The organism is Intestinimonas butyriciproducens, assembly GCF_016901775.1.
Classification (GTDB): domain Bacteria; phylum Bacillota; class Clostridia; order Oscillospirales; family Butyricicoccaceae; genus Pseudobutyricicoccus.
In genome coordinates, this window is the sequence record NZ_JACJKW010000008.1 from 55,628 (window position 1) to 110,676 (window position 55,049).

General features: G+C 56.6%; 58 protein-coding genes and 1 tRNA gene (1 of these 59 cut by a window edge). 13 read left to right on the forward strand and 46 right to left on the reverse strand.

Annotated elements, in window-relative coordinates; all coding sequences use genetic code 11:
- The 22 genes from H6A25_RS05725 to H6A25_RS05830 all read right to left on the reverse strand — a co-directional run.
- Positions 1 to 391: the start of a DUF3794 and LysM peptidoglycan-binding domain-containing protein gene (locus tag H6A25_RS05725; RefSeq protein WP_204751025.1), read on the reverse strand. The gene continues 1,133 nt to the left of window position 1, outside the view; only the first 391 of its 1,524 coding nucleotides appear in the window; the start codon lies at positions 389 to 391; its stop codon lies beyond the left edge, outside the window.
- A 216-nt stretch (positions 392 to 607) separates the two neighbouring features.
- Complete coding sequence (locus tag H6A25_RS05730; RefSeq protein ID WP_177613811.1) at positions 608 to 748, reverse strand: hypothetical protein; 141 nt, start codon at positions 746 to 748, stop codon at positions 608 to 610.
- A 180-nt stretch (positions 749 to 928) separates the two neighbouring features.
- The gene (locus H6A25_RS05735) at positions 929 to 1,570 is read right to left on the reverse strand and encodes a thiamine diphosphokinase (protein ID WP_204751026.1); all 642 of its coding nucleotides are present in this window, start codon (positions 1,568 to 1,570) and stop codon (positions 929 to 931) included.
- Positions 1,546 to 2,430 carry a ribosome small subunit-dependent GTPase A gene (gene rsgA / locus H6A25_RS05740; protein ID WP_204751027.1) on the reverse strand — a complete coding sequence of 295 codons (885 nt, stop codon included), beginning with the start codon at positions 2,428 to 2,430 and terminating at the stop codon, positions 1,546 to 1,548. The genes H6A25_RS05735 and rsgA overlap by 25 nt, the downstream gene beginning before the upstream one ends.
- On the reverse strand, positions 2,427 to 4,436 hold the full coding sequence (gene pknB, locus H6A25_RS05745; RefSeq protein ID WP_204751028.1) for a Stk1 family PASTA domain-containing Ser/Thr kinase: 2,010 nt from the start codon (positions 4,434 to 4,436) through the stop codon (positions 2,427 to 2,429). Before pknB ends, rsgA begins: the two co-directional genes overlap by 4 nt.
- 12 nt (positions 4,437 to 4,448) lie before the next feature.
- A complete protein-coding gene (locus H6A25_RS05750; RefSeq protein WP_204751029.1) occupies positions 4,449 to 5,183 on the reverse strand; it encodes a Stp1/IreP family PP2C-type Ser/Thr phosphatase in 735 nt (244 codons plus the stop codon).
- Positions 5,180 to 6,229 carry a 23S rRNA (adenine(2503)-C(2))-methyltransferase RlmN gene (gene rlmN / locus H6A25_RS05755; RefSeq protein WP_204751030.1) on the reverse strand — a complete coding sequence of 350 codons (1,050 nt, stop codon included), beginning with the start codon at positions 6,227 to 6,229 and terminating at the stop codon, positions 5,180 to 5,182. The genes H6A25_RS05750 and rlmN overlap by 4 nt, the downstream gene beginning before the upstream one ends.
- Position 6,230: 1 nt before the next feature.
- Complete coding sequence (gene rsmB, locus H6A25_RS05760) at positions 6,231 to 7,565, reverse strand: 16S rRNA (cytosine(967)-C(5))-methyltransferase RsmB (protein ID WP_204751031.1); 1,335 nt, start codon at positions 7,563 to 7,565, stop codon at positions 6,231 to 6,233.
- Entirely contained in the window at positions 7,565 to 8,251 is a 687-nt protein-coding gene (locus H6A25_RS05765) for a zinc metallopeptidase (protein ID WP_204751032.1), read from the reverse strand. The genes rsmB and H6A25_RS05765 overlap by 1 nt, the downstream gene beginning before the upstream one ends.
- A 17-nt stretch (positions 8,252 to 8,268) precedes the next feature.
- Positions 8,269 to 9,198 carry a methionyl-tRNA formyltransferase gene (fmt, locus tag H6A25_RS05770; protein ID WP_243423259.1) on the reverse strand — a complete coding sequence of 310 codons (930 nt, stop codon included), beginning with the start codon at positions 9,196 to 9,198 and terminating at the stop codon, positions 8,269 to 8,271.
- Positions 9,195 to 9,662, reverse strand: a complete 468-nt coding sequence (def, locus tag H6A25_RS05775; protein WP_204751033.1) for a peptide deformylase — start codon at positions 9,660 to 9,662, stop codon at positions 9,195 to 9,197. Before def ends, fmt begins: the two co-directional genes overlap by 4 nt.
- Positions 9,663 to 9,703: 41 nt before the next feature.
- Positions 9,704 to 12,169 carry a replication restart helicase PriA gene (priA, locus tag H6A25_RS05780; RefSeq protein WP_204751034.1) on the reverse strand — a complete coding sequence of 822 codons (2,466 nt, stop codon included), beginning with the start codon at positions 12,167 to 12,169 and terminating at the stop codon, positions 9,704 to 9,706.
- Positions 12,170 to 12,274: 105 nt separating this feature from the next.
- Positions 12,275 to 12,589: a DNA-directed RNA polymerase subunit omega gene (gene rpoZ / locus H6A25_RS05785; protein ID WP_204751035.1), complete on the reverse strand. Its 315-nt coding sequence runs from the start codon at positions 12,587 to 12,589 to the stop codon at positions 12,275 to 12,277.
- A 7-nt stretch (positions 12,590 to 12,596) separates the two neighbouring features.
- Positions 12,597 to 13,187 carry a guanylate kinase gene (gmk, locus tag H6A25_RS05790; RefSeq protein ID WP_204751036.1) on the reverse strand — a complete coding sequence of 197 codons (591 nt, stop codon included), beginning with the start codon at positions 13,185 to 13,187 and terminating at the stop codon, positions 12,597 to 12,599.
- Positions 13,180 to 13,452, reverse strand: coding sequence for an extracellular matrix/biofilm regulator RemA (remA, locus tag H6A25_RS05795; protein ID WP_204751037.1), 273 nt, complete (start codon positions 13,450 to 13,452; stop codon positions 13,180 to 13,182). Before remA ends, gmk begins: the two co-directional genes overlap by 8 nt.
- A 6-nt stretch (positions 13,453 to 13,458) precedes the next feature.
- Positions 13,459 to 14,337, reverse strand: coding sequence for a YicC/YloC family endoribonuclease (locus H6A25_RS05800; protein ID WP_204751038.1), 879 nt, complete (start codon positions 14,335 to 14,337; stop codon positions 13,459 to 13,461).
- Between the two features lie 63 nt (positions 14,338 to 14,400).
- Positions 14,401 to 14,811, reverse strand: a complete 411-nt coding sequence (locus H6A25_RS05805; RefSeq protein ID WP_204751039.1) for a SoxR reducing system RseC family protein — start codon at positions 14,809 to 14,811, stop codon at positions 14,401 to 14,403.
- 4 nt (positions 14,812 to 14,815) lie between these two features.
- Positions 14,816 to 16,408, reverse strand: a complete 1,593-nt coding sequence (locus tag H6A25_RS05810; RefSeq protein ID WP_204751040.1) for an NAD(P)/FAD-dependent oxidoreductase — start codon at positions 16,406 to 16,408, stop codon at positions 14,816 to 14,818.
- Positions 16,405 to 17,649 carry a CdaR family protein gene (locus tag H6A25_RS05815; RefSeq protein WP_204751041.1) on the reverse strand — a complete coding sequence of 415 codons (1,245 nt, stop codon included), beginning with the start codon at positions 17,647 to 17,649 and terminating at the stop codon, positions 16,405 to 16,407. The genes H6A25_RS05810 and H6A25_RS05815 overlap by 4 nt, the downstream gene beginning before the upstream one ends.
- Complete coding sequence (gene cdaA / locus H6A25_RS05820) at positions 17,646 to 18,494, reverse strand: diadenylate cyclase CdaA (RefSeq protein WP_204751042.1); 849 nt, start codon at positions 18,492 to 18,494, stop codon at positions 17,646 to 17,648. The genes H6A25_RS05815 and cdaA overlap by 4 nt, the downstream gene beginning before the upstream one ends.
- A 103-nt stretch (positions 18,495 to 18,597) precedes the next feature.
- Positions 18,598 to 19,719 (reverse strand): aminotransferase class V-fold PLP-dependent enzyme, encoded by a 1,122-nt coding sequence (locus H6A25_RS05825; protein WP_204751043.1) that lies wholly within the window; start codon positions 19,717 to 19,719, stop codon positions 18,598 to 18,600.
- Between the two features lie 17 nt (positions 19,720 to 19,736).
- Positions 19,737 to 19,991, reverse strand: a complete 255-nt coding sequence (locus H6A25_RS05830; protein WP_204751044.1) for a DUF3343 domain-containing protein — start codon at positions 19,989 to 19,991, stop codon at positions 19,737 to 19,739.
- Positions 19,992 to 20,114: 123 nt separating this feature from the next.
- On the opposite strand from H6A25_RS05830, the gene H6A25_RS13065 reads away from it, so the two are divergent.
- Positions 20,115 to 21,371, forward strand: a complete 1,257-nt coding sequence (locus tag H6A25_RS13065; RefSeq protein ID WP_204751045.1) for a polysaccharide deacetylase family protein — start codon at positions 20,115 to 20,117, stop codon at positions 21,369 to 21,371.
- Positions 21,372 to 21,652: 281 nt separating this feature from the next.
- On the opposite strand, the gene H6A25_RS05840 is transcribed toward H6A25_RS13065, so the two are convergent.
- Genes H6A25_RS05840 through H6A25_RS05855 form a run of 4 tightly spaced genes read right to left on the reverse strand, consistent with a single transcriptional unit; the run spans position 21,653 to position 25,107 of the window.
- Positions 21,653 to 22,573, reverse strand: coding sequence for a GerMN domain-containing protein (locus H6A25_RS05840; RefSeq protein WP_204751046.1), 921 nt, complete (start codon positions 22,571 to 22,573; stop codon positions 21,653 to 21,655).
- A complete protein-coding gene (locus tag H6A25_RS05845; protein ID WP_204751047.1) occupies positions 22,570 to 23,952 on the reverse strand; it encodes a sensor histidine kinase in 1,383 nt (460 codons plus the stop codon). Before H6A25_RS05845 ends, H6A25_RS05840 begins: the two co-directional genes overlap by 4 nt.
- Positions 23,953 to 23,980: 28 nt before the next feature.
- Entirely contained in the window at positions 23,981 to 24,685 is a 705-nt protein-coding gene (locus tag H6A25_RS05850) for a response regulator transcription factor (RefSeq protein ID WP_204751048.1), read from the reverse strand.
- A 35-nt stretch (positions 24,686 to 24,720) separates the two neighbouring features.
- On the reverse strand, positions 24,721 to 25,107 hold the full coding sequence (locus H6A25_RS05855) for a ComEA family DNA-binding protein (RefSeq protein ID WP_204751049.1): 387 nt from the start codon (positions 25,105 to 25,107) through the stop codon (positions 24,721 to 24,723).
- Positions 25,108 to 25,250: 143 nt separating this feature from the next.
- Here H6A25_RS05855 and H6A25_RS05860 point away from each other — a divergent pair, with 143 nt between their 5' ends.
- Positions 25,251 to 26,582, forward strand: a complete 1,332-nt coding sequence (locus H6A25_RS05860; RefSeq protein ID WP_204751050.1) for a D-alanyl-D-alanine carboxypeptidase family protein — start codon at positions 25,251 to 25,253, stop codon at positions 26,580 to 26,582.
- 54 nt (positions 26,583 to 26,636) lie between these two features.
- Here the strand turns inward: H6A25_RS05860 and upp are convergent, their stop codons facing one another.
- Genes upp through H6A25_RS05885 form a run of 5 tightly spaced genes read right to left on the reverse strand, consistent with a single transcriptional unit; the run spans position 26,637 to position 29,817 of the window.
- A complete protein-coding gene (gene upp / locus H6A25_RS05865) occupies positions 26,637 to 27,272 on the reverse strand; it encodes a uracil phosphoribosyltransferase (RefSeq protein WP_204751051.1) in 636 nt (211 codons plus the stop codon).
- Between the two features lie 45 nt (positions 27,273 to 27,317).
- Positions 27,318 to 27,761 carry a ribose 5-phosphate isomerase B gene (rpiB, locus tag H6A25_RS05870; protein WP_204751052.1) on the reverse strand — a complete coding sequence of 148 codons (444 nt, stop codon included), beginning with the start codon at positions 27,759 to 27,761 and terminating at the stop codon, positions 27,318 to 27,320.
- A gap of 30 nt (positions 27,762 to 27,791) precedes the next feature.
- Positions 27,792 to 28,478, reverse strand: a complete 687-nt coding sequence (gene tsaB / locus H6A25_RS05875; RefSeq protein ID WP_204751053.1) for a tRNA (adenosine(37)-N6)-threonylcarbamoyltransferase complex dimerization subunit type 1 TsaB — start codon at positions 28,476 to 28,478, stop codon at positions 27,792 to 27,794.
- Entirely contained in the window at positions 28,472 to 28,930 is a 459-nt protein-coding gene (gene tsaE, locus H6A25_RS05880; protein ID WP_204751054.1) for a tRNA (adenosine(37)-N6)-threonylcarbamoyltransferase complex ATPase subunit type 1 TsaE, read from the reverse strand. Before tsaE ends, tsaB begins: the two co-directional genes overlap by 7 nt.
- Complete coding sequence (locus H6A25_RS05885; protein WP_204751055.1) at positions 28,927 to 29,817, reverse strand: acetamidase/formamidase family protein; 891 nt, start codon at positions 29,815 to 29,817, stop codon at positions 28,927 to 28,929. Before H6A25_RS05885 ends, tsaE begins: the two co-directional genes overlap by 4 nt.
- Positions 29,818 to 30,087: 270 nt before the next feature.
- Here H6A25_RS05885 and H6A25_RS05890 point away from each other — a divergent pair, with 270 nt between their 5' ends.
- Positions 30,088 to 31,215 (forward strand): FtsW/RodA/SpoVE family cell cycle protein, encoded by a 1,128-nt coding sequence (locus tag H6A25_RS05890; protein WP_204751056.1) that lies wholly within the window; start codon positions 30,088 to 30,090, stop codon positions 31,213 to 31,215.
- A gap of 60 nt (positions 31,216 to 31,275) precedes the next feature.
- Here the strand turns inward: H6A25_RS05890 and H6A25_RS05895 are convergent, their stop codons facing one another.
- From H6A25_RS05895 to H6A25_RS05905, 3 genes are read right to left on the reverse strand one after another with little or no spacing between them, the layout of a single operon-like run.
- Positions 31,276 to 32,463 carry a M20 family metallo-hydrolase gene (locus tag H6A25_RS05895; protein ID WP_204751057.1) on the reverse strand — a complete coding sequence of 396 codons (1,188 nt, stop codon included), beginning with the start codon at positions 32,461 to 32,463 and terminating at the stop codon, positions 31,276 to 31,278.
- Entirely contained in the window at positions 32,456 to 33,262 is an 807-nt protein-coding gene (locus H6A25_RS05900; protein ID WP_204751058.1) for a SagB/ThcOx family dehydrogenase, read from the reverse strand. Before H6A25_RS05900 ends, H6A25_RS05895 begins: the two co-directional genes overlap by 8 nt.
- Positions 33,263 to 33,284: 22 nt before the next feature.
- Entirely contained in the window at positions 33,285 to 33,902 is a 618-nt protein-coding gene (locus H6A25_RS05905; protein WP_204751059.1) for a flavodoxin family protein, read from the reverse strand.
- A gap of 189 nt (positions 33,903 to 34,091) precedes the next feature.
- Between H6A25_RS05905 and H6A25_RS05910 the strand changes: the two genes are divergently transcribed.
- From H6A25_RS05910 to H6A25_RS05925, 4 genes are all read left to right on the forward strand, one after another.
- Entirely contained in the window at positions 34,092 to 34,556 is a 465-nt protein-coding gene (locus H6A25_RS05910) for a MarR family winged helix-turn-helix transcriptional regulator (RefSeq protein WP_204751060.1), read from the forward strand.
- A gap of 39 nt (positions 34,557 to 34,595) precedes the next feature.
- Entirely contained in the window at positions 34,596 to 35,456 is an 861-nt protein-coding gene (locus H6A25_RS05915; RefSeq protein WP_204751061.1) for an EamA family transporter, read from the forward strand.
- Positions 35,457 to 35,561: 105 nt separating this feature from the next.
- On the forward strand, positions 35,562 to 37,277 hold the full coding sequence (locus H6A25_RS05920; RefSeq protein ID WP_204751062.1) for an ABC transporter ATP-binding protein: 1,716 nt from the start codon (positions 35,562 to 35,564) through the stop codon (positions 37,275 to 37,277).
- Entirely contained in the window at positions 37,270 to 39,081 is a 1,812-nt protein-coding gene (locus H6A25_RS05925; RefSeq protein WP_243423260.1) for an ABC transporter ATP-binding protein, read from the forward strand. Before H6A25_RS05920 ends, H6A25_RS05925 begins: the two co-directional genes overlap by 8 nt.
- Before the next feature lie 85 nt (positions 39,082 to 39,166).
- On the opposite strand, the gene H6A25_RS05930 is transcribed toward H6A25_RS05925, so the two are convergent.
- The 4 genes from H6A25_RS05930 to H6A25_RS05945 all read right to left on the reverse strand — a co-directional run bounded on the left by H6A25_RS05930 (position 39,167) and on the right by H6A25_RS05945 (position 43,160).
- Positions 39,167 to 41,263, reverse strand: a complete 2,097-nt coding sequence (locus H6A25_RS05930) for a glutamine synthetase III (protein ID WP_204751063.1) — start codon at positions 41,261 to 41,263, stop codon at positions 39,167 to 39,169.
- A 243-nt stretch (positions 41,264 to 41,506) separates the two neighbouring features.
- A complete protein-coding gene (locus H6A25_RS05935; protein WP_118425845.1) occupies positions 41,507 to 42,064 on the reverse strand; it encodes a Fe-S-containing hydro-lyase in 558 nt (185 codons plus the stop codon).
- Positions 42,065 to 42,071: 7 nt separating this feature from the next.
- The gene (locus H6A25_RS05940; RefSeq protein ID WP_204751064.1) at positions 42,072 to 42,812 is read right to left on the reverse strand and encodes a hypothetical protein; all 741 of its coding nucleotides are present in this window, start codon (positions 42,810 to 42,812) and stop codon (positions 42,072 to 42,074) included.
- Between the two features lie 21 nt (positions 42,813 to 42,833).
- Positions 42,834 to 43,160 carry a thioredoxin family protein gene (locus tag H6A25_RS05945; RefSeq protein WP_204751065.1) on the reverse strand — a complete coding sequence of 109 codons (327 nt, stop codon included), beginning with the start codon at positions 43,158 to 43,160 and terminating at the stop codon, positions 42,834 to 42,836.
- 125 nt (positions 43,161 to 43,285) lie between these two features.
- On the opposite strand from H6A25_RS05945, the gene H6A25_RS05950 reads away from it, so the two are divergent.
- Positions 43,286 to 43,361: transfer RNA gene (locus H6A25_RS05950), tRNA-Arg, on the forward strand.
- A 120-nt stretch (positions 43,362 to 43,481) separates the two neighbouring features.
- The gene (locus H6A25_RS05955) at positions 43,482 to 43,964 is read left to right on the forward strand and encodes a hypothetical protein (RefSeq protein ID WP_204751066.1); all 483 of its coding nucleotides are present in this window, start codon (positions 43,482 to 43,484) and stop codon (positions 43,962 to 43,964) included.
- Positions 43,965 to 43,969: 5 nt separating this feature from the next.
- Here H6A25_RS05955 and H6A25_RS05960 read toward each other — a convergent pair whose 3' ends face one another.
- From H6A25_RS05960 to H6A25_RS05980, 5 genes are all read right to left on the reverse strand, one after another.
- A complete protein-coding gene (locus H6A25_RS05960) occupies positions 43,970 to 44,500 on the reverse strand; it encodes a GrpB family protein (protein ID WP_204751067.1) in 531 nt (176 codons plus the stop codon).
- A gap of 200 nt (positions 44,501 to 44,700) precedes the next feature.
- The gene (locus H6A25_RS05965; RefSeq protein ID WP_204751068.1) at positions 44,701 to 45,756 is read right to left on the reverse strand and encodes a M42 family metallopeptidase; all 1,056 of its coding nucleotides are present in this window, start codon (positions 45,754 to 45,756) and stop codon (positions 44,701 to 44,703) included.
- A 12-nt stretch (positions 45,757 to 45,768) separates the two neighbouring features.
- Complete coding sequence (locus H6A25_RS05970) at positions 45,769 to 46,287, reverse strand: YbaK/EbsC family protein (protein WP_204751069.1); 519 nt, start codon at positions 46,285 to 46,287, stop codon at positions 45,769 to 45,771.
- A 64-nt stretch (positions 46,288 to 46,351) separates the two neighbouring features.
- Positions 46,352 to 47,947 (reverse strand): serine hydrolase domain-containing protein, encoded by a 1,596-nt coding sequence (locus tag H6A25_RS05975; protein WP_204751070.1) that lies wholly within the window; start codon positions 47,945 to 47,947, stop codon positions 46,352 to 46,354.
- A complete protein-coding gene (locus H6A25_RS05980; protein ID WP_204751071.1) occupies positions 47,944 to 48,231 on the reverse strand; it encodes a hypothetical protein in 288 nt (95 codons plus the stop codon). Before H6A25_RS05980 ends, H6A25_RS05975 begins: the two co-directional genes overlap by 4 nt.
- Before the next feature lie 109 nt (positions 48,232 to 48,340).
- Between H6A25_RS05980 and H6A25_RS05985 the strand changes: the two genes are divergently transcribed.
- Entirely contained in the window at positions 48,341 to 48,736 is a 396-nt protein-coding gene (locus tag H6A25_RS05985; protein ID WP_204751072.1) for a C-GCAxxG-C-C family (seleno)protein, read from the forward strand.
- A 52-nt stretch (positions 48,737 to 48,788) separates the two neighbouring features.
- Here H6A25_RS05985 and H6A25_RS05990 read toward each other — a convergent pair whose 3' ends face one another.
- From H6A25_RS05990 to H6A25_RS06000, 3 genes are read right to left on the reverse strand one after another with little or no spacing between them, the layout of a single operon-like run.
- On the reverse strand, positions 48,789 to 49,961 hold the full coding sequence (locus tag H6A25_RS05990; RefSeq protein ID WP_243423261.1) for an electron transfer flavoprotein subunit alpha: 1,173 nt from the start codon (positions 49,959 to 49,961) through the stop codon (positions 48,789 to 48,791).
- On the reverse strand, positions 49,958 to 50,755 hold the full coding sequence (locus H6A25_RS05995; RefSeq protein WP_204751073.1) for an electron transfer flavoprotein subunit beta/FixA family protein: 798 nt from the start codon (positions 50,753 to 50,755) through the stop codon (positions 49,958 to 49,960). Before H6A25_RS05995 ends, H6A25_RS05990 begins: the two co-directional genes overlap by 4 nt.
- Complete coding sequence (locus H6A25_RS06000) at positions 50,752 to 52,362, reverse strand: FAD-binding oxidoreductase (protein ID WP_204751074.1); 1,611 nt, start codon at positions 52,360 to 52,362, stop codon at positions 50,752 to 50,754. The genes H6A25_RS05995 and H6A25_RS06000 overlap by 4 nt, the downstream gene beginning before the upstream one ends.
- Positions 52,363 to 52,535: 173 nt before the next feature.
- On the opposite strand from H6A25_RS06000, the gene H6A25_RS06005 reads away from it, so the two are divergent.
- The 3 genes from H6A25_RS06005 to H6A25_RS06015 all read left to right on the forward strand — a co-directional run bounded on the left by H6A25_RS06005 (position 52,536) and on the right by H6A25_RS06015 (position 54,638).
- Positions 52,536 to 53,381 carry an AraC family transcriptional regulator gene (locus tag H6A25_RS06005; RefSeq protein WP_204751075.1) on the forward strand — a complete coding sequence of 282 codons (846 nt, stop codon included), beginning with the start codon at positions 52,536 to 52,538 and terminating at the stop codon, positions 53,379 to 53,381.
- A gap of 106 nt (positions 53,382 to 53,487) precedes the next feature.
- Positions 53,488 to 53,784, forward strand: coding sequence for an imidazolonepropionase (locus H6A25_RS06010; protein WP_204751085.1), 297 nt, complete (start codon positions 53,488 to 53,490; stop codon positions 53,782 to 53,784).
- Between the two features lie 20 nt (positions 53,785 to 53,804).
- Positions 53,805 to 54,638 carry an IS3 family transposase gene (locus H6A25_RS06015; RefSeq protein WP_204751076.1) on the forward strand — a complete coding sequence of 278 codons (834 nt, stop codon included), beginning with the start codon at positions 53,805 to 53,807 and terminating at the stop codon, positions 54,636 to 54,638.
- The last annotated feature ends 411 nt before the right edge of the window (positions 54,639 to 55,049 follow it).

The following is a 55,049-nucleotide window of genomic DNA, read 5'->3' on the forward strand; positions in this document are numbered from 1 at the left end:
TTTCCAGTCCCAACTGGGCCCGCAAAGTAAATTTCCGGGGATTGAGCATCCGCCCCTCCAGCCGGTGGAGGGAGCCTTTGACAAACACCAGATCCTGCCCCTTACACCCTCTGGCCTCCACCAAGGCGGCAAAGGGAATGGCGCAGTCCAATGCGCACAGCGGCCCGCCCTGCTCCCCTTTATAGACCAAGGTCCCCCGGATGTTCCCCGACACCATCACCCGATCGGTCTGCACCAGCTTTTCCCGGATCTCCAGCGAACCCAGAGCACAGCAGATGGTCTCTATATCGGGGAATGTATCCGGCACGATGGCATCCAGGGACTCTTCGTGGCTGGTGGACGCGCGGGATACCGTTGCATATTGGAGGGCGCGGCTTTTGATCAGTTCCATTGTAACCCTTCTTTCCCGAATTTTGATCATTGCATCTATACGCCCTCGTCCCGAAAGATATGACAAAAGGGCCGCTTCGGAAAAATTTCCGAAACGGCCCCCTTTTTTTGCTTCATTCTTCGCCGCCGATGCCGAACACCTTCCGCAGCAGGCCGCGGAACATTTTCGGGGCCTTCACCACCATGATCTTCACCCATCACACCTCCCAATCCAGCGTCAAAGCAGGCACAGGCAGACAAGGACGGCCATGATGATGACAAAGCACAGCCAGGGCGGCAGAAGCATCGCCAGCAAAATGCCGGCCACCAGCGCAGCCAGGCAGGGCAGGCATCCCCGTCTGTTACAGCAAGGTCTCATGTGCAACACTCCAATACTCTGTACTACCAGTATATTGGCCCTGGCATCTTTTTGTGATGGGATCTTGCATTTTTCAGAACAAACGGGCACCCTACGCTCTGCACATTTCCCGATGACAAAAGGGCAGCGCCTTCTGGCGCTGCCCTTGCAGAAATCAGTATGGTGTCAGGCGGCAAACCGCTATCGGGAAAAGATCAGGAAGGCCCGACCCTCTTTCACCTGGATGGTCACTTCCCCCGAAGGGGCTTCGTTGCTCACAGTGAGAGAGTCGTCCCTCCGGACCACAGCATCCTGGAGGGGATACTTCGCCCCCCGGATGGTCACTCCCCGCAGCTGCTCATCGATGGGAAGAATGGAAAAGTACCGGTAACAAGACGGCACCTGCACCGAGCCGCTTTCCAAAAGCTGCACCAGATTATATCGGTCTGCAATCAGCCCATGGACCCCTTTCTTCTCCAAAGCCTCCAACAGATGAAGATTACACAGCAAATGATCCAGCCGCCCGCCGGTGGCGCCGGTGATGAGCACATGGCTGCATCCCCGCCCCGCCGCTTCCTCCAGACAGCTTTGAGTGTCAGTGAAATCCTTTTCCATGGGAAGGCGCACCACATCTTTTGCCCCGTCCCCCCCGCCGGAATCCATGTCGCCGATGAGGATATCACAGGGGATGCCCAGCTTTTCCGCCTTTTGCAGTCCCCCATCGGCACAAAGCACCAGGGGAGACGACAGAGCGTCATAGGCCGATCGGATATAGCCGATCTCATCTTCGGGAGATGCGGCAATGACAAAGGCCCAGCTCATTTGTTTTCCCACTCTTTCCATTGGGCCATCTCCTCATAGAGCTTCCGGTAGCTTTCCAGCCGGGAGGGAGCAATGGCCCCTTCCCGGGCCCCTTGATCCACGGCGCAGTCCGGTTCTTTGCAATGGGCGCAGCCGGAAAAACGGCACTGACCCAAAAAGGGCTCAAACTCGGGGAAATACTGTTCCAGCTCCTCCTTGGGGATGTGCTCCATCCGGGAAATATCAAAGGAGGAAAAACCGGGGGTATCGGCCAGATACCCATCGGCCACGAAAAACAGCTCCACCCGGCGGGTAGTATGCCGGCCCCGGCTGATGCGGCTGATGGAGCCGGTCTCCATCAGCACTCCTTCTTCCAGGCGGTTGAGCAGGCTGGATTTGCCGATGCCCGAGTTTCCGGTAAAGGCCGACACCTTCCCATGGAGCATCTGCCGCAGCTGCTCTACCCCTTCGCCGGTCTCAGCGCTGGTGGAGAGCACGGGAAAACCGGCTTTTTCATAAATCGCGCGAAAATCCTGGCTCGGGTCCACATCCTGCTTGTTCAGCACCAGAATGGGCTGAATCCCCTGGCGCAGAGCGATGACACTCACCTTATCGATGAGGTAAGGGTCTGTCACCGGGCTGGCCTGGCTGGCCACAATGAACAACTGATCGATGTTGGCAATGGGTGGACGCTGGAGAAAGTTTTTCCGGGGCAGGATCTGGGTAATCAGCCCTTCTTCCCCCCGCTCTTCCACCATCACCCGGTCGCCCACCGCCGGTTTTTCCCGGCGGTTGAGACGAAGCCGTCCTCCGGCTTTGCATTCGATCTGCCGGGTACCGGTGTGGACATAGTAAAAGCCGCCGATCCCCTTGAGGATCACCCCTTCCACTTGGCTGCTCATTGGAAGGTCACCGTTTCCCGGGAAATGGTCTGGCCATTTTCCATAATGTGCACCTCATGATCCCCTTCCAGCGCCTTGAGCCGCACGCTCACCGTGCCTTCGGAGGGATCGTGCTCCTTTTCATAGGCCACCTGGCCGTCCACTTCCACCACCACGCGGATGGGGGCTGTGGGATCCTCTTCACTGGGCGTCAGCGTGATCACCTGGGTGATGGTCACTTCTTTCAGCTGAGGCCCTTTGCTCACTTCAAAATTCAGCGGTGTGTTTTCGTCCACCATATCCCCCGGCTCGGGAGACTGGCCCACAATGGTCCCCGCCGGCTGGCTGCTCTCCACTTCGGTGGTAGAGCCCATAGTCAGACCATATTTCTCCACCTCGCTGCGGGTCACATCATTGATGTTCCACTGGAGGAAATTGGGCGTCTTTTTCTGAGGGATTTCCGGCCCCATGCTCACATACAGGGTCACCACATCCCCATCGCTCAGTTCTTCTCCCTTTTCCGGCACCGTGCGGATGACGGTATCTTCGGCATCATCGTCCGAGTACTCCTCCTGGGTCTGCACGGTGATGGTGATCCCCGCTTTGGTGGCGGCGTTTTTCACATCCAGTTCAGCCTGGCGGGAGGTCTGTCCCACCACATCCACCATCTCCATAGCCGGTGCGCCTTTGCACACCTCCACATAGATCACCTTGTCCTCGCCCAGATTTTCTCCGGCTTCCGGTTCCTGGCTGAGGATCTCGCCTTCTTCGGCGTCCTTGTCATAAATGCGGGTCTTTTCCTTGATGATGATCCCTTGCTCGGTGATCTCCGGATCGGCAATCACATCCTGATAGACCTTGCCCACCAGGCTGGGGGCTTTCAGAGCGGTTTCGGTTTCGGTCTTTTTATCGTTGCCAAAGGGATTGATGACGGCAAAAATAAAGAACCCTGCGCCAATGGCAAAAATGGCGATGGCCAGGATGGTGAAGATCAGCGAGCTGGAAAGACGCCGCTTACTCCCCTCCTCCTCTTCATCATCCTCTTCTTCCACCACAGGAGCCGTTTTCAGCCGCTGGGCATTTTTACGCTGGGCCGCCGCCTGAAGCTCCGAAGAATACTGGATCACCTGGGTCTCTTCCGGGGCCCGGGTGCGGACAGCACTCACCGGCGGAACCGCAGCCACATCGATCTTGTAATGAGGATCGTCCCGGAAATTTTCCATATCACGGATCATATCCGTGGCGCTGCGGTAGCGGTTGGCGGGCTGAGGCGCCATGGCTTTCATCACAATGTCTTCCAGGGTTTTGGGAATGCCGGGCACATGATCCCGGGGAGACAGGGGCACCGAGTTGATGTGCTGCAAAGCCACCGCCAGAGGGGTATCCCCCTCAAAGGGCAGACGCCCTGTGAGCATTTCATACATGACAACGCCCAGGGAATAGATGTCCGAGCGGTTGTCGATGTGGCCGCCCCGGGCCTGCTCGGGAGACACATAATAAACCGAGCCGATGGCCTCTCCCATATTGTAAGTATTGTTGCTGGCGGCCTGGCGGGCAATGCCGAAATCGGCCACCTTCACCGTGCCATCCCGCAGCACCATGATGTTCTGGGGCTTGATATCCCTATGGATGATGCCCCGGCCATGGGCGTGCTCCAGTGCCTTTGCGATCTGGAGGGCAAAGAAAACCGTTTCTTTCCACCCCAGAGGGCTTTTCCGCTCCATGTAATCCTTCAGGGTAATGCCGTCGATCAGCTCCATGACGATATACTCCACATCCCCTGTGCGGGACACATCGTACACCGATACGATGTTGGGATGGGAAAGCATGGCTACCGCCTGGGATTCATCCCGGAAACGCCGGCGGAACTCTTCGTCCTGGGCCAGTTCTTCCTTGAGGATCTTCACCGCCACAAACCGGTTGAGTCTGTGGCATTTTGCCTTGTATACAACGGCCATGCCGCCGCGCCCGATAACCTCCAGAATCTCATAGCGGTTATCGAGCATTTTGCCGATATATTTATCCACCGTACACTCCTCCTAGAATGATGCCAGCAAAACAGTGATATTGTCCCGTCCGCCACGATCCTTTGCGATGTCGATCAGGGTGTCACAGGCCTTTTCCGGCGCCTGGGACTGGAACACTTCATAATAGATCTCCGGTTCGCTGACCTCATTGGTCAAGCCGTCGGAACAAAGCAGCACAAACTGGCCTTCCTCCGGTGTCAGAGGAAACACATCACAGCTCACCGACTGCTCCACACCCAAAGCCCGGGTGATCACATTTTTGTTGGGATGGTGACGGGCCTCCATGGCAGACAGCTCTCCCCGCCGCACCATCTCGGCCACCAGGGAATGGTCGTTTGTCACCTGGTGCAGGCCTTCCCCATCGATAAGATAGGCCCGGCTGTCGCCGATATTGCCCACCGCTCCCTGTTTGCCGTCGGTGAGCAGACACACCAGCGTCGTACCCATCCCCATAAGGTGGGCATCCTGCCTGGCGCTTTCGTACACCGCCCGGTTGGCCGCCTGGGCCGAGGCAGTGATCACATCGGAAAAGGAAGGCGCTTCCCCCTCTTCCTTCTGAAGAAGGCGGCGTGCCTCTTCTTCAAAGGCGCGGCAGGCAATGGTGCTGGCCACTTTGCCTCCCTGGGCGCCGCCCATGCCGTCGCAAACCAGCAAAAGCTCCGCTCCCTGGGGCAAAGATGCCATCCGGTAGGTATCCTGATTTTCGCTGCGCACCATTCCCCTGTCGGAATTTCCCCAGAATTTCATTTGTTTTCCTTCCTCTTTTCCGCCATGGCCTTGCGCCGGAGCTGGCCGCAGGATGCATCGATATCCCCGCCCAGACTGCGCCGCACCGTCACATTAAAGCCCTTTTTCTGCAAAATCTCCTGGAAACGCCGGATGGTCTCCCGGCTGGAGGGAGCCAGGGGGCTTCCCTCCACATGATTGAGGGGGATCAGGTTGATGTGGCACATCAGCCCCCGCAGAAGGGCGGCCAGCTCTCTGGCACATGTGTCGCTGTCGTTGACCCCGGCGATCATGGCATATTCAAAGGAGATGCGCCGCCCGGTGGCGGCAAAATAATCCCGGCAGGCCCGGATCAGTTCCTCCACCGGGTATTTGTTGTTCACCGGCATGATGGTGCTGCGGATCCTGTTGTTGGGCGCGTGAAGGGAGATGGACAATGTCAGCTGGAAATCCAGCTGAGAGAGCTCCCGGATCCGTGGCACCAGCCCGCAGGTGGAAAGGGAAATGTGGCGCATGCCGATATGGAGCCCTTCCGGACAGCTGACCAGGCGGAGAAACTGCACCACATTATCGTAATTGTCCAGCGGCTCTCCGGTGCCCATCAGCACGATGTTGGAAATTTTCAGCCCGCTGTCCTTCTGGGCAAACAGCACCTGGTCCAGTATCTCCGCGGGAGTCAGATCCCGGGTCTCCCCTTTTTCAAAGGAGGCACAGAAGGCGCAGCCCATATGACACCCGGCCTGAGTGGAAAGACAGACGCTGTTGCCATGCTCATAACGCATGACCACCGTTTCCACACAGTTGCCGTCTGCAAGACCAAATAAGTATTTCACCGTGCCGTCCCGGGCCGAGACCTGTTTCCGCACGATCTCCGGTTTTGTGATAAAGGCCTTCTCTTTCAGCTTTTCCCGCAGGGACTTTGACAGGTCACTCATATCGTCAAAGGAAGTAACCCCCTGGGTCAGCCAGCGAAAGACCTGCTTTCCCCGGTAAGAAGGCTCTCCCAGGGAAACCATGTATTCCTGCACCTGCCCGGGCAGCATGGATTTGATGCAAACTTTCTCCATATCAGGACTCCTGATTCCGGCACAGACAGGCGATAAAGAACCCGTCGGTGCCATCTTTGTGGGGATAGAAGGTGCGGTATCCCTCTTCCGCCCCCATGTCCCCGGGCAGCACCAGAGGACAAAGGGAAAACGCCTTGTTCTGCTTCAAAAAGGCCTCTACCACCTGCTGGTTTTCCTCCGGCAGAATGGTGCAGGTGGAATAGACCAGCCTTCCGCCAGGCCGGCAATAGGAGGCGGCCGCCTGCAGAATTTCCCCTTGGATCTGGGGCAGGCCGGAAAGATCTTCCTCTTTTTTAAAGCGGATGTCCGCTTTTTTCCGCAAAATGCCCATGCCTGAGCAGGGCACATCACAAATCACCTTGTCCGCCTGGTCCAGAAGATCGGAAGCGGCCTTCCGGGAATCCCAGCATCGCACAGAAAGCTGCTCCAGCCCCATGCGCTTTCCGGTCTCCTCCAGCTGGCGGCATTTGAAAGGGTGGAGATCCATGGCAATGAGCCTCCCCTGCCCCTGCTGCATCTGCCCGGCGATGAGGGTTTTGCCGCCGGGGGCGGCGCACACATCCACCACATTCTCCCCCGGCCGGATATCCAGCGCCCAGGGCGGAAGCTGGCTGGCGGTGTCCTGGATGGTAAACAGCCCCTCTGCAAAACAGCGTGTGCCTGTCAGATCGCCCCCTGTGTCAAAAACGACACAGTCGGGCAGCCAGGGATGCAGATGGGCCGTAATCCCTTCCTGCTCCAGGCGGGCGATCAGCTCTTCCCCGGTCAGGTGCTGCCGGTTGACCCGGGCGGTCACAGGGGGCGGCGTGTTGTCGGCCTCCAGAAGCTTCCAGGTCTCCTCTTCTCCCAACAGGGAGACCATCCGCCGGACAAACCACAAGGGATGGGAATAAAAGACCGCCATGCGGGATGGAGCGTCCTCCCCGGTCACTTCCGGCAAGTTTTCCCGCTGAGAAGCCACCTTCCGCAAAATGGCGTTGACAAAACCGCCCGCCCGAGCTCCCCCGGCCTTCTTGGCCAGGTTCACCGACTCGTTCACCGCGGCGCTGACAGGAATCTTCTCAAGAAACACCAGCTGATAGACCCCCAGCCGCAGGCAGTCCAGCACCTGAGGCATAATCTTGCGCAGTTTCACCGAGGAATAACAGCCAATATAAAAATCAATGCGCTGCAAATTCTGGATGGTGCCATATAACAGCTGCACCGAAAGGCCTTTGTCCTTTGGAGAAAGGCCCAGGGCTGGCAGCTCTTTTTTTACAAACTGATCGGGCCAGGTTCCCCGCAGCCGCCAGGCTTTCAGCCCTTCCAAAGCGGCAGAGCGGGCCGAGGAGGCCATCAGTCGTCCCGGCGGCCGCCAAAGAGCAGCAGCAGCCGAAGCAGTTGGGCCAGGGAGACGGCCAGCGCCGCCACATAGGTGAGAGCGGCGGCCCGCAGCGTCTTTTTGGCCCCGGGCAGCTCTTCCTGGGACAAAAGCCCCTCGCTGCCCAGTGTGGCAATGGCCCGGCGGGAAGCGTCAAACTCCACCGGCAGAGTCACCGCCTGGAACACGGTGGACAGGCCGAAAAAGGCGATGCCCAGATAGACCAGATTCAGGCTGGAAAGCACCAGGCCGATGATGATCAGGGGCAAAGCCAAAGAGGATCCCACCTGAGTCACCGGGATGATGGCCGAACGCACTTTGATAGGGAAATAGTCCTGGGCGTGCTGCACAGCGTGGCCCGCTTCGTGAGCCGCAACACCTACTGCCGCCACACTGGGGCTGTCGTACACCGAATCGGACAGGCGGATCACCTTGGCCCGGGGATCGAAGTGGTCGGTGAGGTTGCCGTGTATGCGCTCGATGCGCACATCGTAAACGCCCCCGGCCCGCAAAACGGCTTCTGCCGCCTGGGCGCCGGTGAGGCCCCGCATGGTGCGCACTTTGGAAAACTTCTCAAATGTGCCGCTCACCTGGGCCTGGGCCCACAAAGCGAACAAAATGGCAGGCATGACCAGGACCAGATAGTAATAATCAAAAAACATAAAGATCGTCCTTTCTGCTATTCGAAACGGTCGTCCTTATTATACGGATGCCCTCTGAAATAGTCAACACAGGCCATTCTCTTTCCCCCGGGGGCCTGAAGCTGGGCGATGACCACCTGTCCATCGGGACAGGCCACCGTCAGCCCTTCCGGCGTGCAGGAGAGGATGGCTCCCGGCTCACCGCCAGACCCCTCTTTCACATGAATTCCGAATAATTTGATAGTCTTCCCCTGGAAAGTGGTGAAAATTCCCGGCCAGGGCGTCAGGCCCCGGGCCATCCGGTCGATTGTGACAGCACTTTCGGTAAAATGGATCTGCCCGTCCTGCTTTTTGATCAGCGGCGCATAAAACCGGCATTCTTTGGGCTGAGGCTCCGGGATAATCTCCCCTTTTTTCAGTTTTTCCATAAAGAGGCACAAAGTCTCTTTGCCCAGCAAAGCCAGTTTATCGTGGAGGCTGTCCGCCGTCTCCCGGGGCTCAATGGGGATCTCCCTCATCAGCAGAATATCCCCGGTATCCAGCCCCCGGTCCATCTGCATGATGGTCACGCCGGTTTTGGTTTCTCCCCGCAAAATCACCTGCTGGATGGGGCTTGCTCCCCTGTAATCGGGCAGCAAGGAAGCGTGGACATTGACACAGCCGTACCGGGGCAGCTCCAGCACCCGCTTGGGCAAAATCTGCCCATAGGCTGTCACCACCACCAGATCGGGTTCCAGGTCTTTCAGCTGCTGGAAGGCTTCCTCTGTTTTGAAGCTCTCCGGCTGAAAAACCGGAAGATCATGCTCCAGCGCCGCCTTTTTCACCGGCGGCGGCGCCATTTTCATGCCCCGGCCCTGGGGTTTGTCCTGCTGGGTAAAGACCCCTACCACAGTTTCCCCCATTTCCAGCAGCCCTTTCAAGGGGGCCACGGCAAATTCCGGCGTTCCCATATAAACAATACGCATCATTCAAAATCCTCAGGGTTCAGATATCTGGACACCAGACGGGTGTACAGCAAACCATCCAGATGATCGATCTCGTGGCAGGCGGCCCGGGCCAAGAAGTCTTCCAGATGGATTTCCTGATCCTTGCCGTTTCTGTCCTGGAAGCGAACGGTGACCTTTTGGGGCCGCTCCACCATGCCGTAACGGCCCGGAACGCTGAGACAGCCCTCGGGGCCATCCTGGCTCCCCTCTTCCCAAGTGATCACCGGGTTGATCAGCTCGATATAGCCTCCCTGACCGTCCATGATCAAAGCGGCCCGGCGAAGAACGCCCACCTGGGGGGCAGCCAGACCGGCCCCTTCGGCCTTTTCCAGGGTGTCCCGCATATCGTCCAGCAGCATGTGGAGACGGTCGTTGAAATCGGTGACAGGACGGCAGACCTTGGCAAGGCAGCTGTCCCCTTCCGTGACGATGGTACGAATTGCCATTTTCCAAAACTCCTTCGTGATATAAAGTAACGATCTTTCGTTTATAAGGAATAGGGATCGATGTCGGCCACCAGGGTAATTCCCCGGTTGGCTGAATCCCCATAAAAAGCCCGGAGAAGATCCATCACCAAACGGCGGGTTATGGCGTCATCTTTTCCCCGGAAAGACACCTGATACCGGTACTTTCGGTTGAGCACCTGAATGGCCGGCGGCGCAGGCCCCAGCACTGGGGCACGCAGGGCAGCATAAGGCCCCTCAAAACACCCTTCCAGTGTGGCGGCCAGACGCTGGGCCGAGCGAAGAGTCCGCTCCTGAGTTTCTCCGCTGAGAAGGAAGGAAATCACATGGGCAAAAGGCGGCGCCAGCAGCGCCTGCCGCACATTGATCTCATACTCATAAAAACCATCGTAATCCTGGGCAGCGGCCGCCAGAATCACCGGATTTTTCGGCGTATAGGTCTGGATCACCGCCCTCCCTTCCCGCTCCCGCCTTCCCGCCCGGCCAATGACCTGGGTGAGCAGGGAAAAGGTGCGCTCTCCCGCCCGGTAGTCTCCGCTGTACAAAGACAGATCGGCGTCCAGCACCCCTACCAGGGTCACATTGTCAAAATCCAGCCCTTTGGCGATCATCTGGGTTCCCAGCAGCACCTGGGCTTCCCCCCGGCCGAAGGCGTCCAGCAGTGTTTCGTGGGAGGTGCGCTGCACCGTGGTGTCAGCATCCATGCGAATGATCCGGATACCGGGAAATTTGCTTTCCAACTCCTGCTGTACCTTCTGGGTACCGAAGCCCACCAGCCGCAGATGCTCTTCCCCGCACTGGGGGCACTTTTCCGGCATGGGCTGGGAATAACCGCAGTGATGGCACATAAGCCGTCCGTTTTTGGAGTGATAGGTCAGAGCCACCGAACAGTTTTCGCACTGGGGGATATAGCCGCAGCTGACGCAGGTGACCAGGCGGCTGTTTCCCCGGCGGTTGAGAAACAGTACACTCTGTTCCCCTTTCTGAAGATTGTGCTCCAGCTCCTTCTGTAAGGCCCTTCCGATGATATCCGGTTCCCCTTCCCGCAGCTGCTGCCGCAGATCGTCCACGATCACCCGGGGCAAAGGGGTATTCCGGTACCGGTGATCCAGGCGGAAAAACCGGTATTTTCCCTCTTCCGCCAGAAACCGGCTCTCCATGGCCGGGGTGGCGCTGCCCAGCAAAAGCAAAGCCTTATGATGGACGCATCGGTATTTGGCCACTTCCCTGGCATGATACCGGGGCGTCACATCGGATTTATAGGTCCATTCCTGTTCTTCGTCCAGAATGATCAGGCCGATATTGTTCAGAGGGGCGAACACGGCGCTGCGGGTGCCCAGAACCACCCGGGCCTTGCCGGTTTTCACCCGTTTGTATTCGTCATAGCGCTGTCCCGGCGTGAGGCCGCTGTGGAACACCGCCACATCCTCTTTAAAATAAGCACAGAACCGGCGAAGCAGCTGGGGTGTCAGGGAGATTTCCGGCACCAGCACCATGGCGGTGCGCCCCTGCTCCAGCGCCCACTGGATCAGCTTGATATACACCTGGGTCTTACCGCTGCCGGTGACTCCTTGCAGCAAAGCAGCCCCGGGCTGCTGCAGTCCCATGGCCTGGATGCCCTCGCAGACCTTTTGCTGCTCCGGCTCCAAACACAAAGGAGTTGCTTCCTCCCCTTGGGAGACCGTCACCCGGCGGAAAGTTTCTTCCATCCGGCAGGACAAAAGTCCATTTTGCTCCATACGCCGCAAAGCGCTCTGGGGAATACCGGTGAGATAGCACACCTCTTTTTCCGGTATACCCTGGAAGCCTGCGATGCACTCCAGAGCTTCCACCCGTTTTTCATAGCCCTTACCCCGACGCAGTGCGGCCACGGCCTGAGAAAGGGGCATGGCCAGACGCAGAATCCGGATGGTCTGATCCCGAGGGCCGCCGTCAAAGCGCACCGTCTTTTCCATGGTATGATCCTGCAAAAGGGCTTTGCACACCCTTTTCAGCGCTGTGGCCGACAGGCTTTTTTTCAAAACCTCCTCCGCCACGGCCTCTCCCTTGTCTCCCAGGGTCTGGCAGACTGCCTGGGCATCCCAGTCATTTTCCCACCGGGCGCAGGCTTCTTCCACCGTCAGCCCGGGAGCCAGCCGGTAATAGGTCCGGCGGGACCAGACGCCCGGAGGCATCATCAGGTTGGCCGCTTCGAAAAAGGTGCAGAAATACCGGCGGCGCAAGGTACCCGCCAGGGAGAGCCCTTCTTCATCCAGTGCCGCTTCCGGGCCGAAGATATGAGCCAGGGCCTTGACCCCCCGGGGCTTTTCCTCCCTTTGTTCTGTTTCCAGAATAAAGCCATCGGTCAAATGATTGCCCCGGCCAAAGGGAGCGGTGACCCGCCTTCCCCTTTGGGCTTCTTCCTCCAGAGAGGGCGGCACCAGATAATCATAGGCTTTGTCGATGGAAATGACCGCTGCGGCCACTGCCACCTTTGCAATCAGATACATACCATCCCTCACCGGCAAAAGGGGCCGCCTTGGCGCAGGGAGACAGGCGGAAAATTTCCCCGCCTTTTCCCGGCCGCGCTAAGACAACCCCTCATCTGCAAATCCTTACTCTTCCTCGTTTTCCGTTTCCATGTCCAGCCCCGTCTCCTGCTCTTCCGGCGCTGTCTGCTCCAGAGCAGCCAACATGGCTTCCGGGCTGGTGCTCTCGGTCTCGGTCTCCTCCACAGGATGGAGCACCGGACGGATCCGATGATCGATGATATCATAAAGGGCCAGCTTCACCGGCTTGTCCTCCAGGGGCTCCTCCGCCATTTCAGCGGCATCGGCAATGTCCCGGGCACGCTTTGCAGCAATATTCACCAGCAAATACCGGTTGGGAATCGTCTTGAGCAGATCGCTCATGGTAGGTTCCAGCATCATAACTTATTCACCTCAGCAAATTGATTCGGCGATCCACGGTGCACCGGGCCGCTTTGATGATGGAGCGCAGCTCTTCCACTGCCTGCTCCACTTCCCCATTGCACACGATATAATCATAGTGGTTCGCCATGGAATATTCTTCCTTGGCCTTTTCCAGCCGTTTTGCGATCACTTCATCGCTTTCACTGCCCCGGGAGCGCAGCCGAAGCTCCAGGTCGGCAAAAGTGGGAGGGATGATAAAGACCAGTTTGGCCTCGGGCCGCTTGCTTTTCACCGTCAGCGCGCCCTGGACCTCGATCTCCAGTATCACATCCACGCCCTTTTCCAGGCACTCGTCCACCGGGCCTGCGGGGGTTCCATAGAAATTGCCCACATACTCGGCATATTCCAGAAACTCGCCCCGATCCACCATATTGAGAAAATCATTCCGGTTCAGGAAATAGTAATTGACCCCGTCCTCTTCCCCCTCCCGGGGAGCCCGGGTGGTGGCCGAAACGGAATATTGCAGCTGCTCCATGGAAGGCAGAAGCCGCCCCAGCACAGTGCCTTTTCCGGCGCCGGAAGGGCCGGTGACGATAAACAGATTGCCTTTACTCATCTTCCTCTTCCCCTTCATCCTCGTCATAATCCAGGTTGCCCAAACGGTTGGCCACGGTCTCCGGCTGCAGGGGCGACAAAATCACATGCTCCGAATCGGTGATCAGCACCGCCCGGGTGCGCCGGCCGTAGGTGGCGTCGATGAGCATATTCTTCTCTTTGGCATTTTGGATAATCCGCTTGATGGGCGCCGATTCCGGGCTGACGATGGCCACCAGACGGCTGGCGGAGACCATGTTTCCAAAGCCGATGTTGATCAGTTTCATAGCCGCTCACTCCAGGTTCTGGATCTGTTCCCGGATCTTTTCGATCTCTGCTTTGATCTCGATGACGATCTGGGCCAGCTCATAGTCGTTGGCTTTGGAACCGATGGTATTGGCTTCCCGGTTCAGCTCCTGCACCAGAAAATCCAGCTTCCGGCCCACCGGGGCATCTCCCTGCACCATTTTCTGAAGCTGGGAAAGGTGGCTGCGCAGACGCACCACTTCCTCGGTCACCGACACCTTGTCGGCAAAAAGGGCCGCTTCGGCCAGGATGCGCTGTTCGGCAATGTCGCTGTCACCCAGGATCTCGTTCATCCGCTGGGCGATCTTCTGACGGTATTCCTCCACCGACTGGGGAGAGCGGATTTCCACCTGGTCCACCATTTTGCCGATCTCCTGGCCCCGACGGGCAATGTCCTGGCAAAGACGCTCGCCCTCGGTGCGCCGCATGGCGTTGTACTCTTCCAGAGCCCGCCCCAGAACTTCCAGCACCTGGGCTTTCACTTCCTCGGCGTCCGGCTCTTCCCGGGCCACGGTGAGAAGATCGGGCATACGAGAAAGCTCCATCACCGAGATATCGTCTTTCAGAGAGTAGGTGTCCCGCACCTGCCATAAAGCCCGCAGATATTCCCCGGCCAGAGCCAGGTTGGGCGATACCTTCACATCCCCGCCTTCCTTGGCAGCGATGGACAGATAAATGTCCACTTTACCCCGGGCCACAGCGGCAGAAACCGCCGTTTTGATGGGTTCTTCCAGGAAAGAATAGATGCGGGGCACCTTCACATTCAGGTCCAGATACCGGTGATTCACCGATTTGATCTCCACCTGGACTTCCCGCCGCTCGTTCTCTCCTTTTTGCCGGCCATAGCCGGTCATGCTCTTGATCATTTTTATTCCCCCTTGTTTCCAAGGTAACTTGTTAATTATAGCACATTCCGCCTGTTTTGGCAATCAGCCCCGGCGAAGAGGACGGATGACAAACAGCACCCGGCGATTTTTCTTCATCCGCCGGGAATAGAACATGCAGAAAGCGACTCCCACAGCCAGTCCCGCCAGAGAGCACAGAATCCGCACTCCCTCCCCACCGGGTACCGGCACAAAATAGCAGGCGATCATCAGAATCACCGGCATGAGATATACCAGGGCCGCAATGGACAAAATGCTGGCCGTATGGGCTTCGATCACCACTTTTTCTCCCACCTTGGCGCCGCAGCCATTGGGAGCCTCCACCAGCATGGTCTGCTCCGGATGGGAACAGCCGCCGCATTTTTCACAGTCCGAGGCACAAGCGGCCCGGCGCTGGATCTCCACCTGAGCCCGGCCGCTGGGCAAAATTCCCACCACTCTTCCTGTCTGTTCCATATTCTCACTCCTCCAAAGGACGGTATTCTTCCATAATCCGCTCCGCCGCCCGGATGCCGTCCACGGCGGCGCTCATGATCCCGCCGGCATAGCCAGCCCCTTCCCCGCAGGGAATGAGCCCCCGGCAGCCGGGAGCGAACAGATCCTCTCCCCGCAGGATGCGCACCGGCGAAGAAGTCCTGGTCTCCACCCCGGTAAACAGGGTGTCCTCTCCGTCAAACCCGGGCACCTGACGGCCAAACCGGGGCATGGCCCCCAGCAGCATCTCCCACACAAAGGGGGGCAGCACCTGCCGTAAGTCGGCAAATTCCGTCCCCCGGTCATAGGTGGGCTGTACCCGTCCGAACCGGCTGGACACCCGGCCTTCCCGCAGATCTCCATAGGTCTGCACCGGAGCGGCAAAATGGTTTCCTGCCATCCGGAAGGCTTTTTGCTCCAGCTGCCGCTGGAAGTGTACTCCTTCCAAAGGATCGCTTCCGGGAAGGTCCTCCGGCAGCACCGACACCGCCAGAGCGGCGTTGGCATTGCGCCCATCCCGGGCGTGATAGCTCATGCCGTTGGTGACAACGCCCCCTTGCTCGCTGGCCGCTGCCACCACCTGGCCTCCCGGGCACATACAAAAGGAATAACAGGCCCGCTCTCCCTGCCGCCAGGACAGGTTGTATTCCGCCGGGGGCAGCTCTGCTTTCCCGGCATAGGCCCCATAGCGGCCCCGGTCGATGGTCTCCTGAAGATGCTCTGCACGCACTCCCACGGAAAAGGCTTTCCGCATCAGGGCAAATCCCTCTTCCGCCAAAGTGCAGAACAAAGGCCGGGCACTGTGGCCCACGGCCAGCACCGCCACCTCACAGGGGATCTCCCCTTTGTCGGTAACAATGGCTTTCAGCCTGTCCCCTTCCCGGCGAAAGCCGGTGACAGTGCAATGAAACTCCACCTGTCCTCCCAGCTGCTCTATGCGCTGGCGGATGGAGGTGACCACTCCTTTGAGAAGATCGGTGCCGATGTGAGGCTTCTGGGCCAGAGCGGTCTCCGGCGGTGCGCCATGGCGCAGAAGCTGCTCCAGCACCAGTTCGCACCGGGGATCATGGATACGGGTGGTGAGCTTTCCATCGGAATAAGCTCCCGCCCCGCCTTCGCCAAATTGGATATTTGTTTTTTCATTCAAAGGGCCGCCATCCTGGAAAGCTTTTATCACCCGATCCCGCTCCGGGAGAGGCGCGCCCTGCTCCAGCACCAAAGGCCGGTAGCCCTGCTCGGCCAGGCTCAAAGCGGCAAACAGCCCCGCAGGTCCCAGGCCCACCACCACCGGCGGATGGGCCATCTTTTTTTCTCCCCCGGGAGAAAGCTGCAATGGCGCCGCTTTTTTCCGGATGGAACCTTCTCCCTTTTGCTGCAAGACCCGCTCTTCCAAGGGGGTATCCAACAAAACGGAAAAGACCTTGGTCAATTTCCCATGGCGCAGATCCAGGGATTTTTTATAGATCCGGCTGGCAGTCACCTGGTTTTTCCCCAGGCCGCACTGCCGGCGCGCATGTTCCAGCGCGGATGCATCCGCCTGCTCAAAGGGCAGGCGGATGCCTGAAACAATCAAACTCATTCTTCCGGTACCACTTCCACTACGGCTGGCGTCACCGTCAGCTCATATCTGCCCAGCACCACCACATCGTCGGCGCCGCAGGTCACCACCGCCGAAACGGTAGCCTGCTCACCCTCGGCCAGCTCACCCAACTCCGCAGAATCAAAGGTGACCGATACATCCTGGGTGGTCAAGGCGCTCACAGCCTGTTCCACGCCCAGCAGCCGTACTTCCAGAGACTGGGTCACAAAGTCATATCCTTCCACAGAAGTGAACTGCTCTGCGGGGATCTGGAGGGTTTTCTCATCCAGATGGCTGAAATCAAAAGTGACTGTGGCCTCCGGCGGTACGCTCTCCGATGTGACGCCATTGGGAAGGATGATGGGCAGGGTCACCTGGGTCTGACCCTGGGCCAGCAAAGCAGCCAGACTGACGCTGCCCAGATTGATGCTGTTGATGGTGGCCAATGTTTCCGGTGTTCCCTTGATCTCCACATTGGCCGGGTCGATGGTATAGGTGACGGCGCTGTCCGGCAGACCGGGGATGCCGGTCACATCCAGCACCAGGGGCACGACGCCCGCTTTGTGCACCTGAATGGTGACGCTCACCGCTGCCTCTTCCACTGTGATGCGGCTCATATCCACCGGCTCGCCCTGGGCGTCCAGCAGCGTATAGGAGACCTTCATGGTGGAGGCCTGCTTCAGATCGCTCACATCCACGGTGGCATAGGCGGTTTCGATATTTTCCAGCTGGCTTTCCGGCCCCTGGACCTCCACCGCCGTGGGAGATACCACATAGTTGTCATCCAGCAGATAACCGTCGGGCACCGAGCCGGTGACCTCCAGATCCACCGGAACGCTCTTGTTGATGATCCGGTCGATGGTCAAAGTGATCAGGCGGGGGTTTTTGTCGGCCACCCGGGCCCCGTCCACATTGGTGGCCACAGTGTATTGCAGTTCATAGACGCCGGGAGCGGTGATATTGGATACATCCACTGTAATAAGGAATTTATCCTGCCGCACATTGAGCAGGGAGTCCCATTTGCCAATCACCGTCACATCCACTGTGGTATCGGCGCCATCGATCACCGTCATGCCGTTTTCCCGCAGGGTGTCCAGGCCCTGGATCTGTATGCCGATGTTCCGATAGGTCTTGGTGGTGTCCTCATCGTTGTTTTCCACCACATAAAGCCAGAGCATCATGGCCACCAGCACCGAAAGCACCCGGGTGAGAATATCGTGTTTTCGAATCCATTCCATCATTTTTTCTTCCCCCTGAGCTTTGCAAACAGGTTGCCCGAAGAGGTCTTTTCCTCATCAGCAGGCATCAGGCCGTTGATGAGCAGCCGCTCCAGGGTCTCCACCGCCAGATGCCGTTTGAGCATGCCGCCCTCGGCCAGGGAGATGGAGCCGGTTTCCTCGGAAACCACCACGCACAGGGCATCGGAGTTTTCGCTCATGCCCACGGCAGCCCGGTGGCGGGTCCCCAGCTCTTTGCTGATATTCAGATTGGCCGAAAGGGGCAGAAGGCATCCCGCCGCCTTGATCCGGCCCTGGCTGATAATGACGGCGCCGTCATGCAGGGGCGCTTTGTTGTAAAAAATATTTTTCAGAAGTTCCGCATTGACTTCGGCATCGATGGTGGAGCCTGTTTTGACGATATGGTCCAGGTTATCTCCCCGCTCGAACACCAGCAGCACACCGGTTTTGGACCAGGCCATGGAAGAGACGGCCTCCATGATGCGCATAATGGCCACCTGCAAAGTCTTTTCATCCCCCATGGCGCCCGTACGGTGCAAAAAGGGCAGCTTACTGCGCCCGAACTGCTCCAGCATTTTCCGCAGTTCGGGTTGGAAGATGACCACCACCGCAATGGGGCCCATCCGCATCAGCTGATCCAGCAAAAACTGGATCACTTTCAGTTTGAATACGCCGGAGACCAGCGTGGCCAAAAGCAGCAGCACGATGCCTTTGACCAGTTTTTCCGCATTGGTGTGACGGATGAGTTTGAGGGCCTTGTAGACCACCACAGAGATCAGCAGGATATCCACCAGGTCCGCCACGGTAAGCAATCGGATAAAATGGGTCAGATTATCGACAAATTCCATGGAAACACCTATTTTCAATGTATAATTTACTTATTATACTATCAATAAGCGCTCTTCTTTTCAATATCAAAAAAGAAAAAATGGGAAACATTTTTAAATTCGTTCACATTTTGGCGATCAGATCGGCCGCCCGGATCATCTCCCGCTTTGTGTTGAAAGCCGACACGCTCAGGCGCACAGTGCCGTCGGGCAAGGTGCCTGCGGTGCGGTGAGCCAAAGGCGCACAGTGGAGCCCGGCCCGCACGCAGACCCCCTGGGAAGCCAGCTTTTCCGCCGCTTCCTCCGATGGGATGGGAAAAACCACCGACAGCACCCCGGCCTGGTTCTCTCCCCCGGCAAACACCCGGAGGTTGTTCTGCTCCCCAAGCTGCCGCGCCAGCAGACCGATCAGTTCCTGCTCCCGCCGGAGGATCGCCTCGCATCCCTGTCTTCTGATGAATTTCAGCCCTTCCCATAGCCCGGCGATCCCCGGCACATTCAGGGTGCCGCTTTCCAGGGCATCGGGGAGAAAATCCGGCTGCGTCACCTCCAGCGACCGGCTTCCCGTCCCGCCTTCCATAATGGTATAAAGGGGAATGTCTTTACAGCAAAGAAGCAGTCCTGTCCCCTGGGGGCCGTAAAGCCCTTTGTGTCCCGGCATGCAGAAAAATGCCGCACTGGGATATTTTTTCACCGAAAGAGGCAGCATCCCTGCCGACTGGGACGCGTCCACGATCATGGAAAGCCCATGCCGCAGACAGATCCGATCCAACTCTTCCAACGGAGCGATGGAACCAAACACATTGGACACATGGCATACGATCATGCACCGTGTCTCCTTTGTAATGGCCCGTTCCATCTGCCGGGCCATGTCCTCCGGATCAAACAGACAGGAGGACACCGCCGTATAGGTGACACCCTGCCCCTTCATGGCCTCCAGGGGCCGTACCACGCTGTTGTGTTCATATCCGGTAATGACGGCATGGCTCCCCTCATGGAGCAGGCTTTTGATGGCCAGATTCAGACTGTGGGTGGCATTTTGGGTAAAAACCACCCGCTCCGGCCGGTCCAGGCCAAAAAATTCCGCCGCTTCCTCCCGGCAGGAATACACCACCCGCTCGGCCTCCCGGGCCGGCCGGTGGCCGCTTCGCCCCGGATTGGCACAAGATTCCATGGCCTTCTGTACCGCCCGGAACACCTGCCGGGGTTTCTGCCAGGTGGTGGCGCCGCTGTCCAGATAAATCATCCCATTCCCCTCCTGTTTTATTGGGCCTTTTGGTAATGTCCCCACTTGTCCAGCACATAGACTCCGTTCACCGGGATTTGGCATTGGCGCAAAATTTCCAGGGAGTGCTCCAGCTGCCTGGGCGCCACCTTCAGGGCATAGCTGCAGGAACCGCCGCCCAAGATGGCCTGGCTGCGCAGCATATAGGTGGTGATCCCCTGCTTTTCCAACACCCGCCCAGCCCGCTGGGCATAGGTTACCGAACGGAATATCATCAAACTGGCATCCTTCATCAAAATCACCTCTTCCCTTCAGTCTATGCGCCGCTTTTTCCAGCGTTCCCTCCTTGCGCCCGGAGAAAAATTCTTATATAATGGGTGAAAATGGGCTGTGAAATAAAAAAAGGAGGGTTTCCGGTGAAAAAACGGTTCTGTGCTTTGGTGCTTCTTCTGCTGTTTTTCTGCGCCTGCTTTTCTCCCCTGCCAACCCAGGCTGCTCCCGGCGTCATTTTCACTGCCATCAACGACACCTTCCTTCGAAACCCCACCCCTTCCACCATGCCCACCATCATCGGCGGCCTGCCCTATGTTCCCTACTCCACTTTCACCGCCGCTCCCAACCCGGGCCTGATGGGAAAATACGACAGCGTCAACAACCAGTTGGTCCTTTATAATATCAACCACATTCTTACCTTCGACATGGCCAATGCCATTACCCGGGATGAACAGGGCAATGTGTATCCCGCCAACGCTGTGCGCCATAACGGAACCTACTATGTACCGGCCCGCGTGGTGTGTGATGCCTTCGGTTTCCGCTATTCTTATCTGTCCAGCACATTGCTGGGGCCGGTGATCCGCATCAACACCGACGACAGCGGCATATCCGATGAGGATCTGGTGAGCAAAGGCTTTTCGGTGATGCGCAGCATCTATGAGCAGTACCAGGCCACCTATAACCAGAGCACCTCTCCGGGCCCGGATGACCCCACGCCCTCTACCCCCGATGATCCCGGCACTTCCACAGACCCGGGAGAGCCCGACATTCCCAGTACTGGCGGGGAACCGGACACCCCGGAAACCCCCAACGCCAAGGTGGTTTATCTGGCCATTCAGGGGGATATGAACGAATATACCGCTGAGATCCTGGACATTCTGGACAGCAACAATTATACCGCCGCCTTTTTTGTCACTCCCCGGAGCCAGGGAGCAAACAGCGATTATCTCCTGCGTGCGGCGGCCAGCGGCCATGTGATCGGCAACAATCTCTATGGAGACGGCTCCACCTTCCAGTCCACTGAGGAACTTCTCCGTCAGGCCCAGGACACCCAGGATGTGATCCAGGCGGTGACCAAGACCCACAGCCGGGCCCTGATGGTGCCAGGAGGCAGCCAAAACCTTTCCCAGGAAGAACGGGACGCTTTGATCACAGCCGGTTACCGGCTGTGGGATCCCAGCGGCGACACCCGGCTCTGGAGCTCTTCTTCCGCCATTTATTCCTCCTGCGTTTCCCTGCTGGAAAATACTCCGGGCCATGTGGTGCTGTCCCTGATGAGCAATTCCTCCAGCGTCCAGGCCCTGTCCTCTCTGGTCTCTTATTTCCGCCAGAACAACTGCGAGATCCGCCCGATCTCCGAAACCATCACCCCCATCAATCAGATCCAGGAAATGCGGTAACATAAAAAGAAAGAACAAAAAAGCCATGGGCCTTTGCAGCCCATGGCTGAGCGTGTCGAAAAAGTGGCTCAGGCCACTTTTTCGAGTTTTTGCAAGGGCCTGCATGCACGCCCTTGGCGCACACTTGCCCCTTGAGAGGTGCAAAAACCGACGCACAGGTCGCCGGTTTTTGCGAATTGATGAGGGGTAGGGCAAACCCTTCCCTCTGGCTATATCGGTTTTTTGACAGTCTGAGCCATGGGCCTTTACAGCCCATGGCTTTTTTGTTCGTGTTGTTCTTTTTATTTTTCGAATGTCAGCACATCGTCATATCCTTGGATGCCATACCGGGACAAGGGTTCTCCGCCGATGCGCAGCAATACGCCCCGAACGCCATGCTGGGCACACATGGTATTCACGATGGCCTGAATGGACAGTTCGTCCAGCTCCTTCACCTTCTCCACCCCGATCTCCAGAAAATCCAGCTCACACACGCCATTTTCCGAAGAAAGCCGCCGGAGCATCATACCCTGGGGGACCGGAGAACGAAGATCATCTTCTTCCGGCTGGCGCACCAGTTCGCTGAACACGCCGTTGAGATACACCTGATCCTCTTCGGTTTTCAGGGTGCGGACCACTTTTTCCAGCTGATCGGTCTGGGTATTCACCAGATACAATGTGATGTCAAAGGTGTTGAACTGGATGGCGCTTTCGTCCAGAATCACATTGTCTCCATTGAGATAAAAATCATTGGATGCGTTATAGCTGTCGGTGGCACAGGAGACCTTCACATAATCGATAGAATCCAGCTGGGTGAGGGTCAGGGCAATGGCAGCGGCCGCCAGACTTTTTTCCACCTCCGGCAGTTCATCGAAGGTGGAGGACAGACTGACGATGACGCTGTTTCCATAAAAAGCCACCTCGTTCACCGTTACACCGGCGGGAATGGCCGCAGATTTCCCCCCGCCGCTGACCTGTTTGATCTTCAGCAGGATGTTCTCCACCGTTTCCTGGATATTCTCTCCCTGAGGCACGGTGACTTCTTCGGCCTCAAGCCCCCGGGGCTGCTTTTTCTCGTCATTCATGCGCAGGCAATAGATCTGGAGCTGAAGCTCTCCTTCCTCTGCTTCTTTTTCCCGCTGATGGCAGCTGGCCGCAATGGCGGCGCACAGCATCAGCAGGCACAAACAGAGGAACGCCATCCGCTTCATGGTTCGCTTCATGACGCCGCCTCCTCACAAGGCCCCGCCAGCAGCGTGACCCGGAATGTGGTTCCCTCGCCCAATGTGCTTTCCACCTGGATATCGCCTCCGGCATTTTTCAGCCAGTCGGCCACAATGGCCAGGCCCAGACCGGTGCCGCCCTTCTCCCGGCTGCGGGCTTTGTCCACCCGGTAAAACCGTTCAAAAATATGGGACAGCTCGTCCTCCGGGATACCAATGCCGGTGTCCTGCACCGTCAGGCACACCCGCCTTTCCTCTTCGGTCTCTTTCCAGCCTTTCAGCACCACTTTTCCGCCTTTTCGATTGTATTTGATGGCGTTTTCCACCAAATTGAACACCACCTGATAAAGGCCGTCCCGATCAAACAGCACCCACAGATCCTCTTCCATCCGGTTTTCGATTTCCACCTGGGCATGGACAGCGTTCTCTTTCAGCAGGTCGGTGATCTTCTTCACAAGACCATTCAGATTGCAGGACTGCATCTGATTGGAGGATACATAATCCAGCTTGGTCAGCTGCAAAAGCCGCTCGGTGATCCGGGTCAGACGATCGATTTCCTCGTTGATGTCGGTGAGAAACTCATTGACCGACTCTCTGGGGATATCCTTGGTCTGCAAAATGGAATCGGAAAGCAGCTTGATGGAAGCCAGGGGTGTCTTCAGCTCGTGAGACGCATTGGAGACAAACTCCCGGCGCAGCTCTTCGGTTTTTTGCAGCCGGTCGGCCAGCTCATTGAACTCATCGGCCACCTGGGACAGTTCGTCCTGTCCCTGGAGATGGATGCGGGAATCATAATTGCCGGCGCTCATGGACTGGATGCCCCGCACCAGCTGACCCACTCTTTTGCCGAAATAGACCATCAGGAAGCCCAGGGCCGCCGCCCCCACCACAGCCAGCACCAAAGAAATACGGAAAATATTGCTGCGGGTGCTGTTGAGAAAGGCGGCCTGCTCGGTGTCATAGTCATAGATATAAACGGCGCCGATGGCCTTTTCGCCTTTCATCACAGGGGATGCGGCGTCGGAAATAAAGGCCGTTTCCCCATAACGGCAGCGGAACACATCGCAGCCTTCCAGTGCGGCTACGATATCGGGCAGAAGGGCATAAGTCCCCGCCAGAGAACTGACTTTGGAATTGTCATAAATCACGCTGCCAAAACTGTCAGTGACCAAAATCCGCTGCTGTTCGTCCAGATCCAGCACCTGCACCGACACCAGGATATTCTCCTGGGTCAGGGTGGTAAACTCTTCCAAAGTAGCGGAAAAGGTCTTGGCCCTCTCCAGAAGCTCCGTTTCCTTGGAGTTGATAATCAGCTTGCGCACCGCCTGGGCCGGATAAAAATTCAGCACCAAAAGCAATGTGACCACCGTCACCAGCATGGAAAAGGCGATGCGGAAGCGAAGGGTTTTAATCAGCTTGAGCGCTGCTGTTGGGCTTGAAATAGTAACCGACCCCCCACTTGGTCAGAATGTATTCGGGATTGGCGTCATCTGTTTCCAGTTTCTCTCTCAGGCGGCGGACATGCACATCCACTGTGCGGATATCTCCAGGATAGTCTTCGCCCCACACCACGCTGAGCAGCCCTTCCCGGCTGAACACCCGGCCCGGATTGCGGGCCAGCATCACCAGAAGGTCAAACTCTTTGGCGGTGAGATCGGTGGCACGGCCGTTTTTGAACACAGAACGCTGAGCGGTGTCGATCAGAAGATCCCCCACCTTGATCTGATCGTCCTGGAGGTCAGAGGTGGGCTGGCTGCCGGCCCGGCGGAGAATGGCCCGGATGCGGGCTTTCAGCTCCAGGATATCAAAGGGCTTTGTCACATAGTCATCGGCCCCGTATTCAAAACCGATGAGCTTGTCCACCCCTTCGCTTTTGGCGGTGAGCATGATCACCGGCACATTGGAGTTTTCCCGGATCTTCCGGCAGACCTCCAGCCCGTTGACTTCCGGCAGCATCAGATCCAGAATGATGATGTCATACTTCTGCTCCTTCACCATGGACAGAGCCTGGGCCCCATCATAGGCGGTATCCACCTGATATCCGTCGTTTTCCAAGTTGAATTTAATGCCTTTTACCAGCAATTTTTCATCGTCTACTACCAATACTCGCATAGGTTCCCCTCCGTCAAAATTGTGTCCGCAGACATTCAGTCCACGGTGATATGCTCCCTGATCTGCTGAAAGATCCCATCTCCAATGCCGCTGACCGCCCGGATCTCCTGAATGGAGGCAAAGGGCCCGTTTTTCTCCCGGTATTCCAGGATGCTCTGCGCCCGGGCCGGTCCGATCTGGGGAAGCTGGCAAAGCTCTTCTTCCCCGGCCTGATTGATGTTGACCATCAGCTCTTCCGGCGTCTCGTCATTTTCCTCCACCTGATATGCTTCCAAGGACAACTGCGGCAGCCGGACAAGCTGTGCTCCCTGGGACCAGGACAGGGTGGGGCCTTCCAGCATCACGCTCATCCTTCCGCCCAAAAATCCCAGACAAACAAGGAGACAGGCGGCCATCAGAAAATCCAACGCCCTTTTTTTCATATTTGCTCACTCTGGTGTGTCTTTCTCTCCATTTTCTTAAAAATCCACCCTTATCGTTGCATTGCTGCTGCTCTTTTGATACAATAGCATTCGTATCCCCAAAAATCGGGGAGCAGAGATTTTGATGATGCAGGAGGATGGATATGAAACCCAAACAGCTGACAGCGCTTTTCCTCGCGCTAATTATGATCTTCGCGGTGTCGGCCCAAGCCGCACCGGTAACAGAAGAGCCGGATTTGACCATCAACGCCAAAGCGGCTTTTCTGGTGGAAATCACCACCGGTCAGGTCCTCTATGAATACCATGCTGACGACAAGCTTTATCCGGCCAGCACCACCAAACTGATGACCGCCCTGGTGGCCTGGGAACACTGTTCCCCCGGCGACATGATCTCGGTTTCCTTTCAGGCGGTGGATGGTCTTGCGGAACAAGGCAGCAGCGTCTTCCTCAAAAACGGAGAGCAGATGGAGTTTATGGATATGCTCCACTATCTTCTCATCGCCTCGGGCAACGATGCCGCCAACGCCCTGGCCGAACACATCAGCTCATCAAACAGCGCTTTTGCCGATCTGATGAACGAGAAGGCTGAGGAACTGGGATGCCAGAACACCCACTTTGCAAACCCCAGCGGTCTCCATGACGAAAACCACTACACTTCCGCCCGGGATCTGGCCATCATTGCCCAAGCGGCCATGGAAATTCCCGAGCTTCGTGAGATCGTGGGCAAGACTCAGTATAAGCTCCAGCCCACCAATATGCACGAAAGCGAAACCACCATCACCACCACCAACCACCTGATCTCCCGTCTGAAAGACGGCCGTTACTTCTACAAAGGTGCCTACGGCATCAAAACCGGCACCACCACGCCCGCCGGCTACTGCCTCATCGGCGGCGCTCAGAGCGGCGAGCTGGACTACATCACCGTGGTGCTGGGTGGTGAGAAGGACCCGGAGACCGGCGATATCGGCTGCTACACCGAGACCATCAAGCTGCTGGATTACGCCAAGAAGAATTTCTCCCTCCAGACCGTTACCTCAGCCGACACCCCCATCCAGGAAGTGCCCGTCCGCTTTGCCGCCGGCAAAGAGCATACCAAGCTGGTGGCTTCTGCCGACAGCGAACTTTTGCTTCACAATGACACCGATCTGAGTCAGGTGACCTACGAAGTGGATGCGGTGGCCACCGCCGATGCTCCCATCAAAAAGGGGGAGAAACTGGGCACGGCCAAGGTGTTCATCGGCGATACCGAATACGGTACCATCGATCTGGTGGCCTCGGAGGATATTGAGCGTTCCGATGTGCTCTATGCCCTCTTCCAGGTGCAGGAGTTTTTCAGAAGCCCCTTGTTCCGCATCATTCTGGTGGTGCTGATCCTGCTTCTTCTGTTTCTGATCTTTGTATCCACCAAACGGCGCCGCAACCGCCGCAAAAAGCGTGCCCGCCGCCGCTATTATTCGGGACAGGGCAGACGGTAACATGCTTTCCCATTCCGGGAGGAGACATTGGGTCTCCTCCCTTTTTTATGCCCTTTATTCCGTGCCGAAAATCCGGTCTCCCGCATCCCCCAGGCCGGGGACAATATAACCGTTTTCATTGAGTCCCTGATCCAGGGCGGCGCAGTAAATGGGAATGTCGGGGTGCTCCCGTGTGATGCGCTCCACCCCTTCCGGAGCGGCCACCACGCACACAAAGCTCAAACGCCGTACCCCCTTCTTTTTCAGCAGCTGGATGGCCGCCGAAGCACTGCCGCCGGTGGCCAGCATAGGATCCAGCAGCAGCACATCCCGCTGAGAGATATCCGAGGGCAGCTTGCAGTAATACTCCCTGGGCTCCAGAGTCTCATGATTCCGCTCCAGGCCAATATGCCCGGTTTTGGCAGCGGGGACCAGCTGTAAAATGCCGTCCACCATGCCCAGCCCCGCCCGCAGAATGGGGACGATGGCCAGCTTTCGCCCGGCCAGCATCTGTACATCGGCCATCCCCACCGGGGTTTCCACCTGCGCCGGGCGCAGGGGCAGGTCCCGGGTGGCCTCCAGGCACAGCAGCGTGGACACTTCCCCGATCAATGTGCGAAACTCCTTGACCCCGGTGTTCTTATCCCGCAAAAAGGCCATCTTGTGCTGAACCAGCGGATGATCCAGCAGATGCAGATTCTTGTGTTCCATGATTCCTCCGGCCGTTTTCCGGCCCTATGATGGAAAACGAAAATTTTATTTGCCGTTTTCGATGTCGGTGATCATATCCAGACGGGTCTGATGGCGTCCGCCTTCAAACTCGGTCTCCACAAACAGCTGGGCGATCAGGCAGGCCAGGCCCGAACCGATGACTCTGGCGCCCATGCACAGCACATTGGCATCGTTGTGCATCCGCACCGCCCGTGCGGTAAAGCAATCGGACACAGTCACTGCCCGGATGCCCTTGATCTTGTTGGCGGCGATGGCCATACCCGCTCCGGTGCCGCAGATCAGAATGCCCTGACCGGCCCGGCCGCTGACCACTTCCATGGCCACTTTCTGGGCATAGATGGGATAGTGGCAGGACTTTTCGTCATAGGTGCCCACATCCTCCACTTCGCAGCCCATCTCTTTCAAATGCTTTTTGACCTGCTCTTTCAAAGCAAAGCCTGCGTGATCCGATCCCATTGCGATTTTCATACTGATCGTTCCTTTCTTTTATGTGAAAATTTACTTGTTTTGCAGTTTCATCCGCTCGGCCTGGGAAAGCCGCAGATAACTGGGAGTCAGGTGGTGACAGTCGGTCAACTCTCCCCTCTCCGCCATCTGAAAGGCCCGAAGGGCTGTGGCGGCGGCATTCTGCCGGCATCCCTCTGCCAAAAGGGGAGAAAGCCCGGCTTTTTCTGCATATTCCATCAAAAGCCCGCCGCCGTCTCCGGTGACCCAAAGGGGGCCCGTTTCTTTCTCCATCTGCCGGAGGATCTCCTGGGCCTTTCCCACCTGATCGGCTGTTCTTCGCCGGATTTCCCCGTGGTTTTCAAAAAATGCATAAAAGAACTCATCCTGTCGGGCCTGTACTCCGGCGCAAAGGAGTCCTTCTTTCTCCTTGGCGGCCCAGGCGGCCGACTCCAGAGTGGACACGGCAGCACAGGGCCTTCCCAGCGCCATGGCATAGCCTTTGATGGCGGCCACGCCGATGCGCACCCCGGTAAAAGAGCCGGGACCCACGGTGGCAGCAAACACATCCACCCCCGAAAGGGCCAGTCCGTTTTGTTCCAGCAAATGCTGCACCACCGGCAAAATGGTGCGGCTGTGGTTCATCTGGGAATCTTTTTCCCCGTAACCGATGATCTCCCCATCCCGGCACAAAGCAGCCGAAGCCACCCGGGATGTGGTATCCAAAGCCAAGATCAGCATCTTTCCTCCTCCTTTTTCAGCAAAGTGATACGGCGGCTTTGTTCTCCCGTCTTTTCGATGCGGACAAACAAGGTGCCGTCCGGCAGGGCGTCCAGAATGTTTTCGCTCCACTCCACCACGCACAAGCCGCCAGAGGAAAGATAGTCCTCCCAGCCGATATCATACAGGCTGTCGCTGTCTGTGATCCGATACATATCAAAATGATAAATGGGGTGCTTTCCCCGGTATTCATTGACAATGGCATAGGTGGGGCTGGAAACCGGATCCACCGTCTGCCGCTGCCGGGCCAGGCCGCGGACAAAGGCGGTCTTTCCCGCCCCCAGCTCGCCCAAAAGAGCGATCACCTGGGCATCCGGATAGGTTTCCCCCACATAAGTTCCCAGGTTTTCCGTTTCTTCCGGGGAATGGGTCTCTTTTGTTTCGATTGGGATCAATGGCAATTCTTCTATCATAGTGTAAAACTCTCCTTGGCCAGTCCTCGGGGCATCTCCATGATGCAGCCTTTGGCCGGATTGACCACCTGGCTGATGCGCAGGTTTCCCGCCAGAGACAAAAGCATACCCGCCTGTTCCAGGGAAAGTCCGGCATGGTCCTGGAGGAATTTCTGCATTTTCCGGGCGGCCTTCACGCTGCACACATCCAGAGAAGGATCGGCCGCTGTGGTAAGATACCGGTCCTTTGTCACAAGGAAGGGAGTGGGGATGTCGGCCCGGTCTTTCAGCACAGTGACCCGCACCGTTACTTCTCCCGGCACTTCCAGCGCACAGATCACCGTCTCCCCGTCCCCCTGGACGCCGTGCAGGTCGCCCATGGACAAAAGAGCTCCCGGCACATTCACCGGCAGATACAGAACAGCCCCTTCATTCATGTCCCGGATATCCAGATTGCCGCCGTGCTCACCGGGAACGGTGGTGGGCACGCTGCCCTCTGCCGGAGCCACACCGATGACGCCGATCATGGGACGCAGAGGCACACGGATGTCCTGGTCGAAAACCATTTCCTCCCCTTCCACCGGAAAACGGCGGCAATGGCAGCCGGTGATTTCATAGATCCCTGCTCCCTCCCGGGCGCACATAGATCCTTCTTTTGCGATCTGGATGGAGAGAATCTCCACCCGCAGTACATCCCCGGGAGCAGCTTCCTCGATATAAAGCGGACCGGTGGCGGGATTATTGTGGGCCATATTCATGCTTTCCATCTGCTGGCCGTCCTCAATGAGCTGGCCGGCATAGCAATCCTGGCACTGAAACAGGACGGTATCCCCACTGTGAGCCCAGGCCATGGGGGCATTATCCGGCGAAAAGGCATAATGCACCAGATTTCTTACGAGGGTCTGCATATCTTTCACTCCCATCCGCACCCCCGGATCCCATCCCGGGAAGCGCTGTCCATTCGGTATTTTGGTACTTATTTATGATTATACCATCCGCGTGCCTGCATGGAAAGTGAAATTGTTAAAAATAGTTCCTTTTCTCATTTAGCCCGATGTTGTCCCAGGTGTAAACTTTTTATAAATCTCCCCCGGGAAGGGGCGTTTCTTTCCGGGGAAGAATTGAATAATCCGTCGTCAGATGATAGAATAATAGGAACACAAGAAAGGTTGTGTCCCATGGTCAAAGTATTCAAAGCCATCAAAAGCTATCTGCGTCACACCGATCTGCTGCTTTTGAATCTGGCGATCCTCTCTTCCCTTCTGGGACTGGTGGCCATATACAGCGCCACTTTCAGCTATCAATCCAACAAATATGTCATTGTGCAAAGCGTCGCTCTGGTGCTGGGCATCTTTTGCTTTGTGGCGGCTTCCCTGATCGATCTGGAAAACATCGCCCGGTTCTGGAAGTTTTTCTTTGTCTTCAACATTCTCTTCCAGCTTTCCCTTTTTGTGCTGGGAACCGCCGGCGACACCGGCAACCGCAGCTGGATCCGTTTCGGAGGCATCGGCATCCAACCGGCGGAATTTGGAAAGATCATCTTCATCTGCACACTGGCCTGCCACATCGACCGGCTGAAAGACCGGATCAATTCGGTGAAAGCCATTGTTCAGCTGACCCTCCATTTTCTCCTGACGGTGGCTGCCGTTTACATCCCCTCCAAGGACCTGGGCATGGCGGTGGCCTATGTGTTCATCTTTGCCATTATGATGTTTTCCTCCGGCCTGAGCTGGAAATGGATCGGTGGCATCACGGCGGGCGCTGTGGCAGTCTCTCCCCTGGTATGGAGATTTTTGGGGGATTACCAGAGGAACCGTATTCTGGTGCTCTTCGATCCTGCCATCGATCCCAGCATCTACTACCAGACCGATCAAAGCGTCCTGGCCCTGGGGGCCGGGCAGTTTCTCGGCTCCGGCTATATGCAGGGACGGCAGACCCAGTACAACATCCTCCCTGCCAAATACACCGACTCCATCTTCTCCGTGATTGGTGAGGAATTTGGCTTTGTGGGCTGCTGTGTGGTCATTGTGCTGCTGGGCACCCTGGTGCTGCGTCTGTTTTACAACGCCAGCCAATGCGACAACCGCTTCAGTTATCTGATCTGTGCCGGCATGGCCAGTATGTTCACCATTCAGATCCTCATCAACATCGGTATGTGTGTGGGCGTCATGCCGGTGATCGGCCTGACTCTCCCCTTCTTCAGTTATGGCGGTTCCTCTCTTGTGACCATGTTCCTCTCTCTGGGCATTGTGGCAGGCTTTGTCCTCCGCCAGCGCCCGGCCTGGCTGCGAAGCAGCGACGAGTAATCTTAACATAGACAAAGAAAAAGCCATTTCCGCATTTTGCGGAAATGGCTTTTCTTTTTATCATTCCATATTGTCCAGCCGGAATAGGGTGTGCAGCAGCACATCCGCCCCGGCGGCGCAATCCTCCCACCGGGTGTATTCCTCTTTGCAATGACTCAGGCCGCCCACACTGGGCACAAAGATCATGCCCGACCGGGTCACCTGGGACAAGGTCATGGAATCGTGTCCGGCGCCGCTGACCATCCGCTTATGGGAAAGCCCCAGCATCCTGGCCGCTTCCGAAATGGCATCCATCACATCGGAATCCATGGGATGGGCCGGCTCCTGCCAAAGGAGCCGGAAGGAAGAAACATCCTGCCCACACTGCTCCATCAGCCATTCATAGGCCTTGTCCACCATCCAATCCTCCCGGGCCCGGATCTCCAGGCTGAGACGCACTTTTTCCGGCACCACATTGGTGGCCCCCGGGAATACCTCCAGCCGTCCCACAGTGATGACCATGTCCTCGCTGACCAGCTTTGCCACAGGAGCGCAAAGGGAGATCAGCCGGGCAGCCTTCACCAAGGCATCGTCCCGCAGATCCATGGGGGTGGTTCCTGCATGGTTGGCTTTTCCGGAAAACTCCAGCTCATACAGCTTCTGGGACACAATGCCGGTGACCACGCCGATGGAAATGCCCTGGGTATCCAGCACGCCGCCCTGCTCAATGTGCAGTTCCAGAGAGAAATCGATGGGATGTGTCTCCCGGCAGGCTTCCACATCCTGGCTTGTCACCCCGAACTGGGCGATCTTTTCCTGCTGCAGCGGCTCCAGGGGCAGGCCGCAGAAGGCCCGGCTGCCCACCAGGCTGCTGATGGTGGCGCCTTCCTCTTCGGCAAAGGCCACCACTTCCACTGTATGCCACAGGCGGAGACCCTTTTCATGGAGAGCCCGCACCGCTTCAATGGCCCCCATCACGCCCAGGCAGCCATCGAACATCCCGCCATTCGGCACCGAATCGATGTGGGAGCCCAGCACAATGCGCCGGTCGGTCTCTCCGGGATAGATCCCCACCACATTGCCCAGCTTTCCCCGCTGAACGGTCATTCCCGCCTGCTCCATCTTCTCCTGCACATAATCGCAGGAGTGGGCGTAGGCCGGGGTAAAGGTCAGGCGGCAGATGCCCTCCGGGCTGCGGGCCAGATCGGCCAGCCCCTCCAGGCTCTCCCGCAAGCGGGAAGCATCAATGTGAATTTCTTCTTTATACATTGGCATAGAGTTTCTTGGTGTTCTGTTCATTTTTGCTTTCGTCCCGCACACCCACCGGCGCCATATACACGGCAAATTCCTCCTTGCCGTCCACCTGCAGCAGCTTGTCGGTGTCTTCCTGGCGGAACGCAGCGATGGCGCAGGTGCCGCAGCCGATGGCCTGGGCGCTGAGATACAGGTTCTGCACCACATGACCGGCGTCGATGAGCATCACCCGATGGGCATTGATGTTATACCGCCACTCGCTCCGGTAGGCTACGGCCGTATAGACAAAGGTCACCGCGGCCTTGCCCGCCCACTTCTGATCGCAGGCACAATGGATGGCCTTTTCCGCCATATCCCCTTCCAGGGAGATGGGCTCCAACGCGTGCTCCATGGGCAGATAGTGGTAGACCCCTTCTTTCAGCCCTTCCACCCGGCTGACCAGCAGATAGGTTTCAAAAGCATGACGGGCTCCCGCCGAGGGCACCGGACGCAAAGCGGCATAGTTCTTGCCTCGGATGGCCCGCACGCCTTGGGTGGACCACAGCAGGAAGGCCAGCTGATCCAGGGTCATGGGGTCCTCGGCATAAAACCGGTTGCTCACCCGATCCCGCAGCAGGGCCACATAATCGTGCTCTTTTACCACTTCCCCGAACTCCATAGTCAGAGGAATGCGCTCCTCACTCTTGGCCGCTTTCACCAGAGGCGGCTGAGGCAGCAGTTTCTGCTGGTCGGACACATATTCCACATGGCCGAAGTTGCTCTTCATAAAATCCCGATTCTTGGCGATGGTTTCTGCAATCATTTTCTCGTCCATTCCAGTGTTCTCCCTTCTTTTTTCAGCGGATAAAGTTCATGCCGATCTTTTTCTCTTTTTCCGGCTCTCCCGCCTGCTGTCCGGCCATGTCACGCATTTTCAGCATCCAGGCCATGTTCTTTCCCAGAAGGCGCATGATCTGCTGGCCTTCCAAGTCCTGCTGGGCTTCACCCGGCTTGGAGCCGTGGATCACATTCCAGTAGTTGGAGGAAACCACCAGCATTTCAGAAATGGTGAAAAACCGGTTGATGTCCTCCAGTGCGGTCATACCGCCGGTGCGGCGCACAGCGGCCACGGCCGCCGCCACCTTGTGGCGCATCTTCCGTCCCCGGCTGTAAAAGGCCCGGTCCAGAAAGCACTTCAGCGTGCCGTTCATCCCGGCATAATACACTGGCGTACCCACCAGAATGCCGTCGGCCTGCTCCAGCAGATCTACATGCTCGTTAAGCCCATCTTCATAAATACACCGGCCGGTCTGGGCACAGCCGCCGCAGGCAGTACAACCATAAATTGCTTTGCCGCCCACCTGGATGACCTGGGTCTCAATTCCCTCTTTCTCCAGCTCCTCCAGCACCAAAGACAGGGCGTAAGCCGTGTTCCCTTCCGGCTTCGGACTGCCGTTGATGGCGCATACTATCATCTTCCCCTTCTCCTTTCCTTGCTGCAATTCATCCGCATTGATACCCCTATCATACCCCAAGGAGGTGCCCTTTGTCTACGCCCTCCCAACAGGTTCGTTCTCTCTGCCATCAGGTTGACAAAGAAAAGAAGATGTACTATCATCCAATTAGTTGATAGTACATCTTTTTTTGGAATGGGTGGCGATACCATGGACATCTCCCAGCGGAAAATCACAAAAATTGCCCGTGCGGTGGGAACCTTTACCGTCCGCACCATGAAGGTGGACGGGGTGGGAACGGCGGAATTTGATCTGATCCATGTGATAAGGAAGCATCCCGGCATCACACAATCGGAAATCTGCCGCATCCTGGGCGCAGACAAAGGGGCCGTGGCCAAGCAGACGGCCAACCTGGAATCCAAAGGCTTTCTGCGGCGGGAAAAGAATCCCGCAGATGGCCGCAGCCAGCTTCTTTATCCCACAGAGCAGTCTCAGAGCCTGAAAAACTCCAAGGCCCATATTGAATCCACCTTCTATGAATGGCTGCTTTCCTCTCTGGATGAAAAAGAGCAGCAGGAATTTGCCCGCTTGCTGGATGTGCTCTACACAAAATGCAAAGAGGAAAGCCGAGCGGGTTTTCCCCATATGGAGCGTCTTTTGGCGTCCCGTGATTGATCTGTAAAAAACCAAAATGGCTTTGGGAGGTAAAGTTTTATGTGGACGATCTTTGCTTTTGGCTCTGCTTTTTTTGCAGGCCTTACTTCGATCCTGGCCAAATGCGGCATTCGGAAAACCGATTCCACTGTGGCCACGGCCATCCGCACCATTATAGTGCTTCTCTTTTCCTGGCTCATGGTGTTCATCGTGGGTTCCCAGGATCAAATGGGCTCCATCGGCGGGAGAACGCTCTGTTTTCTGATTCTGTCCGGTCTTTGCACCGGGGCCTCCTGGCTGTGCTATTTCAAAGCGCTGCAGCTGGGAGATGTGAACAAGGTGGTTCCCATTGACAAATCCAGCGTGGTGCTCACCATCCTGCTGGCTTTTCTGTTTCTGGGAGAGCCCATCGGGCTGTTTCAAGGAATGGGCGCCCTGCTGATCGGCGCAGGCACCTTTTTGATGATCGAGAAAAAAGCGGCAGGAAACACCCCGGCCCAGGGCAAAAGCTGGCTGCTTTATGCCTTGGGTTCAGCCATTTTCGCCAGCCTCACCTCCATTTTGGGCAAAGTGGGCATCGCAGGTGCGGAGTCCAACCTGGGTACTGCCATCCGCACCGCTGTGGTGCTGGTGATGGCCTGGGTCATGGTGGTGGTCACTGGCAAAACTGGTGCTGTGAAAAAGGTTGCCGGAAAAGAACTGGCATTCATCTGCATTTCCGGTCTTTGTACCGGCGCATCCTGGATGTGTTATTACCGTGCCTTGCAGATGGGTCCGGCCAGCGCAGTGGTTCCCATCGACAAGCTGAGCATTCTGGTCACCATCGCCTTCTCCCGGCTGGTCTTTGGGGAAAAGCTGACGGCCCGCTCCGCCTGGGGTCTGGCGCAGATCACAGCCGGAACCCTGGTGATGCTGCTGTGATAAAAGGCCGCACCCCGGCAGACACCCTTCGATTGACAAGTTTTCTGCGCAGAATTAAAATAAATTATAAGAAACAATTTCATATCTGAAAAGGGGGGATGCGCTTTGAGACGCGTCTTTCACTATCTGCGGCCCCAGGCGGGCCGCATTGCCCTGGGGCTCAGCTTCAAGTTCACCGGCACCATCATGGACCTGCTCCTGCCCTGGGTACTGGCCCACATGATCGATGTGGTGATCCCTCAGCAGGACCTGTCCCTGGTGCTCCGGTGGGGGGCGGCCATGCTGGTGTTTTCCATCGCCGGATGGTGTACCAGCATCCTGGCCAACCGCATGGCATCCCGGGTGGCCAAAGAAACCACCCGACGCCTCCGCCACGATCTGTTCGCCCGTATTGCCCGGCTCTCCAGCGCACAGATCGACCGCTTTACCATCCCCTCCCTCATCTCCCGCATGACCTCGGATACCTACAACATCCATCAGGTCATCGGCATGATGCAACGCATCGGCTTCCGGGCGCCTATTTTGCTTCTGGGCGGCATTCTCATCACCCTCACCCTGGACCCGGTGCTCACACTGGTGCTGTTGTCCCTTCTTCCCTTCATGGGCCTGCTGGTCTTTCTGATCTCCCGGCGGGGCACCGGCCTTTTCACCCAGGTACAGCAGTCGGCCGACCGGCTGGTGCGGGTGGTGCGGGAAAACATCGCCGGTGTCCGGGTCATCAAGGCCCTGTCCAAGGAACATTACGAAAAAGAACACTTTGAAGGGGTCAACCGCCAGATGATGGAGCGGGAACAGCGGGCCGCCCGGAATATGGCCGTGATCAACCCTTCCTCCAACCTGATCATGAACCTAGGGCTGGTGCTTGTCATCCTCACCGGCGCGTTCCGTGTCAACGCCGGCACTTCAGAGGTGGGCACCATTGTGGCCTTTCTCTCTTACTTCACCATCATCCTCAACGCCATGATGTCCATCACCCGGGTCATCACCATGTATTCCAAAGCCAGCGCCTCGGCCCAGCGGATCGTAGAAGTGCTGGACACTCCCCCGGATCTGCTTCAGATGGAAGAGGCCCCCGCAGGGGATAGCGGCTTCCGGGTGGTTTTTGAGGATGTGTCCTTCTCCTATAATAAGAAGGAAGACAACCTGTCCCACATTTCCTTTGCCCTGCGCCCGGGAGAGACTTTGGGTGTCATCGGCCCCACCGGCGCGGGCAAATCCACTCTGGTCTCCCTGCTGCTTCGCCTGTACGACCCGGACAAAGGCCGTATTCTGGTGGATGGACGGGATGTGCGCAGCTATTCCCTCCACGCTCTGCGGCAGAAATTTGGCGTGGTGTTCCAAAACGATGCTTTGTTTGAAGACACCATCGGGGAAAACATCCGCCTGGGGCGGAATCTTTCCATGGATCAAATCGAAAAGGGCGCCCGGGCCGCCCAGGCCGCCGAATTCATCGAAAATGGCCGTGGCTATCAGGGAGAAGTGGCCATCAAGGGCGCCAACCTCAGCGGCGGACAGCGGCAGCGGCTGCTCATCGCCCGTGCTCTGGCCGCAGGGCCGGAGATTCTGATCCTGGACGATTCCTCCAGCGCTCTGGACTACAAAACCGACGCCGCTTTGCGCCAGGCCATCGCCAAAGACTACAAAAACACCACATGGGTCATCATTGCCCAGCGCATCAGCTCCATCCGCCATGCCGACCATATCCTGGTGCTGGAAGAAGGCGCTGTGCTGGGCTATGGGAACCACCAGCAGCTGATGGAGACCTGTCCGGTCTATCAGGAAATCAGCCGGATTCAGATGGGAGATGATTTAGATGCCTAAAATGGGAAATGCCCCTCCCTCCTTTGGCTCGGCCCCTCAAGGTACGGCTCATCAAAGAGTGACCCCCGGCCGGAAACGGGCCACTTTGCTGCGGCTTTGCCGCTATGTGATGCGCTTCCGCTTCTGGGTGATTCTGGCCCTTTCGCTCACCGTCCTCTCCAACTATTTCGGACTGATGGGCCCCTATCTTTCCGGCCTGGCCGTGGACAGCATCGGCTCGGAAGCCGGCGCTGTCCGGTTTCCTCTGGTGTTCCGCTACTGCCTCTTTATGGCCCTGTTCTATGTGGCCTCTGCCCTTCTGTCCTATCTTTTGTCCATGATCATGATCACCATCAGCCGGAAGGTCACCTATCAGATGCGCTCGGATATCTTCAGCAAGCTGTCCTCCCTGCCGGTGGGGTATTTCGACACCCACCAGGCCGGAGACATCATCAGCCGCATCTCCTATGACACCGACACCATCAATTCTTCCCTTTCCACCGACCTGGTGCAGGTGCTGGCCAGCATTATCACCGTGGGCGGCTCCCTGGGAATGATGATCGCCATCTCTCCCCGGCTGGTGCTGGTGTTCCTCATCACTGTACCCCTGTCCATCTGCATCACCCGGTTCATTACCTCCCGCACCCGTCCCCTGTTCCGGCTTCGTTCCCTCAAGATTGGCCAGCTCAACGGCTTCACCGAAGAGAACATCACCGGTCTGAAAACCCTCCAATCCTATTGCCAGGAGGAACACACCATCCGCAAACTGGATCAGGTGAATGACGAGACGGTAAACGCTTATTATAACGCCGAATATTACAGCAGCCGGGTGGGCCCCAGCGTCAACTTCATCAACAATCTCTCCCTGGCCCTGATCACGGTGTTCGGCGCCATCCTTTTTATGCAGGGGAAAATGAGCGTGGGCAATATTTCCTCCTTTGTGCTCTATTCCCGGAAATTCTCCGGCCCCATCAATGAAATCGCCAACATCATCGGCGAACTGCAATCGGCTCTGGCCGCAGCAGAACGGGTATTCCGTCTGCTGGATGAAGAGCCGGAAAAGGCCGATTCCCCCCAGGCTCTCCCCCTCCACGACCCTCAGGGAGATGTGGAGCTTCAGGATGTGAGCTTCGGCTATGAAGAAGGGAAAACCATCCTTCATCACCTTTCCCTTCACGCTCCCCCTGGCAGCATGATCGCCATCGTCGGCCCCACCGGCGCAGGAAAAACCACCCTCATCAACCTGCTCATGCGCTTTTACGACAAAGACAGCGGCGAGATCAAGGTGGACGGTCATTCCATCTACGACCTGCAGCGGAAAAGTCTGCGTCTGGCCTATTCCATGGTGCTTCAGGACACCTGGCTCTTTTACGGCACCATCTATGAAAACATCGCCTATGGCAAGCAGGGCATCACCAGAGAAGAAGTGATTGAGGCCGCCAAGGCCGCCAAAATCCACTCCTATATCCAGCGTCTGCCCCAGGGCTATGATACCCTGCTCACCGACGATGGCACCAATATCTCCAAAGGCCAGAAGCAGCTTCTGACCATTGCCCGGGCCATGGTGATGGACTCCCACATGCTGATCCTGGACGAAGCCACCTCCAATGTGGACACCCGCACGGAAATGCAGATCCAGGAGGCCATGCGCCGCCTGATGGAGAACAAGACCTGTTTTGTGGTCGCTCATCGGCTGTCAACTATCCGGGGTGCCGATCTCATTCTGGTGGTGCGGGACGGCAATGTGGTGGAAAGCGGAACCCACGAAGAACTGATGAAGAAACGAGGGTTTTACCGGGAGCTTTATGAGGCCCAGTTCAAATAAACATCTATCGCAAACGCACAAAGCCCCGCGGCATACGCCGCGGGGCTTTTGTATCATGCCAGGGGGGATTGAATTGACAGCACAATCAGATGCGGAACAGCAGATCGGAATAGGTGGGGAACGGCCAGTATTCCTTGTCCACCAGAAGCTCCAGTTTATCGGCCACTTCCCGCAGAGAATCCATAGCCACGCGGACTTTATCCCGGTAGGCCTCTGCCTTGGCCAGGGCGCCTTCTTCCTGGGATGCCTTTTCCACAGCCTTTTCCAGCTTGCTCACGGCAGCCTTCATCTGGGCGCCGGCAGCGGACACATCCTTCAGCGCACTGGATTCCATGGTCATATCCACCGTCAGGCCGGTTTCCTTGATGGCATTGACGCTGTCGGCCAGGAATTTGGTGTATTTGATCACCGCCGGGATGATCTGGCGGCGGGTCATATCCAGCATGGTATTGGCTTCCAGAGAGATGGTCTTGATGTAATTTTCCAAACGGATCTCATAGCGGGCTTCGGCTTCCTTCCGGCGGAAGATGCCGTGCTTTTCAAACAGCTCTACCGACTTGGAAATCACCAGGCCGCGGGCGGCGTCCACATCGTTTGTGGCGCAGGGCAGGCCCCGCTCCTTGGCCTCTTCGGCCCATTCCCGGCTGTAATTGTTGCCGTTGAAGACCACCCGTTTGTGATCCCGGTAGATCTCCCGGATCAGTTCCCGCACGCAGGCATTTTTGTCCTCCGCCTTTTCCAGCCGGTCGGCAATGCGGCTGAGGATCTCGGCCACCGCTGTATTCAGCGCATAATTGCAGCCGGCGATGGACATGGAAGAACCCAGCATACGGAACTCAAACTTTTTGCCGGTGAAGGCAAAGGGAGAGGTGCGGTTGCGGTCGGAAGTATCCTGAGGCAGCCAGGGAATGGTGGTGACGCCGATTTCAATGTTGCCGCCCTGGCGGAACTGGGAAGGACGGCCGGTCTCCACCTCTTCCAGAATGTCGGTGAGGGCATCGCCCAGGAAAATGGAGATGATGGGAGGCGGCGCTTCGTGTCCGCCCAGACGGTGATCGTTGCCAGGGCAGGTGACCGAAGTGCGCAGCACCTCGGCGTACTCATCCACGGCCCAGATGACGGCGCAGAGGAACAGCAGGAACTGGGCGTTGTCCGCCGGGGTCTTGCCCGGATCCAGCAGGCTGGGGCCGTTGTAGATATTCAGGGACCAGTTGTTGTGCTTACCGCTGCCATTGACCCCGGCAAAGGGCTTTTCATGAAGCAGGCACACCAGGTTTTTCCGCAGAGCCACCTTTTTCATGGTCTCCATGATCAGCTGGTTGTTGTCGCAGGCAATGTTGGCGGTGGTATAGACGGCAGCCAGCTCGTGCTGGGCCGGAGCCACTTCGTTGTGCTCGGTTTTGGCGGGCACGCCCAGACGCCACAGTTCCTCGTCCAGCTCCCGCATAAAGTCCATAACCCGTTCTTTGATGTTGCCATAGTAATGGCCATCCATCTCCTGGCCCTTGGGCGAACGGGCACCGAACAGGGTACGGTTGCAGAACATCAGGTCCAGGCGCTGATCGAACAGGGCCTTATCCACCAGGAAATATTCCTGCTCGGCGCCGGCCATGGCCATCACCCGTTCCACATCGGTTTTGCCCAGCAGATGAAGCACCCGCACCGCCTGATTGGAGAGTACCTCCATGGAGCGGAGCAAAGGGGTTTTTCTGTCCAGCACTTCTCCTGTGAAGGAGCAGAAACAGGTGGGCACATACAGGGTGTTGTCCTTGACAAAGGCGGGAGAGGTGCAGTCCCAGGCGGTATAGCCCCTGGCTTCAAAGGTAGCCCGCAGACCGCCGGAGGGGAAGCTGGAAGCATCGCTTTCGCCCCGGATCAGCTCCTTGCCGGAGAATGTCATGAGCACACTGCCATCGGACAGCGGATTGAGGAAAGAATCGTGCTTTTCGGCGGTGAAGCCGGTCATAGGCTGGAACCAGTGAGTATAGTGGGTCGCCCCCTTCTCCAGGGCCCACAGCCTCATCCCGTTGGCCACGCTGTCGGCAATGGCCGGGTCCAAAGGCTTGTTTTGGTCGATGGTGGCCCGCAGCTGCTTATAGATGTTGGTCGGCAGATACTTGCGCATGGATTCATCGTTGAACACGTTTTCTCCGTAAAGCTGAGAAAGATCAAAACGATCCATTTTTTCACCTCATCATCCTGATTTTATGTGGAGGGCGTCCCCTTCCTTTCTGAGTGTATCTTACCTCTTTCTTTTTTGTTTTGCAATAGGAAATGATAAAATGATTTTCAAAATTTTATTTGTTTCATTTTATCTGTTTATTTTGAAATAAATTATGATTATATTTCAAAAATGATTTTAAAAGATTCATTTTCACCAAAAAGAAAACCCGTGATCCAGAGGACCACGGGCTGAAAAACTTATTTAGTCCTTTACTTCATATTCGGCACGGCCAGTGACAAACTGGTTGCCGCCCTCGCTGTCGATGGTGCACACCACCGGCATATTTTCAATGGTCAGACGCTTGAGGGATTCGCAGCCCAGCTCTTCAAAAGCCAGCACTTCTACCTTTTTGATGCAGCCGGAAATGGCAGCGCCTGCGCCGCCGATGGCGCAGAAATACACCCCGCCGTTGCGGATGATGGCATCCACCACAGGCTGAGCACGGCCACCCTTACCGATCATAGCCACCAGTCCCAGATCCAGCAGACGGGGGGCAAAGGGATCCATCCGGCCGGAAGTGGTGGGCCCGATGGAGCCGATGACCTCACCAGGCTTGGCCTGAGTGGGACCGGCATAATAGATCACAGCATCCTTGATGTCAAAGGGCAATTCCTTCCCCTCATCCAGCAAAGCGAACAGGCGCTTATGAGCGGCGTCTCTAGCCGTATAGATCGTGCCCGTCAGGTTTACCATGTCGCCCACTTTGATCTCTTTGGCATGGGCGCGCAGTTCCGAAGTGTTCAGATTCCATTCTTTCATAATGCACCTACATCTTTTCTCCAATATTTTTGACTCTGTCCAGAATCTCTTGTATGGAACGCAGTCTCGTGCCTGCAGGCTGAGACTGGGAGTCGCTTTTTTTCGCAGCAGCAGACCGGGTCTGCACAGGGGCCTTCGGCATTGCCGGCGGCGGGGCCGAAAGAGTATGGCGGGAGCGCTGCTCAATCTCATTCATAGCCCGGACCAACTCGTCGATCTCACCGGTGATGGAAGCAATACGGGTCTTGAAACCGCTGAAGGCTTCCTCGGCCATGACCACCTTTTCCCGGGCTTCTTCCGCCACAGGTGTCATCACAGCGCCGGCGTCCTTGATGGTCTGGGTCACTTCCTGGGCATGGCGGCTGGCTTCCTCCTGCACTTCCCTGGCCCGCTTGTATGCAGAAATCTCAATGTCGGCGATATATTCCTTCAGCTCGCCATATTCCCGGCGCAGGGTCTCCGCCCTCTGCCGGGCCTGTTCCGCCTGCTGACAGGCCTGGTCCTTCTCTTCTTCCAGGGCGCTGATCTGCTCCCTGGCCCGGGCCAGCTCTTCCTCCAGACGCTGGTTTTCGTCCTTCTTTTCTTCCAGCTGCCCATAAGTCCGCTTTTCTTCTTCCCGAATCTGCCGGAGTTCTTCCTGCAGACGGCGCTCTTCCTCGGCCCAATCGTTTTTCAGCTTTTCAATGTATTCGATGACTTCCTCTTTCTGAAAGCCGCCGACCAAGGCCGTTTTGAATAGCACGCCCATCTTTTGCTCCCCCGGTTCGATTTACAGATATTTGACAACGACCTTTTCCAAGTCGGGATAGGCCCGCAGACCCACGATCCGCTCGTCTTCCTTCCCTTCCCGGCAGATGACCAGAGCAGGAACACCGGCGATATGGAAATCCCCGGCAATCAGCGGCTGTTCATCCAGATCCACCTGGTAAAAATCTGCCTGAGCGTAATGGGCATCGGCCAGTTCTTCCACCAGCCCCTGCATCTGCCGGCAGGGCTCCGACCACTCCGCTGTGAAAAAGATCATTTGAGGTTTTGCTTTGCCCTGGAGTTTTTCTTTGTAATCGGCTTGTTCCAGCCTTTCCAGCTCGTGCCGCATCGGCTCCACCCCTTTTCTGATATATTATATCATAGTTCTGTCAAAAAAAGAAATAATAAATTCTTCAAATAATCCTTTACATTTTTCTCAAGCTGTGCTATACTAAATGAGCTGAAACAAGATATGCGCCTGTGGCTCAATGGATAGAGTAGCGGCCTCCGACGCCGTTGGTTGGACGTTCGAATCGTCTCAGGCGCGCCAGAAAAAGACACGACTTCTGGTCGTGTCTTTTTTTTTTAAAACCAGCAGCAATTTGCCCCTTTGCTCCATCCAATAAGGGACACGCCCCAAGGCGTTCCCATTTTGAAAGGAGCTGTTTTCATGAAAAATCCCAAAAAGATCCTCATTCCCCTGGCAGGCGCTCTGTGCCTCAGCGCCACTCTAACCTCCGCCATGGCCGCAGCCTTTCCGGTAACCATTCACGCTCTCTCCTCCTCCCAACGGGAAGAACTGGAGGAAAGAGGCCAGGTGGGCACCGCCTATCTGGCCCAAAACAACGAAACAGGCACCAACGGCAGTCTCTGCGCCCCCTTCACCGCCCGGAGTACCGGCGCCGCCTTTGCCCTGGCCAGCGCCCCCGGCGCTGAAAACTACAATGTGCAGCTGTATCAGGGCGCCCCCGGCAAAGGCAAAGCAGTATCAACCTACACCGTTTCTCCGGTGGACGACGGAGTGCTCTTTACCGACCTTCAGCCGGGGAAAACATACTATATGAAAATCAGTTCTTCCACCCTCCGCTCTTCCGGCTGCACCGCCACCTACGAGCTGCTCGACGGCTTTCATGGAGCCACAAATGGACAATAATTCCATCAAACACCTTTTTCTTGCTTTCGGATTTCATAGATTCCCTGGATAAAAGCCCTTTTTCCTTCTGTATAGGCCACCCGATCCAGGGGATATTGTGTGGCCAAAGATTTTTTCAGCGCTTCATATTCTGCTGCCTTCTCCCCATGAGCCCGGAGATAATCCCGAAACCCTACCAGCTGGAAAAATTCATCATCTCTTTTGTCGTAGCAGTGGATGTGATGCAGCGACAGCTCCCCCGCTCCCCGCAGCACAAAAAGATGATAGGTTTCTTTTCCATGCTGAGGGCCCCGGTAATCATAGCCCAGCTTCTCCAGTTCGTCTCTGTTCATGCTTTCCATGGATCCCAGGCGCACCGCCACATCCAAAATGGGCTTGGCCCAGATGGAGGGGATGGCTGTGCTGCCCACATGCTGGATATCCAGCACATTTTCTCCCCAGACTTCTAGGATTTTTCGCTGCACCTGCTTATATTCTTCATCCCATGTCCCTTGATGGGGCATAAGGCATACCTGGTTTCGTCTGACTCCTTCCATTTCTACTCCTTTCAGGCTGCTGAGAAACCTGTACAACGAAAAAAGACCATTTTCCCTCCCTTTCATCAATCCGCAAAAAGCCGCGACCTGTGCGCGGCTTTTTGCACTTCTCAAGGGGCCAGTGCGGGCCAAAGGCGTGCATGCGGCTCCTTGCAAAAACTCGAAAAGGCGGCTTTTTAGCCGCCTTTTCGATTTACAGATTACAGACTCCAAAATTCGCCCGGCTCCCGCAGGGACAGGATGAAAGCCTGAAGCAGCTTCAGGCACTGATCCATGTCTCCCCAATCGATGACCTCGTGGGGGCAATGGGCATACCGGGAAGGAATGGAGATCGCACCGGTAGGCACACCGGCCTTTTCCTTGTGCATCTCTCCGGCATCGGTGCCAATGCCCGGGAACACCTCAATCTGACAGGGAATGTTCAACTTGGCGCACAGCTCCTGGAGACGGCGGCGCACTTTGGCGTTGGCCACCAAACTGCCGTCCATGGCCTTGATCCCCGGACCGCCGCCCAACAGAATGGTGCCGTCATTGACGCTTTCCGGCGTATCGCTGGCCGGGGTGGTATCCACCGCCAGAGCCACATCGGCGGCGATCTGCTGGGAAGCTACCCGAGCGCCCCGCAATCCCACTTCTTCCTGGGAGGAAAAGACGAAATACACCTTGCCGTGGACCTGGGAGAAATCGGTCTCTTCCAGAGCTTTCACCAAAAGAGCACAGCCGGCCCGGTCGTCAAACCCATGGCCCAGGGCCCGGTTCTGTCCGAAGTCCTGAAGAGGTGTGGCCCAGGTGATGCCGTCCCCCTCCGAAATGCCCATTTCCCCCACTCCGGCGTCATCTCTGGCCCCTACATCGATATAAAGCTGACGATAATGCCGCACCAGCTTTTCATCGTCAAAGCGGCGCATATGGCAGGAAATCGTGCCGATGATTCCATGGCAGGCCCCCTTGGCCCCATGCACCAGCACATGCTCCGAAGGCAGTACCCGGTCATCGTGACCGCCCAGTTTTTCAAAACGCAGCAGGCCGTTTTTCTCGATCTTCCGCACCATAAAGCCCACTTCATCCATATGGGCCGACAGCATCAGGGTGGGGCCTTCCTGTCCCCCCTGCTTCATCACGATGAGATTTCCCAACCCATCCACATAGGCTTCATCGGCCAGAGGCGCCACCCGGCGGTAAAGGTATTGGGCCACATCTTCTTCAAAACCGCAGGTGCCCGGCAAGGACACCAGTTCCCGCAGCAGCTCTTTCATCCTTCCTTCCTCCTACTCTTTCTCCGGCACTTCCCCGGTGATCTGGATGTACTGGGGGATATGGCCGGTGTGCTTCAGATATTCCTGGAACCCTTCCTGAGAGATGACCAGACTTTCGGTGTTGAGGCAGGGATGGACACAGAAGGCGGGCAGTGCAGCCACATCCTCATCCACGATCAGATGGATCTCATGGTCTTCATCAAACACCAGCCCCATGGGTGAAATGGAGCCGGGACGCACACCCAGAGCCTGATACAGCTTCTCTTCGTTGCCAAAGCTCAAGCGGGAACGGCCGATTTTTTTGGAAACCTCTGCCGTGCGGAACTTCTTATCTTCCCCGATGAGCAGCAGGAAAAATTCCGTTTGCTGCCGGTTGGCCAGAAACAGATTTTTGCAAAAAGGCGCTCCCAGCTTTTCCCCGATGGCTTTGCAATCCTCCATGGTGGCCGCTTCCGGATGAGCCATGCTTTTAAAATCAATGCCCCATTCCTTCAGCAAATCGTAAATCGCCTGAGGCGAACTTCTCTCCACTGGCCTTTCCTCCTGTTCAGGGCAAAAGCGGGGCATGTTCCCCCGCTTTTCTGCCCGCAATTTTTTACATTTCTTCCCGTGTGAACCCCAAATGCTGCACTCGTCCCCCGTCCATCACAAGGCCGGTGACCCGATTACCGGAACCTCTGGTGAAGGTCAGGCGCAAAGTGAGGCCGCCGATCTGCACTCCATACCGGTCCCGCCCCAGAGGGTACAACCGGCCCCTGCCGTGACGGGTATGGGAAGCATACAGAAAACCTGCCTCTTCGGTGATGAAATACCGGGTGTCCACTTCGTCGCTTTGATAAGTGCCCTCATATTCCAGCAAAAAGTCGGTATCCTGGGAAGATGTATCCACCTTTACCAGGGGATACAGATTGGCTCCCATCTGGCAGGCCGCCTTTTCCGCTCCCAAATAGATCACATCCTCCAGATAACCGATGCGGTAACAGTTGCCCTCCACATGGTGGAGGGTCGTGCCGTTCTCCCCTCCCAGGCGCAGCTGACCTTCTTTGTCCCGACAAATGGTAAAGCAGGCCAGGCTGGGCTCTTCTGCCCAATAGACCCCGGTCTCTTCCTGCTGAGGCGCCTGCTTCTGAAGACACTGGGCATGCTGAGGCGTTTCCCTTCCCAGCCCCAGCACCACCCGGGCAATCTGCCGGGCCGCTACGCCGGGAATGGTGTTCTGGGTGTTGCTGACAATGGCGATATCCAGATCGTCTTCCGGTTCATAAAAACGGATGGTATGGGCCCGATAGGCGGCATCCACACCCCCATGCTCCAGGAAGGGATGGCCCTCGTATTCTCCCAGCATCAGTCCGCCGCCGTAAATGCTCCGGCTGCCATCGGGCAGCATCGGCCGTTCCATCATTTTTTCCACCGTTTCTTTCCGACAGATGGTGGGGTTTTTGTAGTTTTCCAGCAGTTTCATCAAATCATGGACGGTGGTGTGAAGGGATGTGGCCCCATAAGCGGAGTAATTGATGGGATGATAGGTAAATGTCCCCTCTCCATCGTCATCATAGGAATAGGCCCGCCCTGGGATCACCTGGGAATAAGCTGTTTTGATGCAGGTATGGTCCATGCCCAAAGGAGCGAAGATCCGCTGAGCGGCAAACTCCCCAAGGCTCATACCGGAGACCTTTTCCACCACATGGGCAATGAGAGTGAAATTGGAATTGCTGTACATGTACTGGCTGCCGGGCTCAAAATTCAGGATGGTCTGCATGGAGATCATCCGTTTCAGATCTTCCATGGTGATGGTATCGTCAATGCGCACACCACGGATCATCAGAAGCTCCCACTGATCCCGGATACCGGAAATGTTGTGCACCAGATCATACAAGGTCACAGGCTCACGGAACAGGATCAATTCCGGAGCATAGTCCCGGATGTCGTCGGTGAGACGCACCTTTCCTTCTTCGGCCAAAAGCAGCAGACTGAGCACTGTCACCTGCTTGGAAACCGAAGCCACATGAAATACCGTGTTTTCTCCCACCGGAATTTTGTGCTCCAGATTGGCATAGCCGAAGGATTTATCGTAGATCACTTCTCCCTTCCGGCGCACCAGCACCTGCCCGCCGGGACACAAACCCTTTTGCCAGCGATGGAAAATGGAATCGATCTCTTTTTCCTGCTGCATTGTAAGGCACAGACTCATTTTTTCAGCTCCTTCGCTTTTTCCTCTTTCTTCTCCCGGCTGCGGTAGATGAAATACAGTGTCATATCGGTGCCTACCATCAGGAAGTTGATGATATACAGCAGCATGACGATATCCTGGCTGTACAGGATCTTGTGGGTGATGCCGGCCACATAGCCGATTTCAACGACCATGAGGAACGCCAGGCTCTTCCCCTTGGTGGATTTGGTGCGCAGGGATTTGGCGATGTTCATGGGCCAGGCCGCCCCAAAGCAGGCCAGCATCAATGCTTCAAAAATACTCATTCCCAATTTCCTCTCTTTTCGTTATAATAGTAGCAAAAGCAACAAATCAAGGGTACCACATTCGGCAGGACTTTGCAACCGCCTGCCATCGGCAAAAGGAGAACAGAAGATGATCAAGGACCATGTATTCAAGTACTATATCGGCCAGAGCAAAAGCTGCTCGGAATCCCTCTTTCTGGCGGCCTGCGAAGATCGGAACATTCCGGTGACGCCGGAATGCCTCAAGCTCATAGGGGCGTTCAGCGGCGGCGTATGCTGCGGCAGCCTGTGCGGCGCGGTAGCCGGCGGCGCGGCTGCCATTGCCCTGCGTACCGGGGAGATGGATCTGGACGCCCACGGCAACCCGGAAATGCGGGAAAAGGTGAAAGCCTTTGTCACCCGGTTTCAGGAAAAGGCCGGCAGTGAACTGTGCCAGAATGTGAAGGAAAAATATTTTGTGGAGGGAGACCGGTGCCTGGCCACGGTGGAGCTGGCCGCCGATGTGCTGGAGGAATTTCTGGACTGATGCAAAACAGCCCAAAAGCGGAAGGGAAGCCCCTCCCGCTTTTTTATTTTCCTTATTTTTGCAGCTGTGCGATCATCTCTTTCAGCACTTCCACACAGTCGCCCACAATGGCATAATGAGCCGACTGGAAAATGGGAGCATCCGGGTCGGTGTTGATGGCCACAATGGTCTCGGCCCCGCCGATGCCGGCCATATGCTGGATCGCTCCGGAAATACCGCAGGCGATATACAGCTTGGGAGCCACCGTCTTGCCGGTCTGCCCCACCTGCATGGGATATTGGGCCCAGCCGGCGTCCACCAAAGGACGGGAAGCGCCTACCTGGCCCCCCAGCAGTCGGGCCAGCTCATAGGCATACTGCATATTTTTCTGACTGCCGATGCCCCGTCCCACTGCCACGATGATCTGGGCGTCGGCAATGGTTTTGCTTTCAGGCGCAGGCTGAGCCGATTCCACCTGTACCCGGCCGGAAAGCGCCGGAACAGGAAGGCGTACCACGGTGCCCTGCCGCATCTCCCCCTGTCCCATGGGGAATACACCGGGACGAACGGTGGCCATCTGGGGCCGGTGGTTGGGGCAGACGATGGTGGCCATCAGATTGCCGCCAAAGGCCGGACGGGTCTGCTGCAAAAGTCCGGTCTCCTTGTCGATCTGGAGCACAGTGCAGTCGGCGGTAAGACCGGTGCGCAGCCGGGCGGCTACCCGGGGCGCCAGACTGCGGCCAAACTCCGTGGCCCCGAAGAGCAGAATCTCCGGACGAGCCTTTTCGATCACGCTGGTGAGAGCATCGGCCCAGGGCTCTTCTGTGGGATAGGCCAAGGATTCATCCTGACACAGATAGACGGTATCCGCTCCATGGTTGATCAGCTCCTGAGCCAGCTTCTCCACATCCTTGCCCATCAAAAAGGCAGAAATGCCGCATTTTGAATCGCACTGAAGCTCTTTTGCTTTACAGAGAAGTTCCAGGGTCACACTGTGAAGTTTCCCCTCGTAAGCCTCGGCGGCCACCAGGATCCCCTTCCAGCTGTCCAGGTCCTCCCCGCCCTTTTCCTGGGTGCGGGAGATGGCGCCCAGTTTGCAGGAATCCAGACACATACCGCAGGCGATGCAGCCGTCTCCCACATGGGCTTTTTTGTCTTTGATCTCAATGGCCCCCTGGGGGCAAGTTTTCACGCACAAGCCGCAGCCTACGCAGCGGCTTTCATCGATCACGATACCAGCCATCATGCTTCCTCCCCTGTCAAATGTTCCTCTTTCAGCAAACGGCACAACGCACCGGCCGCCTCCTTTGCATCCCCCTGAAGGAACTGGCATTCCACCGTTTTCTCCGGCGTAAAGGTGCGCACCACCTGGGTGGGCGATCCTTTCAGGCCAATACGGGCAGGATCGGCCCCGGTGTCTGCCGCCCCCAGCATGGTAAAGGGAGCCTCCAGGCTTTCCCGCACACCGCGGATGGAAGCCATGCGGGGCATATTGATATCCTTGGCCACCGTGATGACCCCCGGCAGTTTCATCCGCACCACCTGAGTGCCGTAATCGGTGACTTTGCGGCAGAGAAGTTCTTTATCACTGGCCTCCAGAATTTCAGACACATTGGTCACATGGGGCACCCCCAGGTCCTCGGCCAGCTCCGGTCCGATCTGGGCGGTGTCGCCGTCGGTGGCCATGCGGCCGCAGACGATCAGATCGAAATCCCCGATGTGCCGGGCGCCCAGGGCCAGGGTATAGGCTGTGGCCAGGGTGTCGGCCCCGGCAAAGGCCCGGTCACTGAGCAGCAGGGCTTCATCCACCCCCTGGGACATGGCCTCCCGCAAAATCCGCTGGGTGGCAGGAATGCCCATGCTGAGGGCGGTGACTTTGCCCCCCAGCTTTTCTTTCAGCTGTACGGCCTCTTCAATGGCATATGTATCAAAGGGATTGATCACCGACTGGCGTCCATCCCGGATGATGGTTTTGGTTTCCGGGTCCAATTTGACCTGGTTTGTAGAAGGCACCTGTTTGATGCAAACGATGATCTTCATTTGTTTTCCTCCTCCGGCGCAAACAGATTTCCCCGGTTGAGCAGATTCTGGGGATCAAAGGCCTTTTTCAGCTGCCGCATTTCCCCGATGTGTTCTTCTCCATACATCACCCGCAGGAATCCGGCTTTCAGCTTGCCCACGCCGTGCTCGGCGGAAACAGCGCCGCCTTTGGCTGTAATCTTTGCAGCCCAGTCGTTGTAAAGTTCTTTGCCTTTCCGATATTCCTCGCTGTCATTGGGCAGGATGTTCACATGGAGATGGTTGTTGCCCACATGACCCCAGATGGCCGACTGGAGCCCTTTTTCCTTCAGCATGGTGTTGTACATCGCCATAGTCTCTTCCAGCGCGGCATCGGGCACGGCCATATCGGTACCCAGCTTGGTGATCTCCTTGTTCTTTTTCTTCCGCTGGTCGATGAGCATATTGACGCACTCGGGAATGGCGTGGCGGAAGAACATCAGCCGGTCCAGATCGGTCTGGCTGCGGGCCACCCAGGTATCTTCTTCCTTCCCTCCGGCCTGTTGGATGGCTTTTCCCAGCTCCAGCAGCCGGTTTGTCATTTCCTCTTCGGTATCCCCGTGGAGCTCCACATAAATGGCCGTCTCATATTGCTGGGGAATGTCGTGAATCTGCGCAAAGGCACTGTTTTCCCGTTTTTCCCGGCGAAGGATCTCCAGAGCGTCCCCATTGAAAAACTCTGCCGACACCGGATGGATGTCAAAACGGTCACAGCCCTCCAGCTGCTCCCCACGGATCAGGCGCACATAGCGCAGAGCTTTTTCCTCCTGGTCGAAAAACGCGGTGACGCCCCAGATGATCTGAGGCAGAGGCAGAAGCCGGATCTCGATCTCGCAGGTCACACCCAATGTGCCGTCGCTGCCGATGAACAGATCGATGAGATCCATATCGTCCTCCGCATAATAACCGGAGGCATTTTTCGTGTGAGGCATCTGATACGAAGGCAGTGTAAAGGAAATTTCCTTGCCGGTATCGGTGCGCAGTGTTCCCTTTCTCCCCTGGGCAAATTGTTCTCCACGGCGGAGTGTCAGGGTCTCCCCGTCCATCAGCACCACTTTCAAGGCATTGATATATCCCCGCACCGAGCCATAGTGAAAGCTGCGTGCTCCGGAGGCATTGCAGTTGACCATGCCGCCCAGGGATGCTGAGGTCTCGGTGGGGTCCGGCGTAAAGAACTGCTCCGGCGCCCGGCAGAAGGCTGTATAGGCCGCCTTTGCTTCCTCGGTCCAATCCGCCGTCTGAAAACGCTTGCCGGAAATCATCTTCCGCAGCTCGGACAGCAGCACACCAGGCTGCAAAGTAAAATAAAATGTGCCGGTCTGATCATCCTGACGGCAGGAGAGCACCTTGTCCATCCGGCTCAGGTTCATGGCGTGACCCTCATAGGGCACGGCCGCCGCCGCCAGACCGGTGCGGGACCCCTGCACTGTTACAGGGATCTTTTTTTCGTTCATCTCTTTTAAGATGCTGGAAACTTCCTCTGTGGTGCGGGGAAAGGAAATGCTCTCTGCCTTTCCCACGCTGCGGGATTCATCCCGCAGATATTCCTCATATTCTCCGCTCATCGGGCGGATCAATGCATTTGCCATGTGATCGCTCCTTTTTTATGGCCGCTTCCGGCCTATGGCTTTTTCATTCTGCAAAGTTTATTGTAGTCCTTCAAAAAAGAAAAATCTTTTGAAATTTTGAGACATTGTTTGCATATCTTGTTATTTCGGTGTATACTGGAGATACTTCAGGAAACCGGCTGGGAGGGTCTTTTATGGAAACCGATAACAAACAAAATTTCTGCAAGGATTTCTGCATCAGCTTTCATCAGAATGCTTCCTGGAAAATGGACAAATTCCATTTTCACGACACCTATGAGATCCTTTTGTGCCTTTCGGACGGGGGCGAATTTTTTGTAGGGGAGTCCACCTATCCCATCAAACGAGGCGGGCTTCTGGTGTTCAACAGCATGGACCTGCACCGCAGCGCCGGCAGCACCCAACCCAGCTACGACCGGTATGTGGCTCACTTTATCCCTGAATACGCCGCCGGCCTTTCCACTCCCCAGACCGATCTTCTTCGCTGTTTTGAGCATCCGGTGGGCTCCTATACCGGCAATGTACAGCTGAGCGAAGAACAGACCCAGCAGCTTCTGTCCTATTTTGAAAAGGCCCAGAAGGCCGGGCAGAAAGGAGAATACGGAGATGATCTCCGCCGTCAGATGGCTTTCATCCAGCTGCTGCTCTATGTAAATTCCCTCTATGATCATGTGTATCGGGACAACTTGATCGTCCAAAAGGACAGCTTCCACAAGGTACAGCCCATTCTGTCCTATGTGCAGCAGAATTTCCAGAATCCCATCACCCTGGACAGCATTGCCCAGCAATTTTATATGAGCAAATACTACCTGTGCCACCTGTTCAAGGATGTGACCGGCTTCGGGCTCAACGAATACATCATCAACCTGCGCATCCTCAAGGCCCGTGAGCTGCTGCGGCAGAACATCTCGGTACAGCAAGTGGGAGAGATCGTGGGTTTTTCCAACAACTCTCATTTTATCCGCACCTTCAAAAGTATGGTTGGGGTCTCCCCCGGACAATACTCCCACCGCTATCGGTAAAAAGCAAAAAAGCCCGGCTGAGTGAACAGGACCAGTAAAAACGGACAATAGACAAAAAGCCCCCAGATGTAGGAAAATAGAAGTACTACATCAGGGGGGTATTGTTATGTCTGGAAGAAAAGGAATGCGACATTACAGCGAGGAACTGAAAGAACAAATTCGGCAAGAGATAGCAGGAGGGAAAAGCCAGAATGAGGTCAGCTGTGAATACGGGATTAGTCGCTATACGGTTCAAAGTTGGTGCGGTCTGAGGCCAGAGACAAAACTGCGGCAGGCAGCCCCTTTGCCCAAAGGCAGGCCAGGAAAAATAAAAACCATAGAGGATTATGAAAAGGAAAACAAACGGCTAAAGATGGAAAACGAGCTGTTGCGGGATTTTCTGCGCTCCATAGAAAGGAAGTGAGGCCAAGAGCAAAATACGCAGTGATCCATCGGCATAGAAACGAATATCCAGTATCCGTCATGTGCCGCTTCTTTCAGGTATCCCGAAGCGGATATTATGATTTTGTCCATCGACTGGGCAGGCCGGAGAAAGACGCGGCTCTTGCAGAAATCATCGCGGAGCAGCAGGAACGCAGCTTTCGTACCTATGGCTACCGCAGGATGTGGCTGGTGCTGGAGAAGCAAGGCATCCACCGCAATCCCAAGACTATCCTGCGTATCATGGAGAAATACGGGTTGCTCTCTGAGATCCGGCGGCGCAGAAAATGGGTCAATATGGGGCAGCAGGTACATAAATACAAAAACTTGCTGAACCGCCGGTTCCATGCGGACAGGCCCAACAGCAAATGGGTAACGGATATTTCCTACATCCACACAAAGCAAGGAGTTTTATATCTGTCTATGATTCGGGACTTGTTCGACAACAGCATCGTGGCCTACAAAACCGGGACACAGCAGACCGTGAATCTGGTGCTGGACACCATTCGTCTGGCGATGAAGCGGGAGAAAAAGAGGGTCGCTGCGGAGCTCCGCCTCCACAGCGACCAGGGGTTTCAGTATACTTCCCAAGCGTACTTCAACCTGACTCAAGCATACGGTATTACTCCGTCTATGTCAAGACAAGGGAATCCATGTGACAACGCCATGGCAGAAAACTTTTTCTCAATCCTCAAGACAGAGTGCATTTACCGCCACAAACCAGCTACTTTCTCGGAAGCCAACGAGATGATTGACCGCTATATCCACTTCTACAACCATGAGCGCATCCAGCTCAAAACTGGAGAGGCGCCGCTGGCGCGACGCCTCTCCGCCTAAAAACTTAATATTTCCTGCCAGGGGGCTTTTTTGTACTGTCCGCACAAGATGGGGCAGTTCAAAATGGGAGGCTTTTTTATTTAAACTTCGTTCTATTGCCCAGCGCAGGAGCGCAGGAACGGCTGTCCGGCCACCGGACCGGCTCGCCGCAGCCCCCCTTGTGCAAAGGGGGGACAGCATGGCAGGGCCATGCAGGGGGGATTGACGGGGTGGCCCCGCTGCCATACTCTCCCCGGCTGTATGGTTTGCGTCCTTCGGTGCTCCGGCTCTGCCGGTAGGGGCTTTCATGCATTCCTGGCAATGTGCCACTCTGCGAAGATTGCACCCCAGACCCTACCGGGTGATGGTTTATCACACCCGGAGCACAGAGGCAAACAGCGCATACAGCCTTCAGCGAGTTTTGGCCTGTCC

Excerpts from the sequence above, each read along its gene's own strand:
- H6A25_RS05730 (WP_177613811.1), bottom strand. The coding sequence starts at position 748 with ATGAGACCTTGCTGTAACAGACGGGGATGCCTGCCCTGCCTGGCTGCG.
- H6A25_RS05735 (WP_204751026.1), bottom strand. The coding sequence starts at position 1,570 with ATGGAAAGAGTGGGAAAACAAATGAGCTGGGCCTTTGTCATTGCCGCA.
- rsgA (WP_204751027.1), bottom strand. The coding sequence starts at position 2,430 with ATGAGCAGCCAAGTGGAAGGGGTGATCCTCAAGGGGATCGGCGGCTTT.
- H6A25_RS05750 (WP_204751029.1), bottom strand. The coding sequence starts at position 5,183 with ATGAAATTCTGGGGAAATTCCGACAGGGGAATGGTGCGCAGCGAAAAT.
- rlmN (WP_204751030.1), bottom strand. The coding sequence starts at position 6,229 with ATGGAGAAAGTTTGCATCAAATCCATGCTGCCCGGGCAGGTGCAGGAA.
- rsmB (WP_204751031.1), bottom strand. The coding sequence starts at position 7,565 with ATGGCCTCCTCGGCCCGCTCTGCCGCTTTGGAAGGGCTGAAAGCCTGG.
- H6A25_RS05765 (WP_204751032.1), bottom strand. The coding sequence starts at position 8,251 with ATGTTTTTTGATTATTACTATCTGGTCCTGGTCATGCCTGCCATTTTG.
- fmt (WP_243423259.1), bottom strand. The coding sequence starts at position 9,198 with ATGATGCGTATTGTTTATATGGGAACGCCGGAATTTGCCGTGGCCCCC.
- def (WP_204751033.1), bottom strand. The coding sequence starts at position 9,662 with ATGGCAATTCGTACCATCGTCACGGAAGGGGACAGCTGCCTTGCCAAG.
- priA (WP_204751034.1), bottom strand. The coding sequence starts at position 12,169 with ATGTATCTGATTGCAAAGGTGGCAGTGGCCGCAGCGGTCATTTCCATC.
- rpoZ (WP_204751035.1), bottom strand. The coding sequence starts at position 12,589 with ATGATGCTGGAACCTACCATGAGCGATCTGCTCAAGACGATTCCCAAC.
- gmk (WP_204751036.1), bottom strand. The coding sequence starts at position 13,187 with ATGAGTAAAGGCAATCTGTTTATCGTCACCGGCCCTTCCGGCGCCGGA.
- remA (WP_204751037.1), bottom strand. The coding sequence starts at position 13,452 with ATGAAACTGATCAACATCGGCTTTGGAAACATGGTCTCCGCCAGCCGT.
- H6A25_RS05800 (WP_204751038.1), bottom strand. The coding sequence starts at position 14,337 with ATGATCAAGAGCATGACCGGCTATGGCCGGCAAAAAGGAGAGAACGAG.
- H6A25_RS05805 (WP_204751039.1), bottom strand. The coding sequence starts at position 14,811 with ATGGAACAGACAGGAAGAGTGGTGGGAATTTTGCCCAGCGGCCGGGCT.
- H6A25_RS05810 (WP_204751040.1), bottom strand. The coding sequence starts at position 16,408 with ATGAGTTTGATTGTTTCAGGCATCCGCCTGCCCTTTGAGCAGGCGGAT.
- H6A25_RS05815 (WP_204751041.1), bottom strand. The coding sequence starts at position 17,649 with ATGATGGAATGGATTCGAAAACACGATATTCTCACCCGGGTGCTTTCG.
- cdaA (WP_204751042.1), bottom strand. The coding sequence starts at position 18,494 with ATGGAATTTGTCGATAATCTGACCCATTTTATCCGATTGCTTACCGTG.
- H6A25_RS05825 (WP_204751043.1), bottom strand. The coding sequence starts at position 19,719 with ATGATTTATCTGGACAGCGGCGCCACCACCTGGCAGAAACCCCGGCAG.
- H6A25_RS05830 (WP_204751044.1), bottom strand. The coding sequence starts at position 19,991 with ATGAAGGATGCCAGTTTGATGATATTCCGTTCGGTAACCTATGCCCAG.
- H6A25_RS05840 (WP_204751046.1), bottom strand. The coding sequence starts at position 22,573 with ATGAAGCGAACCATGAAGCGGATGGCGTTCCTCTGTTTGTGCCTGCTG.
- H6A25_RS05845 (WP_204751047.1), bottom strand. The coding sequence starts at position 23,952 with ATGCTGGTGACGGTGGTCACATTGCTTTTGGTGCTGAATTTTTATCCG.
- H6A25_RS05850 (WP_204751048.1), bottom strand. The coding sequence starts at position 24,685 with ATGCGAGTATTGGTAGTAGACGATGAAAAATTGCTGGTAAAAGGCATT.
- H6A25_RS05855 (WP_204751049.1), bottom strand. The coding sequence starts at position 25,107 with ATGAAAAAAAGGGCGTTGGATTTTCTGATGGCCGCCTGTCTCCTTGTT.
- H6A25_RS05860 (WP_204751050.1), top strand. The coding sequence starts at position 25,251 with ATGAAACCCAAACAGCTGACAGCGCTTTTCCTCGCGCTAATTATGATC.
- upp (WP_204751051.1), bottom strand. The coding sequence starts at position 27,272 with ATGGAACACAAGAATCTGCATCTGCTGGATCATCCGCTGGTTCAGCAC.
- rpiB (WP_204751052.1), bottom strand. The coding sequence starts at position 27,761 with ATGAAAATCGCAATGGGATCGGATCACGCAGGCTTTGCTTTGAAAGAG.
- tsaB (WP_204751053.1), bottom strand. The coding sequence starts at position 28,478 with ATGCTGATCTTGGCTTTGGATACCACATCCCGGGTGGCTTCGGCTGCT.
- tsaE (WP_204751054.1), bottom strand. The coding sequence starts at position 28,930 with ATGATAGAAGAATTGCCATTGATCCCAATCGAAACAAAAGAGACCCAT.
- H6A25_RS05885 (WP_204751055.1), bottom strand. The coding sequence starts at position 29,817 with ATGCAGACCCTCGTAAGAAATCTGGTGCATTATGCCTTTTCGCCGGAT.
- H6A25_RS05890 (WP_204751056.1), top strand. The coding sequence starts at position 30,088 with ATGGTCAAAGTATTCAAAGCCATCAAAAGCTATCTGCGTCACACCGAT.
- H6A25_RS05895 (WP_204751057.1), bottom strand. The coding sequence starts at position 32,463 with ATGTATAAAGAAGAAATTCACATTGATGCTTCCCGCTTGCGGGAGAGC.
- H6A25_RS05900 (WP_204751058.1), bottom strand. The coding sequence starts at position 33,262 with ATGGACGAGAAAATGATTGCAGAAACCATCGCCAAGAATCGGGATTTT.
- H6A25_RS05905 (WP_204751059.1), bottom strand. The coding sequence starts at position 33,902 with ATGATAGTATGCGCCATCAACGGCAGTCCGAAGCCGGAAGGGAACACG.
- H6A25_RS05910 (WP_204751060.1), top strand. The coding sequence starts at position 34,092 with ATGGACATCTCCCAGCGGAAAATCACAAAAATTGCCCGTGCGGTGGGA.
- H6A25_RS05915 (WP_204751061.1), top strand. The coding sequence starts at position 34,596 with ATGTGGACGATCTTTGCTTTTGGCTCTGCTTTTTTTGCAGGCCTTACT.
- H6A25_RS05925 (WP_243423260.1), top strand. The coding sequence starts at position 37,270 with ATGCCTAAAATGGGAAATGCCCCTCCCTCCTTTGGCTCGGCCCCTCAA.
- H6A25_RS05930 (WP_204751063.1), bottom strand. The coding sequence starts at position 41,263 with ATGGATCGTTTTGATCTTTCTCAGCTTTACGGAGAAAACGTGTTCAAC.
- H6A25_RS05935 (WP_118425845.1), bottom strand. The coding sequence starts at position 42,064 with ATGAAAGAATGGAATCTGAACACTTCGGAACTGCGCGCCCATGCCAAA.
- H6A25_RS05940 (WP_204751064.1), bottom strand. The coding sequence starts at position 42,812 with ATGGGCGTGCTATTCAAAACGGCCTTGGTCGGCGGCTTTCAGAAAGAG.
- H6A25_RS05945 (WP_204751065.1), bottom strand. The coding sequence starts at position 43,160 with ATGCGGCACGAGCTGGAAAGGCTGGAACAAGCCGATTACAAAGAAAAA.
- H6A25_RS05955 (WP_204751066.1), top strand. The coding sequence starts at position 43,482 with ATGAAAAATCCCAAAAAGATCCTCATTCCCCTGGCAGGCGCTCTGTGC.
- H6A25_RS05960 (WP_204751067.1), bottom strand. The coding sequence starts at position 44,500 with ATGGAAGGAGTCAGACGAAACCAGGTATGCCTTATGCCCCATCAAGGG.
- H6A25_RS05965 (WP_204751068.1), bottom strand. The coding sequence starts at position 45,756 with ATGAAAGAGCTGCTGCGGGAACTGGTGTCCTTGCCGGGCACCTGCGGT.
- H6A25_RS05975 (WP_204751070.1), bottom strand. The coding sequence starts at position 47,947 with ATGAGTCTGTGCCTTACAATGCAGCAGGAAAAAGAGATCGATTCCATT.
- H6A25_RS05980 (WP_204751071.1), bottom strand. The coding sequence starts at position 48,231 with ATGAGTATTTTTGAAGCATTGATGCTGGCCTGCTTTGGGGCGGCCTGG.
- H6A25_RS05985 (WP_204751072.1), top strand. The coding sequence starts at position 48,341 with ATGATCAAGGACCATGTATTCAAGTACTATATCGGCCAGAGCAAAAGC.
- H6A25_RS05990 (WP_243423261.1), bottom strand. The coding sequence starts at position 49,961 with ATGATGGCTGGTATCGTGATCGATGAAAGCCGCTGCGTAGGCTGCGGC.
- H6A25_RS05995 (WP_204751073.1), bottom strand. The coding sequence starts at position 50,755 with ATGAAGATCATCGTTTGCATCAAACAGGTGCCTTCTACAAACCAGGTC.
- H6A25_RS06000 (WP_204751074.1), bottom strand. The coding sequence starts at position 52,362 with ATGGCAAATGCATTGATCCGCCCGATGAGCGGAGAATATGAGGAATAT.
- H6A25_RS06005 (WP_204751075.1), top strand. The coding sequence starts at position 52,536 with ATGGAAACCGATAACAAACAAAATTTCTGCAAGGATTTCTGCATCAGC.
- H6A25_RS06010 (WP_204751085.1), top strand. The coding sequence starts at position 53,488 with ATGTCTGGAAGAAAAGGAATGCGACATTACAGCGAGGAACTGAAAGAA.